This is a genomic window from Megasphaera vaginalis (ex Srinivasan et al. 2021) (genome assembly GCF_000478965.1).
Classification (GTDB): domain Bacteria; phylum Bacillota; class Negativicutes; order Veillonellales; family Megasphaeraceae; genus Megasphaera; species Megasphaera vaginalis.
Genome location: NZ_AWXA01000043.1, coordinates 1 through 57671, shown reverse-complemented (window position 1 = coordinate 57671; position 57671 = coordinate 1). Strand labels below are relative to the sequence as shown.

Sequence of the window (57671 nt, the reverse complement as noted above, 5' to 3'; positions counted from 1 at the left end):
CTCTATCATCATGGGAACACAAGCCGGAAATCATACCGGCGGAAACATGGACGTCATTCTTGGTAATTTTCAGAATAATAACGTAGTTGCCAGCAATGTAGTCGCTGTCGGATCCAATTCGATAATCAGCAAGCAGTTCGGTTTGGGCATCGGTCACGGTATCATGAATGATGCCGAATATGGTCTTGCAGTAGGTTCCTATAACAAGTTGGCCTCTACGGCGAAAAAGTCAGGCGTATTCGGAATCGGTACTGACGACGGTGTCACGACTATCTCCGGAGCAGGTTCTTATGCCGTAGGGAATGACAATACCATTGCTTCTGACGACGGTTTTTCCGTCGGCAACAATAATCATATTTCCGGACATGAAGGCAATACGGCTATCGGATCGGGCAATACGATAGAACAAGGAACAAAAGATATCCTTTTCGGAGATAATCATAAGCTGGCCGGAACGACGTCTCACAATATCGTGCTTGGTTCTTCCGATTCCGATACCGCTTTAAACGGTATCAACGAAACCGTCAGTATCGGTCATAATTCGGCGGCGACAGACAATCAAGCCATCGCCATCGGTACCGGCGCACAGGCGACGGGCGCGAAGTCTATTTCTATCGGTACGGGCAATACCGTTTCCGGCAGCGGTTCCGGGGCAATCGGCGATCCGAGTCTTGTCAGCGGCAGCGGTTCCTATGCAGTGGGGAACAATAACACCGTAACGACAGACAATACGTTTGTCTTCGGAAATAATGTAACGAATACAACGGCCTCTTCCGTATTTCTCGGAGACGGTTCCGCTTATGTGGCGAAGGATATCACGACCGAAGGAAGCGATAAGACTTATACCCGTGATACGATAAGCGGGAAGACGTTGCGTTTTGCCGGCGGTGACGACGTCGTCGGCGTTGTTTCCGTCGGGTCCGCCACGCAGACACGCCGGATTCAAAATGTGGCACCTGGCCTTATCAGCAGCGCGTCAACGGATGCCGTCAACGGCAGTCAGCTGTATGCCGTCGCCGCCGCATTAAACAACTCGATCACTGCCGTAAATAATGAAACGATGACCTTTACCGGTGATACTGGCCGTGTCGACAGAAAACTGGGTACGGCCATTACCGTTACGGGTGACGCCAATATTACGACGAAAGCGACGGAGTCAGGGGTACAGGTCAATTTGAATAAAACGATTGATCTCGGAACGGACGGGAGCATAAAAACGGGGAATACGGTCATCAATACGGAAGGGATCACGAGCAAGTCTGTACGCGTCGGAGCTACGGCCGTTACCTCTGAAGGAATGACCGTTACCGGCGGTCCGACGGTGACCAAGACGGCTGTAGATATGGCCGGGCAGCAGATCCATCATGTGTCTGACGGCACAGCGAGCAGTGACGCAGCCACAGTAGGACAGGTACGGTCTCTGCAGGACAAAGGGACGAACTATGCCGGCGACAAGGGAGCGGTGATTCATAAGGATTTGGGAAGCACGCTGAAAGTAACAGGCGGCGCGACTGGCGAACTTTCGGACAATAATATTGGCGTCATATCGGAAAACGGCGAACTGAAAGTTAAACTGGCGAAAGAAATCACAGGGCTTACTTTTCTCAAGGTGGATAAGCTGGAAGTAGGACAAAACTCCACGGAGATCACGGATACGAGTGTCGAAACGGATACGCTGAAAGTCGGGAAGATGACGATAGATAAAGACACGGGGATCGATGCGGGACAGACGGCTATACATAACCTTGCCGACGGTACGAGCGACAGCGATGCGGCCACTGTGGGACAGGTAAAGCGCTCATTCGGTGAAATCGACAATAAACTCAACGCGATCGGCACGCGTGTTGATCGTGCAGGGGCCGGGGCGGCGGCACTTGCGGCATTGCATCCGCTGGATTTTGATGCCGATGATAAATGGGACTTCGCAGCGGGATACGGCAATTACGCAGGAGCCAACGCCGTGGCGGTAGGCGCTTTTTACCGGCCGGACGAAGATACGATGTTCAGTGTCGGCGGCAGCTTCGGCGGCGGTGAGAATATGATTAATGCCGGCGTTTCCTGGAAACTGGGGCGCGGTAACCATGTTTCCACATCTAAAAAAGAAATGGCCAAAGAAATTGCAGAATTAAAGGGGGCAGGTTCAACAATTGACGGCTTTAGTCCAGCAGTTGACGGCAGACCGCAATACGGTTGCCGCCAAGGCATAGTATTTCGACAGGAAGGTAAAACATTATTCATGATTAGAAGAGAGTTGCATTTATGCGGCTCTCTTTTTCTTTCGCCGTCGATGGCATGATAAGCTTCCAGCTCTGTACTGCGGCAGCTGCAGATTGGAGGGATGCGCAGCTATAGAAACTGTGGTATGATACATAGCGTACAGGTATATAGGGGGAGTAGGAATTAATGAAAATTATAGACAGTCATTTCCATTTCAGTGATTTTCCCGGCTTTGATGAACTTGCCGTTGCGGCAGGTCATGTCAATTCTGCCGATCATTTGCGCCGGGCATATGCGGAAAACGGCATTATTCACGGCGTTGTCATGAGCAACAGATCGTTGTATCCGGAAGATCATCACTATCCTGATTTTATGAGTTATTGTATCGGATTGGACCATATGGATACGGATACCCGTTCCCTGGCGGAGCAGGCGGTTCTCGTCGAAGAAAATTTGAAACGGCCGTCTTGTGTCGGTATCAAGTTGTATCCCGGATATAATCATTTTTACGTTTACGATGATTTTCTCGATCCCTTTTATCAGCTGGCAAGAAAATACGACAAACCTGTCGCCATTCACACGGGCTTGACGGCGACGTCGCGGGCTCTTTTAAAATACAGCCAACCGCTGACGCTTGACGAGGCGGCCGTCAAGTATCCGGATGTGCAGTTTGTCATGTGCCATTTAGGTAACCCCTTCCTTCAGGATGCGATTGCCGTCATGGAAAAGAATGGCAATGTCGCTGCCGATCTGTCAGGACTGCTGGAAGGAAAGATGGCTGATCGGGCTGCCTTCTTCAAAAAGAAAAGAGGCTATCTGGAGCTGTTGCGCAATTGGCTCGAATATCTGGACTGCTACGATCGTTTCATGTTCGGTACGGATTGGCCTTTAGCCAATCTTGGCGATTATATTTCCTTTACCCAAGAAATTGTACCGGAAAGCGAGTGGAATACCGTTTTCTATGAAACGGCGAAACGGTTATATAAATTGCCGGTATAAAGAAAAGGAAGTTTCTTTTCTCTAAAGAGACTTCCTTTTTTGTTGCAGAACGACATAAAGTCTGGTATACTTTTCATAGCATATTGTTGATCGAATCAACTAACAAAAGAGGGATACATAATGGATTGCATGAGTGTCGGCCGTAACTTCGGTATTTTGAATCGAAGGACGCAGTTGTATATTACGAACTGCTGCCGGCAATGGCGAATTTCCTATTCGGAATACGTACTGCTGGAACAGCTTTACGTGACGGAAGGGATTACACAGGATGAATTGGCGGCCTTGCTCTATATCGACAAGGCTATGGTGGCCCGCGGTCTGAAATCGCTTGAAGAAAAAGGCTATCTTTACCGACTCAAAGGCGAGCGGGACAAACGGCAAAAGACGATCCGTCTGACGGTCAAAGCCAGAAATATCGAGGCTGTATTCCATGATGTCGTGCTGCAATGGCTGAAACGCATTACGGTTACCATGAGCGAAACGGATTTGCAACGGATGTTGGACGACTTGCGGGAAGTGACGAAAAACGCTGCGGAAGCCGATCTGAATTTAAAGGAAAGTGATGAAGGTGATGCACTATGAATAAACACGTATATGCCGGCGCCGTCGTTCTGGCGCTTTGTCTGTCGGCAGCGCTCGCCGGTTGCGGCAATGAACAGCAGGCTGCGGAGAAACCGCTGCTTGTACGTACGGAAACGGTCGGCACGAAAAGCGGTGCGACTGCGGCCGATTATGCCGGCGTAGTAAAGGGCCGGTATGAAAGTAACCTTTCGTTTCAAGTCAGCGGCCGGATCACGTCTCGCAATGTGCAACTCGGCAGCGTAGTCCACAGCGGCGAAGTCTTGATGACCGTCGATCCGAAAGACGTACAGCAAGGTGTCAACCAGGCTGCTGCCGTCACGGCGGCGGCACAAGCCCAATATGATCTGGCGGCATCCAATTTGGCCAGATACCAGGCCCTGTATACGCAGAATGCCGTCAGCGCGGCGCAGCTTGATCAGTATCAAACAGCCTATGATCAGGCCGCGGCCCAGTATCGTCAGGCTGCGGCGCAGGCCCAGTCCCAGCAGAATCAACTCTCTTATACGGCGTTAACTGCCGATGCGGACGGCGTTATTGCCGCCGTCAGCGGCGAAGTCGGCCAGGTGGCCGCCGCCGGTCAGCCGGTATTGACCTTGGTCCATTCCGGTGACTTGGAGGTTGAAATTCACGTTCCTGAAAATCATGTCGATGATTTTCGCGCCGGAAAAGAAGTAACCGTTTCCTTCTGGGCCCTGCAGCAGCAATCGGCGCAGGGGATCGTCCGCGAAGTGGCGCCGATGGCGGACAGTGTGACGCGGACGTATACCGTCACGGTTTCTTTGCCGTCGCCGCCGCAGGGAATGCGGCTCGGCATGACGGCTACGGTAACGGCCAAGGGAGAAACGCCCGATACGACAGCTTACGTGTTGCCGTTGTCAGCCATTTATCAGACAGGAAATACGCCCTATGTTTGGGTCGTAACGAAAGATCATGCCGCAACGCTGAAAAAAGTGACCATCGTCTCCTTCGGCGATGATAACGTACAGGTAACCGGTCTCGCTGCCGGCGACGTCGTCATCACCGCCGGCGTACACCTCCTTCAGGAAGGGCAGCCGGTGCGATTGGAAGGTGACGAAGGGTGAGAAATCTGAGTGAATTGGCATTGAAAAACAAAGCTCTCGTCTGGTATTTCATTATCGTCATCGCCATTGCCGGCGTCTTCTCCTATATGAAACTGGGCCGCATGGAAGATCCTTCTTACACTGTGCGGCAAATGGTCGTTTACGTTTCCTGGCCCGGTGCCACGGCGGAACAGATGGAAGAGCAGGTTACCGATAAGCTTGAGAAGAAACTGCAGGATACGCCGCACCTCGATTATTTGAAGAGTTATTCCAAAGCGGGACAAGCCGTCATTTACGTGACCCTTGATGATAAACTCGATACGGGAAAGGTGCGCGCTACGTGGCATGAAGTGCGGAATTTGGCGAACGACGTGGCCAAAGATCTGCCGGAAGGCGTTTACGGTCCCTATTTCAACGACCGGTACGATGACGTATACGGTTCCGTTTACGCCGTTACCGGCGACGGCTATTCCTATGAAGAGCTTCGTCAGAAAGCGGAAACGATACGCCGCGCCATGCTCGGCGTAAAGGATGTCGGCAAGGTGGAACTGCTGGGCGTACAGTCGGAAAAGGTATATGTCGAAGTAGAGAACGAAAAACTCGCCTCCCTGGGGATTCCGCCCGGCGCCATTGCCGCCGCCGTCAAAGGACAGAATGCCATGACGCCTGCCGGTATGGTGGAAACGGCATCTGATAACGTGTACCTGCGTATTACCGGAACTTTCACGGATCTCGATTCCATTCGCAGTTTGCCGATTAACGGTAACGGCCGAATCTTCCGACTCGGCGATATTGCTACGGTGGAACGGCGTTTTGTCGAACCGGCGGAACCGAAAATGTATTTTAACGGCAAGCCGGCGATCGGTATTGCCGTTTCCATGACTGACGGCGGCAATATACTCACCCTCGGTGAGAACTTGAAACGCTTATGCGGCGAAGCCGAAAAAGATCTGCCTGCCGGTATGACGCTGCAGCAGGTTTCCGATCAGCCGAAGGTCGTTGACGAAGCGATCGGCGATTTTACCAATTCACTGCGCGAAGCGATCATCATCGTCCTGCTCATCAGCTTCATCAGTCTCGGTCTCCGCACCGGTCTCGTCGTAGCCTGCTGCATCCCCCTCGTTCTTACCGGCGTTTTCTGCGTTATGGAAGTCGCCGGCATTGATTTGCACAAAGTCTCTTTAGGCGCCCTTATCGTCGCCCTGGGCTTATTGGTCGACGACGCCATTATTGCCGTCGAAATGATGAGTGTGCAGTTGGAGAAGGGCTATGGCCGGCTGGAAGCGGCATGTTACGCTTTCAAGGCGACGGCAAAACCGATGCTGACAGGCACGTTGATCACCTGCGCCGGCTTCATTCCCGTCGCGTTTTCCCAGGGAGCCGCTGCAGAGTTCTGCAAGGCTCTGTTTCCCGTCATTACGGCGGCGCTCTTGATCTCCTGGATCGTTTCCGTTATGGCTGCGCCTCTTTTCGGATACTATTTGATCAGGATAAAGCGGGAAGAGACGGAAAAAGAGCTGTACGGTTCCGCTTTTTACCGCTGGTTTCGCAAAACGCTGACGTGGTGCCTGCTGCATCGTAAGAGCGTCATCATCGGTACAGGCGTGCTATTTGCCGGGTCCCTTTTTTTACTGAAATTTGTGCCGCAGGAATTTTTTCCGCTGTCACTGCGCCCTGAGGTTATCGTTGAAATGCGGCTGCCTGAAGGCGCGTCGCTGCAAGCGTCACAGAAGGAAGCTGCCGTCCTGGCCGCTTATCTGGACGGTCAACAGGATAAGATCGCCTCGTATTCCTATTATGTCGGTGAAAGTGCACCTCGTTTCGTCCTGACGACGGAGCCTGTTCTGCCGACGGATAATTACGCTCAGTTCGTCGTCGTCGCCAAAGATACGGAAGCGCGGGCCGAACTCGTCAGGCTGATCGGCGAGGAAATGGCTGAAAAGCAGCCGAATGTGCGCGGTAATATTAAGTTCATCGAAATGGGACCGCCTTCCAATTATCCCCTCATGCTGCGCGTCTCAGGTCCCAATATCGATAAGGTGAAAGGCTATGCCGCCGCAATCAGAAAAAAATTGTCGCAAGATCCGAATCTGCAAAATGTTCATCTCAACTGGAGTCAGAAAAGCAAGGTCATGCATCTGACGCTGGACCAGGACAAACTGCGCGCCTTGGGACTGGCCGGACAGGACGTTGCCAAAACGCTGTATACGGAGCTGTCTGGCGCGACTATTGCCGAATATTATGCCGGTGACAGAACCATCGGGATTCAGTTGCGCTTGCGCAGTGCCGATCGTTCGGACTTGTCGCGAATCAAGGATATTCCGATTACCGTCGGTAATGGCGGCACCGTGCCGCTGGAACAGGTGGCAAAGATTTCCTACGAAGGGGAAGACGGCATTATTTGGCGCCGCGATCTCAAACCGACAATCACGATTCAGGGAACCGGTCTGTCAGGAACGGCCAACGACATAACGCAGAAAGCCTATGACGACATCGCCGATATTCGCGATTCCATGGGCTTCGGTTATACGGTGGCAGTTGACGGGGCGCTGGAAAACAGTCGCAAATCGATAGACTATCTGCTGCAGCCGGTGCCGATCATGGTCCTGGTCATCATGACTCTGTTGATGTTCCAACTGCGCAGCCTTTCCTTGATGGCGCTGACGCTGATCACGGCGCCGATGGGGATCATCGGTGTCAGTATCGGCCTGCTGCTTTTCGGCAAATCCCTCGGCTTTGTCGCCTATATCGGTGTCTTGGCCCTGGGCGGCATGATTATTCGCAACTCGGTCATTCTCATTGATCAGATTGATAAGCATATGGCTGCCGGGGAAAGTCCGTGGGACGCCGTCATCGATTCGGCGATCATGCGTTTCCGCCCCATCATGTTGACGGCAATGGCGGCGATCTTGGGTATGATCCCGTTGATGCGGAGCGTCTTTTGGGGGCCGATGGCCGTAGCGATCGCCGGCGGTCTTCTGGGGGCGACGGTACTGACGCTTCTCGTTTTGCCGACAATGTACGCCGCCTGGTTCAAGATCGGAAAAAACTAACAAAAAAAGGGATTCTCCGCACGCCGCGGGAGAATCTCTTTTTTACTAAATCGGCCTGTTCGCTTATTCACTGGACGCATTGTTTGTGGTAAAATAATAAGACGACTGCAATTAGCTTAGGAAGGAATTTCTCATGTCTTCTATCTTCTCTCCATTGACCAAAAATATAGGAATCGATCTCGGCACATCGACGACGCAAGTCTACGTGGAACGGCGCGGCATTATACTTTCCGAACCGTCGATCATCGCGACTGACGAACGGAATAATAAGATCGTCGCCGTCGGCAGGGCTGCCGACGAGTTGTTGATGAAATCGCCGCAAAGTGTCCGCATGCACCGCCCTCTGGTGAACGGCGTCATTTCGGATTATACCGTCACGCGGGCCATGATCGGATATTTGCTGCGCAAAAGCGTTCGGACCGTTCAGCGTCTGCGAATCATGGTCGGGGTGCCGGCGTCGGCTTCAAATGTGGAGAAACGTGCCGTTATGGAAGCCGTTTTTCAGGCCGGCGCCAAAGAGGCATACCTGATTGAAACGGCGGCGGCCGCCGCCATCGGCTTGGGACTGCCCATTTACCATCCTATCGGCAGCATGGTCATCGATATCGGCGGCGGTACGACGAATATCGCCATTCTTTCTCTCGGCGGCATCGTGCTTTCCCGGTCCATCCATTTGGGCGGTCTCGATTTCAACGATGCGATCCGCGATTATCTGCGTGATACCTTTGCCGTCGTTACCGATGATGCGACAGTGGAAGAAATGAAGACGAAAAACGGTTCGGCTGTGCTGCCGCTGGAGGACAAAAGCTATTATTTTACAGGGCGGGGATTAGATGACGGCTTGCAGAAGGAGCTGGAAATCAAGGCCAGTGAAATATACACGGCTTTAGGCCGTCCGTTGGTAAAAATTTTGGATCTGGCGAAAACGGTTTTGCGGGAAACACCGCCGGAAATCGCCGCGGATATCATGGAAAACGGCATCTATCTTACCGGCGGAACGTCGCAACTGAAAGGGCTCGACCAATTGTTGCAGCAAGAGCTGGATGTACCTGTCAATCTTGTCGGCAATCCTTCGGAAGTCGTTGCCAGAGGAGCCGGTATAGCGTTAAGTCAACGAGAAAAACTGATGTCCCTGATTCAGGGAACACAGCACATTTATAGAAGGAGATTTTAACAGTGTTTTCGTTTGGGAAAAAGAGCGTCGCAGCAGTTCTCATTTTATTGATCCTCATTGCCGTTGTCGGTTGGGCCTGGCGGCAGCGCAGTTCGCTCCCGTACATCACAAAACCGCTGCAACTGGCGGCGGCTCCTTTTGAATACGGCACGGCGTGGATTATGGATAAATTTTCGTCGGCAGCGTATTTGGTGGAAATCAATTTAAAGAACCGTATCGAATGGGAAGCATTGGAAAAAGAAAATGCCGCCTTGAAAGAACACAGCGTCGATTACGATGAACTGGCGGCGGAAAATAAACGGCTCCGCGATCTTCTCGACTTTCGCAATACGCACGGCCAGTATAAATTATTGGCAAGCTCCGTTATTTCACGTGATTACGGTACATGGAGCAATACGCTGATCATCAATGCCGGCAGCAAAGACGGCGTGGAGATGAATATGCCCGTCATTACGCCGAACGGCGTTGTCGGCTTTATTTCCGACGCTTTTGACTATTCCGCCCGGGTACAGCTGATGACGGATCCGCGGACCAGCGTTGGCGCCATTGTCGAGCGTCCCGAATCACGGGTATCTTCCGTCGTTCGCGGAAACGGCAACGTACCGACGGAGCCGCAATTCGTCAATATTGCCAAAGATGCCGATATTCTGGAAGGTGATACGCTGGTGACTTCCGGGTTCGGTTCGATTTATCCGAAAGGAATCTACATCGGCAAAATTACGTCCATCCATCAAAATGACAGCGATTTTGTCAAATACGCCGTCATCGAAACGGGCGTCGATTTTTCCAAATTGGAAGAAGTTTTTGTCATCCTCAATGCGCAGAGCGGACAAAGCTATGACAAGCCGGGCGTTGAGCCGAAGCTTGTACCGCAGACGAAGCGTGACAAAGTGGAAGGGGTCAAAGGGGCGGCTGCGCTATGAAGAAGGGAAAATGCCTGTTGACAATCATTATCGTCTTTATCTTGCAAAGCACGGTTATTCCCCTGCTTTTCAACGGTACGACGCAGCCTAATCTGATCGGTTTGGCCGTCATTTTAACGGCCCTTTGTCACGGCCAGCGTATCGGTATCATTGCGGCTCTCATGGGAGGTATTGGCCAAGATGTGGTCATCGGTAATTTTTTCGGCATTCATCTGCTGCCGTATCTGATCATCGCTTTAGTATGCAGTAAGATCGGCAGGAGTATTGAACGAAATCAGTATGTGCTGATTCTGCTCCTGGCACTGGGAGCAACGGAATTGACCTTGGTACTGACCTGTATGGTGCTATGGTTTTCCGGCCAATTCATCGACAGTGTCGTTTATTTGACGTATTACACGGTTCCCATGCTCCTTTATCACGGGATTTTGGCATTACCCGTCCATTTCATCATCAGCAGGCTTCGCCGTGAAGATACCTTTTCCTATGGATTTATGACTTATCGATAGCGTAGTGGGGAGTAGTACATCATGCTGGAAGCATTAATGAAAAAAAAGAATGACGATGGCCGCTTTCGCTATCTTTATTGGATCATCATCGGTATTTTTTCCCTGTTGATTTTCCGCCTGGTTTATTTGCAGCTTTTTGCCGGCAACTATTACCACTCTCTGGCCGAAGGTAACAGGCTGCGCTCTATTCCTATCGCCGCCATGCGCGGCGTCATGTATGACCGCAACGGCGAAATTCTGGTCGGGTCGCGGCCCAGTTTTATGGTAACCTATGTGCCGGCGCACGGCGGTATGACCGACGGGGAGATCAGAGCCCTGGCCTCGCTGCTGGCAGTCCCGGAAAGCCAGATTCGCGATAAAGTGGAAAAAGTGAAAAATTCCTACGTACCGACGGTTTTGGCGGCCGATTTGACGCAGGATATCGTAACCAAGATCGAAGAGCGGCGGAACGAGCTTCCCGGCATATCCGTCGACGTCCAGCCCATTCGGTATTATCCGTACAACGGTATGAGCGCGCAGGTTTTCGGTTATGTCGGTCAGATCAACGAAGAAGAAGCACAACGGTTGCAGGGAGCGGAAGGGGTTTCCTCTCTTACGCAGATCGGTCGCGCCGGTCTGGAAAGTTATTACGATGATTTGCTGCGCGGCAAGGACGGCAGCCGACAGGTGGAAGTCGATGCTACGGGCAGTCCGGTGAAGGAATTGGAACGACAGAATCCCGTTTCCGGTAGAAATATTCACTTGACCCTTGATCTGGATCTGCAGAAAGCGTTGGAAGCAGCGATGGATGTACAACTTGCCAACGGTGTCGGCAAAAGCGGGATTGCCGCCGTCGCCATTGATCCGAATACGGGCGCCGTCCTGGCGATGGCCAGCCGACCGACGTATAATCCGAATCTGTTTACGCGGGGCATTACCGAAGCCGAATGGGCACAGATCAATAATAATCCCGCTCATCCCATGGAGAACCGAGTCATTTCCGGTGAATATCCGCCGGGATCGACTTTCAAGATTATTACCGGTACGGCAGCACTGGAGCTGAAAAAAATCACGCCTGACGAAAAAATCTACGACTCCGGCCGCCACTGGCTTGTCGATATGCGGAATGCCGGCGGCGAAGCGTTGGGGTGGCTGAATTTTACGGAAGCGCTGGCAAAGTCGGATAACGTGTTTTTTTATGAACTAGGGCGTCGTGTCGGTATCGATAAGCTTTCCGAATATGCCAAAATGTTCGGCATGGGTCAAAAGACGGGTATCGCGCTGCGCGGCGAAGCGTCCGGATTGATTGCCAGCGAAGACTACAAGACAAAAACGTTCAATCAGGACTGGTATTTGGGCGATACCTTCAACTCGGCTATTGGACAGGGATTTCAGCTCGTCACGCCTTTGCAGGCGGCGATGATCATCGGTGAAGTCGCCAACGGCGGTATTCAGTATAAACCGTTTATCGTCAGCCGGATAGACAATTTGGACGGCACGCCTTATAAGGTGTTTGCGCCGGAACAAGTCGGTACGCTCAGCGTCTCGAAATCGACGCTCGATCTGGTTCGCGAAGGCATGCGTAATGTTGCGGAAGAATCGGGTACGGCAGGCGCACTGTTTGCCGGTTTCCCCGTGCAGGTAGCCGGCAAAACCGGTACGGCTGAAAACTTCAGCGGTACTGACCACGCGTGGTTTGTAGCGTATGCCCCTTATGATCATCCGCGCATCGTCATTGCCGTTTTGGTCGAACAGGGCGGCTTCGGCGCCAGTACGGCAGGTCCTATCGTCAAATCGATGCTGGAAGAGTTTTTCCGTATTGGCCCTTACGCGGACAAGGCGGTAAAGGAAAGCGGCGCCGATGACGGCAAAGAGAAAAAAACGGCCGGTGCGGCCGATGGAGAATAATTGGGCTGAAAAGGGAAAGGAGTTTTGTCATGTCTACTATTATTGCCCTTGCTTCCGGCAAAGGCGGCGTCGGTAAAACTTTATGCACTGCTTCTCTGGCCGTTTCCCTGCAGCGGCAGGGTTTTACGGTGCTGGCCATTGATGCCGATATGGGTCTGCGCAATCTGGATCTGACTTTCGGTGTGCAGGACAGTGTTTTTTTTGACATCTCCGACCTGATCAAGCAACGCTGCAGACGGGAGGAAGCGTTGATCAGCGTAGCTGAAGGACTTGATTTTCTGGCAGCCAGCCAACAGCATACCTGGGCTAAAGTAGATGTGCCGTCTTTTCAATACGCCGTCGAGTCTTTGTCCGAGAGCTATGATTATACGCTTCTCGATTGTCCGCCCGGTCGTGACCGGGCATACAAAAACTCCGTAGCCATTGCCGACCGGCTCTTTTTCATCATTGAGCCGACGTGGGCATCCATGCGCGACGCTTCCCGCGTCATGCAGTTTTGCAATAAGCATAAACAATTTAATTACGACGTTCTCTTCAATAATTTTTACGGCAATACACGAGGCTTCGTTACTATCGATAAGATGAACGACGTTTTAAATCCGGAACGGATTGCCGGATTACTGCCTCATGATGACGAGTTGCATGAGGCAGTTCAAAGCGGCGCCTTGTTGGAGGTGCCTGCGGCCAATTCGTTTTTCCGGGCCATGGAAGAAACGACGGCGTATATTACACAGGGGCGCATACCTGATCTGACGTATCTGAAAACGTTGTTGCCTTGCGACGGAGAAGAGCTTGCCGGCGATAACGCGGCAATTACGCAGGAAGAAATCGCGGAAATGAATCGGATCTGGGCATTGGCCGACGCCGAATTGAAACGGGTCGCGGAAAATCTGCCGCCGGCGGCAGTAGCAGCAGAAACGGAAACAGGTAAGACGTCGGCAGAGCCGGAAAACGCCGGCCGGCTCGAGGCGCCGGATCTCGGTGCGGCAACCGCGCCGCGTCGCACAGCAGCGCTACGGGAATCCCGGCAAGAAGGCGAACGCGGCGGCCTGTCACTGCGCCGCCGTCGTTCGGAATCAAGACAATGGCGGCATTTCCGTCGATAGGAGTTGCGTATGTTTAAAAGAGAATGGAAGCATTTGGATAAGGGCCTCCTTGTCGTCTGCGTTTTAATCGTCGCGATCAGCCTTACCATTATCGGCAGCGCGACGCACATTAATAAAGGCGCGTTTAACTACGACTTCGTCATCAAACAGGGCGTCGCCTTTATCATTAACTTATTGCTGATTCTGTTTTTCGCCCGTTTCGACTACATGCAGTTGAAGCGTTTCCATAAACCGCTGTACATCATCAATCTGCTCATGCTCGTTGCCGTCATGTTCGTCGGCACATCTGCGCTCGGCGCCCAACGTTGGATACAGGTCGGCCCGATTACGCTTCAGCCGTCAGAATTTTCAAAATTGATCATGATCATCTGCCTGGCCGCCGTATTGTCCGATAAGGTAAACAAGTTGAATACGGTCCGTGATATTTTTCCGATCGCCTTATTCGTAGGAATTCCTTTTTTGTTGGTACTGAAGCAGCCCGATCTGGGAACGAGTCTCGTGTTTTTGGCCATTTCACTGGGCATGCTTTTTATTGCCAACATCAATCTCGCGTTGCTGCGCCGCGTTGGCATTGCCGCTTTGATTTTAGCTCCCGTCGGTTGGTTCTTTATGAAAGATTATCAGAAATCGCGGATCATGGTCTTTCTTGACCCCAATGTCGATCCTTTCGGCGCAGGCTATCACATTATTCAGTCGAAAATTGCCATCGGTTCGGGCCTGCTCTTCGGCAAGGGAATATTTCAAGGGACGCAGAGCCAACTGAATTTTTTGCCTGAAAATCATACGGATTTCATTTTCTCCGTTATCGGTGAAGAACTCGGTTTTCTTGGCTGTTTCTTTATCCTTTTTTTATACTTCATTCTGATTTACCGAGCCCTGCTGACGGCGAAGGACTGCAAGGACAGCTTCGGCATGTTGCTGGCGACGGGCATTATCGCCATGTGGTCTTTCCAGATACTCGTCAACGTCGGCATGACCTGCGGCATCATGCCCGTTACGGGCATTCCGCTGCCCTTCATGAGTTACGGCGTCAGTGCGCTGACGACAAATATGATGGGCTTGGGCCTTTTGTTGAATATTTACATGCACCAGCAAAAGATGATCTTTTTATAGAGGAGTGAACTTCGTGTCCCAGAAGGTAGTAATAGATCCGATTCTCTTGAGCAAGGTGACAAAGCCGGCGCGGTATGTCGGCGGAGAATGGAACAGTGTTGTCAAAGATCACAGTCAGGTCTCCCTGACTGTGGCTTATTGTTTTCCCGACGTCTATGAAGTAGCCATGAGCCATTTGGGCCTGCGGATTCTTTACGCACTGTTGAATGAGCGGCCGGATACGGCAGCGGAACGCGTTTACGCGCCGTGGCCCGATATGGAAGCCCTGATGCGGGAAAAAGGCTATCCGCTGTATTCGCTGGAAACGAAAACGGCTGTCCGCGATTTTGATCTGGTAGGTTTTACCTTGCAGTATGAAATGAGTTTTACCAATATTTTAAATATGCTCGATCTGGCGGGGATTCCGCTTTTTTCCAAGGACAGAGGCGACGACGTGCCGCTTATCGCCGCTGGCGGTCCTTGTGCTTATAACGCCGAGCCGCTTGCCGATTACGTAGATCTCTTCTGCATCGGTGAATCGGAAGAATCCGTGCAGCTCCTGGCCGATACGATCATCGCCTGGAAGCAGGGAGGGAAAAAAGGCGGAAAAAAAGGCTTGCTGAAGATATTGGCCCGGCAAAAAGGAAATTACGTCCCCGCTTTTTATCGGGACGAATACGATGCCGGCGGTCATTTCAAAGCGTTGGTGCCTACTGAGCAGGGAGTGCCGCAGACGATTGAAAAATGTGTCATTGCCGATGAAGAGAATGTTTTTTATCCGACAAAACCGCTCGTTCCCAATATCGATATCGTTCACAATCGCGCTGTCCTGGAGCTTTTCCGCGGCTGCAGCAGAGGCTGCCGTTTTTGTCAGGCCGGCATGCTCTACCGGCCGGTACGCGAGAAAACGCCGCAGCGCTTGGTGGCCATTGCCAAAGAGATCATTGCCAACTCCGGTTATGACGAAATATCTTTAATGAGTCTTAGTTCGGCCGATTACTCCTGTCTGTCCGAACTCGTCGATCTGCTCCTGGATGCGTTCAAGGATCAGAAGGTCAGCGTCAGTCTGCCGTCTTTACGTGTAGACAGCTTTTCTGTCGACATTGCCAAAAAAGTACAGCAAGTGCGGAAAAGCGGCTTGACTTTCGCGCCGGAAGCCGGATCACAGCGACTGCGGGATGTTATCAATAAAGGGGTAACGGAAGAGGACTTGCTGAAAGCCTGCGAAAACGCGTTTCAAAACGGTTGGTCGACAGTAAAACTGTACTTTATGATGGGTCTGCCGACGGAAACGGACGAAGACTTGGCAGGTATTGCCGATTTGGCTTATACGGTGCTGAATCTCTATCGTCGCGTGACTCGAAAGAATAACGGGAAGGTGACGGTTTCCGTTTCCAGCTTTGTGCCCAAATCCCACTCCGCTTTTCAATGGGCCGGCCAGTGTTCCGTTGAAGAGATCCGGCGCAAGCAAGAATACCTCAAAACGCTGATTCGTGACAAGCATATATCCTATCATTATCACGACGCCAAGACCGGCCGTTTGGAGGCGGCCTTCGCCCGTGGCGACCGCCGGCTCGGTCCGGTTCTTTACGAGGCCTGGAAGCTGGGCTGCAAGTTCGACGGCTGGACGGAATTATTCGATTATGAGCGTTGGCTGCAAGCCTTTGACAGGGCCGGCGTCGACATCGATTATTTTGCTGCCCGGCAGCGCCGCCTCGATGAGCCCTTACCGTGGGATCATTTGACGAACGGCGCCGCTAAAGCTTTTTTGCAAAATGAATGGCGCAAAGCCATGAACGGCGAACTGACGCATGATTGTCGACGTGAACGCTGCACAGGCTGCGGAGTCTGTACCCATGCCGGCGTTCAGATTATCGATTGGAAAGAAGGTGCCGGTCATGGCAAAACTACGTTTAGCTATTAAAAAGGACGGTGCGCTGCAATTCCTTTCTCATTTGGACTTTGCCCGCGTCGTGCGCCTGATCATTATTCGCGCCGCTCTTCCTGTCGCTTATTCGGAAGGTTTCAATCCGCATATGAAGATCAATTTCGCCTCGGCCCTCGGTGTCGGCGTTTCCGCCGATACGGAATACATGGATATGGAGCTGCTGGAGGAATGCGCTGCGGCTGATGTCGTCCGACGCATGAACGAGCAGGCGCCGGACGGTTTTGCCGTTCTTGACGGCGCTTACATGGATGCCAAGGCGCCGAAGTTGATGGCCATGGCCAATTATGCCGTTTACGAAGTACAGGGACCGCTGACGCGGCCCATCGCGACAGCGGAATTGACACAATTGCTGAAGACATTCAATCACCTTGACTCGGTCACCTATGAAAAGGTATCGCCGAAATCGCATAAAACGCGTACGATCAACGTAAAAGAGCATCTTATCGAGCCGTTGCAGGGCCGGATGGAAGGGGAGCGGCTCTTTCTCCGTTTTGCCGTGCTGCAAACGGAAAAGGGCGCTATAAAACCGCTGCAGGTATGGGAATTACTGGCGGAAAAGTTTTCCTTTCCCATCGATAAAGAGTTGATGCTGGCCAGAAGGACGGCGTTATACCATCGCGAAAAGGGCGTTAATTATTCGTTATTTTCTATTTGACCGTTTTTCGGGAGGTGCCGTCTGTGAAAATATTACTTGCCAATGTCATACCGGAAGAAACGCGAATGGCCGTAATCGAAGACGGCCGTTTGCGGGATTTTTCCGTTGAACGTCACGATGAAACCCATATTGTCAATCACATCTATAAAGGCGTCATTCAGAATATCCTGCCGGCCATGCAGGCCGCTTTCGTTAATGTCGGCAGGAAAAAGAACGCCTTTCTGTATTTAGGCGATCTTTTTCCCCGGGCGGCAACGAAGGAGGAAATACAGCAAACCCATCTTTCCGTCGGACAGAGCATTCTCGTTCAGGTCATCAAAGAAGAGCAAGCAATGAAAGGCGCCAAGGTGACGGCTAATGTCAGCATTGCCGGACGCTATGCCGTACTCATGCCGACAGTGGATTATATCGGCGTTTCGAAGAAGATTCGCGATGAAGGTGAACGCGATCGATTGCGCCGCATTACGGCAGCGGTTAAGCCAACCGGCATGGGGCTGATTATCCGCACCGTTGCCAAGGGCGTTTCAGAGGCGGAGCTGCTTGCGGATATTCGCTATCTTTTAGGCTCATGGTCCAGTATACAGGAACGTTACAAACTGGCAAAAAAACCGAAACTCCTTTATCGGGAAGCCGATTTGGTCATGCGCATGGTGCGCGATTATTTTACGCACGATGTGAAACAGATCATCATTGACGACAAAGACAGTTATGAACGAGTATGCCAGGTGTTTTCCGATAACGAGACGATGCAGCGCAGTTGTCTTTCCTGGTATCGGGAGGAGACGCCGCTTTTTGAAAAGTACGATATTGAGGCAGAATTGCACCGGCTGATGGACCGTCAGGTAGCGCTTCCTTCGGGCGGCACGCTGATCTTTGATCATACGGAAGCGTTGACCGTCATTGATGTCAACAGCGGTAAGTATACAGGCAACAGCACCCTTGAAGAAACCATCTTTTTCGTCAATAAAGAAGCGGCCGTTGAAATTGCCCGACAGTTGCGTCTTCGCGATATCGGCGGCATCATTATCATTGATTTTATCGATATGAGCAAGGCCGAGCGGCGAGATGAGATACTCCGCATCTTGGAACGGGAAACGTCCTTTGACAGTGCCAAAACACGTATTTTGGGCATGACGGCTTTGAATTTGGTCGAGATCACAAGGAAAAAGGCGCGCCAAGGATTGCGGCAGGTACAATACGGAACTTGCGATATTTGCGGCGGTTCCGGCGTCCTCTATTCGCCGGAATCCGTCTATATACAGATCGTCCGCCGCCTGCGCCATATGGTCGCTCACCGGTTGGTCAGCGGCGACCTGTTGGTCAGCGCGCACAAAGACGTTCTGGCTCTGTTAAGTGATAAAAAAACGAAAAGCGCGTTGGAACAGGAATTGGCACGAACCATTTATTTGGAAGAGAGCCGTCATCCGAACCGTGAAGTCTTTTCTATTCTTTCTTATCGGGAATAAAAAAACCGCCTTTAGGCGGTTTTTTTACTGCTTTATTGCAAATAATAGACAAGACTGACCGTTTCTCTGATCGTATTCGTTCCGCTTTCAACCGGCGTATAACCGCCTGCCTTGGCTCCGCTGGCTCCTACTGCCGTCAGTGAAGCGTAATTATTTTCGTATAGCGGCGAAGTCCCGTTGACGGTAATCTCTTTTATCGCGCCGAGCTGGCTGCCGGCAGCTGTCGCGGCGGCCGCTGCAGCTTGCCGCCCGTTACGGATCGCTTGGTTGATCAATTCGGCGCGGAGCGCATCGACGTGTTCATTGGTAAAGTAAAGGCTGTGAATTTCATTGGCACCCGACGTACTGGCTGTGGTGATCAGGCGGGGAATCATGCCGAAATCGGAAATTTTCACCTGCAACATATTATTTACCGTATAAGACAAAATTTTTTGTCCTTTATTGTCGTAATTGGGAGACAACGTGAAATTCATCGTTTTCATGTCCGTTTCGGCAATGCCCAGGGCTTCGACGGACTTCTTTATTTCACGCATGGTCTGGTTATTGTCTTGGCGCGCTTTTTCCGCCTCCTTTGCCGTGCTTACCGTACCGATTGTCAAGTATGCAGTGTCCGGTTTTACCTGTTCTTCGGCATAGCCCGTCACATTAACGACTGCATCACGACCGTTTTCGGCAAAAGCCGGAGCGGCGAAGCAGGAAGAAGCCGCCAGCGTCAACGTAAGAAGGCATATTTTCCAGCAGTTTGATCTCATAGGCACATCTCCTTTTCTATAAAACGGAATGAATTGTATTATCATCAGTATATCATTTCAGTATAAGAAAAACAATTATTTGCTAAAGACATGGCAATGCGGTACAATAGTAAAAAAATAGAAAAAAGCTAGGGGAGCCGTTTCGGCTGAGAAAACTTGGATTTGACCCTTTCACCTGATGTAGGTAATCCTACCGTAGGGAAGCTGCTGCAAATGATTCACAAGCTCACCTATGACGGTGAGCTTTTTTCGTATACAAGGAGGAGAAAGATGCATTACACAACCCAAATGGATGCCGCGAGAAAGGGCATCGTGACGAAACAAATGGAAATCGTCGCAAAAAAGGAACAGATGCCGATTGAAACGCTGATGAATCTGATTGCCGAAGGGAAAGTCGCCATTCCGGCCAACAAGAATCATACCAGTCTTGATCCCGAAGCCGTCGGCATGAATTGTCGCACGAAGATCAATGTGAATCTCGGCATATCCAAGGATCACAACGATTATAAAGAAGAACTGGAAAAGGTACAGAATGCGATCGACATGAAAACCGAATCGATCATGGATTTGAGCAATTTCGGCAAAACCAGTGATTTCCGCCGCCGTCTCGTCGCCATGTCAACGGCCATGATCGGTACGGTGCCGATGTATGACGCCGTCGGCATGCTCGACAAAGAACTGAAGGATATTTCCGTTGAAGAGTTTTTCGATGTCGTGCAGAAACATGCGGAAGACGGCGTCGACTTCATGACGATCCACTGCGGCATGAATCGAAAGACGGCCGAACGGATCAAACGGAATCCCCGTCTGACCAATGTCGTTTCCCGCGGCGGCTCCCTGCTTTTCGCCTGGATGGAAATGAACGATCAGGAAAATCCGTTCTATGAATATTACGACCGTCTCCTCGATATTTGTGAAGAATACGACGTTACCTTGAGCCTCGGCGATGCCTGCCGTCCCGGCTGTACCCATGACGCCACGGACGCCGCCCAGATTGAAGAGCTGATCACGCTCGGCGAGCTGACGAAACGGGCCTGGGAACGGAACGTACAGGTCATGATCGAAGGTCCCGGCCATATGGTGTTGACCGAAATCGCCGCCAATATGAAACTGGAAAAACGGCTTTGCCACAATGCGCCGTTCTACGTCCTCGGCCCCTTGGTAACAGATGTGGCTCCCGGCTATGACCACATCACGAGCGCTATCGGCGGCGCCATTGCCGGTTCCTGCGGCGCCGATTTTCTTTGTTACGTAACGCCGGCAGAACATCTCCGTCTGCCCGATGTCAACGACGTGCGCGAAGGGATTATCGCCGCCCGTATTGCCGCCCATGCCGCCGATCTCGCCAAAGGGATTCCGGGGGCGCAGGATTGGGATGACGCCATGAGCAAGGCCCGTGTCGAAGTTGATTTCGAAACGATGATTTCCCTGGCTATTGATCCCGTGAAGGCGCGTAATTACTATGAATCGAGCACGCCTGAATGTGAAGGAACGTGTACGATGTGCGGCAAAATGTGTCCGGCCCGAACGATGAAAAAAATTCTTGCCGGCGAAGATGTTTCCATCATTTAAAAAAAACGGAGCCGCCTCTTGATCAAGAGACGGCTTTTTTTATTTCCAGACAAAAAGCAGGGACGTATCGAATTCTCGCTTAAACTGCTTTTTTAACTGCTGCATTTCATAATTTACCGCTTCATGAGAACTGCCCGGATACGTTTCCAAGACGAGAACGATTACCGTATCGGCACTCTCAACGGTAATATCTTTTATAATTTGCTCATATGTCGTATCCGATGCTTCAGCCAGAGCCAAAAAAGTCGAAACCTTTCGAATCATGCGCCACTCTTCTTCGCTCGGTATGTGAACATACCGGTAAGCGCGCATAATCTTACGGCTGATGCCGTGGTGAAAACCGGCGATGAAAGAAGCCACCAACTGTTCCGTCTGCGTCAGTCCGTATAGCGGCGCATGCCCGATCATGAAGGCAGAATGACGGGCGTGACTGTAGTAGTTGATGATTTTTCCGATATCATGCAACTTGGCAGCCGTCGCCAGCAGCTGCCGCTCACGCGGACCGTAGCCGTGCAGAAAAGACAGCTTGTCAAAAAGAAGCAGCGAGACCTTTTCCACCTGATCGACATGCTTGCTGTTGACCGGATCCAAATTGCCGATGACGTTCGCAATGCTGAAGGAAAGGATATTCTCGATATACGGGCTCGGCAGGTGATAGAGGCCCGCATAATGCTCAAAGAACAATCCTTCGCGCAGACCGCAGCCACTGACGATCAGGCGGTCGCTCTCCGTCAGGGTAAAAATTGCGCTGATCGCAGCGACACCGGCAACGATCAGGTCGGCGCGCTCACTGGAAAGGCCGGGAATCTTTTTCCGATTGACATATGTCCGTTCCGTAACCAGCGCGTATATGGCATCAAAGTTATCTTTGCCGACAACATAGTTATGCAGCGTAGGCAACTCATAATTCGTTGTGCGCTGATCCATTTTGGCAATGGCGCGCGCCGTGCCGCCGACGCCGACAAGGGGCAGGCGTGCATGGGCGAGCCAGGGAATATCGCTCAGCTTTTTACGAATGCAGGTAAGGCATTTTTCCAGCATTTCTCCGGAAACGGTTCCTTGGAGACCGAATTTTTCCGTCAATGTGACGGCGCCGATAGGCACCGATAAGGAGTGTTCCTGTTTTCCGTTTCTGACGAGTGTGAATTCAACGCTGGCGCCGCCGAAGTCAAATAGAATGCAGTCTTTAATATCAATCGTATTGATTACGCCCAAATAACCGAGGTACGCTTCCCGTTCACCGCTGATGATTTTCATTTCGATACCCGTTTGCGTCCGGACCCTCTGCAAGAACGCTTCTCCGTTCTTCGCGCTGCGGACGGCCGCCGTAGCAACGGCAATAGTCGTATCGATTTCCATGACCGAGATAAGATGGCGGTATACAGCCAGACAGGTCATGGCCCGATCCATGCCGGCATTGCTCAATTCACCGGTCTGCATCAGTCCGTGACCGAGGCGAATCGATTTTTTTTCCTGATACAGCAGGGAATAGGAGCGATTGTCCTTAATTTCGATCACGACAAAACGGATCGAATTGGAGCCTAAATCAATAATTGCAATTTTTTCCATGGAGCCCCCTCATTTTCTTTGGTATTACTTTACCTTATAGCTTATTATAACGTACTTGTCAAAAGATTTCACAAAAAATTTACATACATTAAAATCATGACGGCTGAAATTTTCCCGCTTTCATGTATAATAAATATAGAATAGTAACGAGGTGGTTTGTATGGAAGACAGTAAGAAGAACGTGTTCGGCATCATTAGAATAGGCACGGTCAATATGGACTTGAAGATCGTTTCCTATTCGACCTTGGCTGACAGACAGACGATTGAGAACGTTTCCCGTGAAGTTCATTACGGTGAAGAAGTCGTCACAACGCACCGCATCAGTTTTCAGGCGCTGAATGAAATCTGCACGGTGCTCAACGGGTTCAGGCAGCTGCTCCGCGATTATCAGGTGGACGACGTCAAAGTCGTCACGACGACATCGCTCCGCGATGCGGAAAATCAGCTCAATGCGATCGATCAGATCAGGATCCGTACCGGCTTTTCCGTCGATATCGTGCATATGGCGGAAGAAATTTATTACAAGTTTTTCGGTCTTTATTACGATATCGACCAAGGCGCATTCAACTTCGGCCGTAATTCCGTTCTGCTCATGGATATGACGTCGAGCTGTCTGGGCCTGACGTGTTGGAAAGAAGACAAGATACTGTTTCAACAGAATGTGCATATCGGCGCCTTGGGACTGATGGGAAGCTTCACGGAAAAAGAGCGCAACGGCATCACCTTTACGACGACGGTGCGCGAATATATTTACGGCACTTTATCGCCTCTCTGGCGCGGTGTGCAGCAGTACGACATTCAATATTTGATTTTATCCGGTCAGGTTGCCGTCCGTCTCGGCCTCTTGATGGGTAAGAAGCTGTACCGCGGCGTCGGTCTGATCGCGGCCCGTGAATTCTGCGATTTCGTCGATTCTTTTTCAGGCATCACGCCATTCAAATTGTGCCGCTATTTTTCGATCAGCGAAAATATGGCAAACGTCCTGATGCCGATCATCATGTTGTATTATGAATTGCTGCGTCACGTGGACGTGCAGATGATCGTCCTGATGGATATGACCTTTACCGAAGGCTATTCCATTCACTATCTGGCAACGAAACTGAACGATCCGTACCTGACGCGGCAGCGGTGGATGCTGTTGGAACTGGCGCGGGGTATTGCCGTCCGCTATGTATCCGCGCCCGATCATTCTCGGCTCATCGAAGAATTTTGCGCGACAATCTTCAACGCGCTGTTCGGTAAGATCGGGGTCGACAGGATCGGTTGCTATCTCTTGCGTCTGGCGGCCATCATGCATGAATGGGGCAAGTTCGTCAATCTGCGAAAATGTGATGTCTGCGCTTACGATCTGATTCTGACGACCGATCTTTTTGCCATCAGCGATGAAGAAAAAAAGATGGTTGCCAATGTAGCTTATTTTTCTTATTTCGGCAAGGTACAAGAACGTGACGACCGCTTTGCTTCGTTGCAGCCGGAAACGAAGGTCATGGTCGCCAAGCTGGTCGCTATTTTCTGTCTCGCCGACGCCCTTGACAAAGGTCACAACGGCAAGATCAAATCCATTGAGGCCGCGCTGCACGACAACCTGTTGGAAATAGCGTATACGTCGGATTTTGACGTTTCCCTGGAAAAATGGGCCTTTATGAAGATTGTTCCCTATTTTGAAGAAGTGTTCGGCATGACGCCGGTCTTGAAAAGAGGAAGGTAATACAAATGGAAAAAGGAGAAAACTATTTTCTCAATCGGGAGTGCACGTGGATTAATTTCAATGAGCGCGTCATGAAGGAAGCGGCAAAAGCGTCCAATCCCTTATTGGAACAGCTGAATTTCATCGCCATTACGGCGTCCAATCTGGACGAATTCTTCATGATCCGCGTGGCCGGCGTCAAGCACTTGGTGGAAAATGACGTCAAACATATCGATATTGCCGGCATGACGCCGCAGGAGCAATTTGACTCCATTGAACAGATGGTTCACCGCCAGGTCGCCGAGCAGTACGGCTATTTATCGCGGATCATGGAACAACTCCAGGCAGAAGGATTGCATTTTATTCACGTTTCCGATTTGGATGAAAAGCAGAGAAAATGGCTGCACAGCCTGTTTGAACGGGAAATTTATCCTGTCGTTACGCCGATGGCCGTCGATTCGAGCCATCCGTTCCCCTTCCTGGCGAGTTTGGGGCTTAATTTAGCCGTCCTCTTGCGTAAACGGGAAGGAGACGGAGAGATCAAGACGGCGATTTTGCCGGTTCCCGCTTCCGTTATTTCCCGTATCATACAAGTTCCGGAAGCGACGGAAGGAAAAGCCTTCCTTTTCCTGGAAGATGTCCTCAGCCATTATGCGGAACAGTTCTTCCTTGGCTGTGAAATACTGGAAGTCGTTCCTTTCCGCGTCACCCGCGACGCCGATCTGGATATCAACGATGATTCCAAAGACCTGCTCCGGGAAGTGGAAAATTCGCTGAAACGGCGAAAAAAAGGCGCCGCCGTCCGTCTCGAATTATGCGAGGCGTCAAGCCGGACGATCCGAAAATTCCTGCAAAGTGAATTGCAGATAGAAGATAAAGATATCTACACGATTCCCGGACCGATTGACTGTAAAGTATTCTTTTCTTTTACGGGTATTGCCGGCTACGATCATCTTCGCTATGCCGAAGCGAAATCGCAGCCTTCCAGCGAGCTTGCCGCCATCGATGCCGCCGACTTTTGGTCGGCCATCGTCAAGCGCGACGTTATGGTCCATCACCCCTACGAAACTTTTGACGTCGTCGAAAATTTTGTCAAACTCGCCGCCGTTGACGCTAATGTATTGGCCATCAAACAGACCTTGTACCGCGTCAGCAGCGATTCGCCGATTATCGCGGCGCTGGCTGAAGCGGCCGAAAACGGCAAGCAGGTAACGGTGCTGATGGAAGTAAAGGCGCGATTCGATGAAGCCAATAATATCCTGATGGCGAAGAAGCTGGAAAAAGCCGGTTGCCATGTCATTTACGGCATTATGGGCCTGAAGACCCATTCCAAAATAACCCTTGTCGTACGCCGGGAAGAAGATACGATCCGCCGCTATCTGCATTTGGCGACGGGCAACTACAACGGCAAAACGGCCAAAATCTACACCGATGTCGGCATTATTACAGCCGATACCCTTTTGGGTATCGATGCTTCGGCATTTTTCAATTTCCTCTCCGGTTATTCCGATCCTCCCGAATGGAACAAGCTGGCCGTGGCGCCGCTTAATCTGCGGGAACGGATCTATGAAGAAATAGATCAGGAGATCAATCATGCCAAGAGCGGCAGGCCGGCCAAAATTATTGCCAAGATGAATTCGCTTTTGGATAAGCAGGTCATCGAGCGACTATATGAAGCGTCACAGGCGGGCGTTATCATCGAGCTGATCGTACGCGGCATCTGCGTCCTTCGCCCCGGCATACCCGGCGTCAGCGAGAATATTGCGGTACACAGCATTGTCGGACGCTTTTTGGAGCACAGCCGCCTCTTTTATTTCTACAATGACGGTAAGGAAGACGTCTTCATCTCATCTGCCGATTGGATGCCGCGCAATTTGAACGAACGTGTGGAACTAATGATTCCCGTTGATTTTGAGCCGCATAAGGAACGGATCAAGTATATTTTGCACACTTACTTTCGGGATACGGAGAAAGCATACGACATGCGGTCTGACGGTTCTTACGTCGCCTTGGCGGACAATGATCCGAACAAACGCATCAACGCTCAAGAGATTCTACAGCATGAAGCGGAAGGCGCGGCGCGCAGACAGGATGCCGACGATGTGACCGTTTTGTCATTCGATCGTTAAGATTCTGTCGTTTGACAGGGCATGAGTCCTCTGATACAATTGTGCCGATTGGAGGAATTGCATGCAAACGCGATATTTTAGGCCCATTTCACGGATGTATGCCTTATTGATCGGACTTCTGGCCGTCGTGTTGCTGACCGGGTTCATCGATAAAGGCCGTTCCGTTATAATAGATGCAGACGGGCGACAGGAAACGGTATATACGCATGCCGTAAATGCCGCGGCCCTGCTCAGAGAAGCGAATATTTCCGTTGCCGCCGAAGACGAAGTAGAGCTGTCGACAACAACGCTGGAAGACGGCTCCGTCATAACGATTCGCCGCGCCGTTCCCGTCACGCTCGTTTACAAAGGGGAGAAGCGCCTGGTCGCTACGGGAAAACGCACTGTTGCCGAGGTATTGCCGCAATACGGTTATGATCGGGAAAATTACCGGGCTTACGAAGACGCTAACGGTCCGGTTCAAAAAAATATGACCATTCATATCGGTTCTCTATCGCGCAAAGTAATTACCGAAGATGCCGTCGTACCGTTCGCCATTGAAAGCATTCCCGACGAAGACCTCGGACAGGGAGAAGAAAAGGTTTTACAGCAAGGCGTCAACGGCAGAAAACGGGTACAATCGGCCATTATCAGTCTTGACGGCAAGGCCGTCGGCAGAGAGGTGCTCCATACGGAATTGATTACGGAAATGCAGCCCCTTATCCGACATGTGGGAACAAAGGCTACGGTAGAGATCAATACCGGTACGATAACGAAGTATTCCAAGGTACTGACAATGGAAGCTACGGCGTATTTGCCGACGGATGGCAACGGCGCGGGCCTGACAAAGTTGGAAACGAGAGCGCGTTATGGCGAAATCGCCGTTGACCCCAATGTTATTCCGCTGGGAACAACTGTTTTTATTCCCGGCTACGGTATCGCGACGGCTGAAGACACAGGCGGCGATATTCTCGGCAACCGCATTGACTTGTGCATGGAAGATTATACAGCCTGCATGGCTTTTGGCAGGCGTACGGTCCTGGTTTACATATTGGAATAAAAAAACAGGCTTTCGACGATGATCGGAAGCCTGTTTTTTCGGCAGTATCGAGCTTGAATCGGCCGGCTTTTCTTCTCCAGCGGCAAATGAATACCGCTTTTCGTTTCCCCTTATTTCTGTACCCAAAGCAACATATTATTTTCAAAGATTGCATTGAGTTTATCCGTGTCTTTTAACCAGGCGAGATAGGAACGGACTGTACTGCCGATAAGCACATATTGTTCAAAATTCATCGTCAAGGCATATGCTGTAAACAGCCGCTGCAAGATTACTTCAAAGCAAAGCGGCTCCCGGCATAAATCAACGATCTTATCTGCAATTTCCCGTACTTTATCAATGTTATATTGCGCCAGATCCGAAATATTCTCCGTTACTGCCGCATGGGCAGGGACAAATATGGTTGCTGTAAGTGATTTTACCATTTCAAGCGTTTTTATGTAAGCCGCCACATCATGGATAAAGCCGATTTGATACTTATCCAATATTTCCCGGCTGGACAGGCAATCGGCAAGAAAAACGACATCGTCAGGCGTTCGGAACCCAACCATGTCAAAGAAATGACCGGGCAAATTAATGATTTCAAAACCTTTTGGCAAGACGTCTTCCGTTAAATACGCTGCATGGCTCTCCTGTGCCAAAAGAAATTTATGTCTGAGGTCTTTACAGGGATAGCCGCCATATAAAAAAGATGGTTCTAAAATCGGATGGTTCGTAAATGCGCAATCAATGCCTGGCGCATAGATTTTACATCCGGTCTGTCCTTGCAAATACTTATTACCGCCAATATGGTCCGCATTGGCATGGGTATTATAAATTGCCCTTAAATTCCAAGCGTTTGCTTCCAATATTTGACGTATTTTACGTCCTGCATCCTTGTCATTTCCGCTGTCAATCAGACAAACATCTCTTTCATTCAGCTTTACCAGCCCTATTTTTGCGGGACTTTGAATGTAATAGCTGTTGTCTGAAAGTGGTATCAATTCATACATGGCGTATTGCCTCCTTTCGTGATTCGGAGAAGAGATGGTATTGTGAACCGCTCCTGTTACTTTGCTGCCTGATCGAAAGAGAGCGTTTTGTTTGTACTTAATTATACTACGGATATTATCACATATAAGCATGAAAAACCAACGATTCCTTCGGCATCATGCACAGGTTACGTGTAAGGCGTCAAATATGTGTTACCTTATGGAGAAAGGGAAAAACGTAAGACTTAAAAGAGAAATTTTAGTGTAAAGGAATTTTCGTGAACCGCAACACACCAGGACATCGATCCGTACCTTAAAATCGAGATAAAAAACAGCTTGTTTGCCTGTCTCTGCTGTGCTATAATATGAAAGGTTAAAAATACACACGTACCGTCGAGTCTGCTGCTGTGCCGTACAGCTTACGGTAAATGCGGGCAATGACCGGACAGAGGACAAACAGGAGGAATGAACGAATGGCAGTAGTATCTATGAAACAATTATTGGAAGCAGGTGTCCACTTCGGACATCAGACACGTCGCTGGAACCCGAAAATGGCTCGGTTCATTTTCACGGAACGCAACGGCATTTACATTATCGATTTGCAAAAGACGGTCAAGAAAATGGATGAAGCATATAATTTCGTCCGTGATCTGGCTGCGCAAGGCGGTTCCGTTTTATTCGTAGGCACCAAGAAACAGGCGCAGGATTCCATTAAAGGTGAAGCCGAACGTTGCGACCAGTTCTATGTAAACGAACGTTGGCTCGGCGGCATGTTGACTAACTTCCAGACTATTGAAAAACGTGTAAAGCGCTTAAAGGCTTTGGAAAAACAAGCTGAAGACGGCACTTTTGACGTGTTGCCGAAAAAAGAAGTCATTTTACTGAAACATGAAATGGAAAAGCTTCAGAAATATCTTGGCGGTATCAAGGAAATGAAGAAGCTGCCTGACGCACTTTTCATCATTGATCCGAAAAAAGAAGAGATTGCCGTAGCTGAAGCCCGTAAGCTTCACATTCCCATTATCGGCACTGTTGATACAAACTGTGATCCCGACGTAATCGATTATCCGATTCCGGCAAATGACGACGCAATTCGCGCCGTGAAATTGTTGACCGGTAAGATTGCCGACGCCGTACTGGAAGGCCGTCAGGGCGAACAGAATGAAGCGGCTGTTGCAGAAGTCGAAGAAGCAACGGAAGAAAACTGAGCGGCGCGTTCGTGAATTGAATGTATGAAAAAAGGTAAGGAGTGTTCCATTCCTTACCTTTATTAAACTGGACAGTTACTATCATTATTACTCATCATTAGGAGGAATCGCTCAATGGCTATTACAGCAAGCATGGTAAAGGACTTAAGAACAAAAACGGGAGCAGGCATGATGGATTGCAAAAAGGCGCTGGCCGCAACTGACGGTGATATGGACAAGGCCGTTGACTTTTTGCGTGAAAAAGGATTGGCTGCCGCCGCTAAAAAAGCTGACCGCATTGCTGCCGAAGGTCTTGTTTATTCCTACATTCACGGCAACGGCCGCATCGGCGTTCTCGTCGAAGTAAACTGCGAAACCGACTTTGTTGCGCAAACAGACGGCTTCAAAGATCTCTGCAAGGATATTGCCATGCAGATTGCAGCCGCCAATCCGTCCTATTTGAAACGTGACGAAGTTCCTGCTGAAGTGTTGGAACACGAAAAAGAAGTTCTCCGCCAGCAAGCGTTGAACGAAGGCAAGCCGGAAAAGATCGTTGAAAAGATGATCGTCGGCAGAATCGAAAAATATTACAAGGAAAATTGCCTTTTGGATCAGGAATTCATCAAAGATCCCGATAAGACGGTAACACAGATTATCAATGAAAACATTGCCAAGATCGGTGAAAAGATAGACGTTCGTCGCTTCACGCGGTATGCGCTGGGTGAAGGTTTGGAAAAACGGAACGATGATTTTGTTTCCGAAGTAATGGCTCAAGCTAAATAAGACCTTAATAAGAGAACACCCTATCGTGTTCTCTTATTTTCTAAGCGGACAAAAGCGATTGGGAAACAGGGAGGCTCCACGTATGAAAAGAGAATTTAAACGAATCGTCTTAAAGTTGAGCGGAGAAGCGCTGGCAGGGACACAAGGCTACGGCATTGACCCGATGACGGTCGAAACGATTGCCGATGATATTGTCGCTGTCACCAAACAGGGCATCCAGGTGGCGATCGTCGTCGGCGGCGGCAATATTTGGCGCGGTCTTTCCGGCAGCGCCAAAGGAATGGATCGGGTGTCCGCCGATTATATGGGTATGTTGGCTACGGTAATGAACTCATTGGCCCTGCAGGATGCATTGGAAAAAAAAGGCGTAGCTACACGCGTCCAGACAGCGATCAATATGCAACAGGTAGCTGAACCGTACATCCGTCGCCGTGCCATTCGTCATATGGAAAAAGGGCGCGTCGTTATTTTCGGCGCCGGTACGGGCAATCCTTATTTTTCGACAGATACGACAGCGGCTCTTCGCGCTGCGGAAATTGAAGCCGATGCCATCTTAATGGCAAAAAAATTCGTTGACGGCGTTTACGACAGTGATCCGAAAGTAAATCCAGACGCTAAGAAGTTTTCTCATCTTTCGTATTTGGAAGTAATCAAGCGCGAATTGGGGGTTATGGATGCTACGGCCACAACGTTGTGCATGACTAATGATATCCCTATCCTCGTTTTCAGCATCGACATTCCGGGGAATATTGTCAATGCGGCGAGAGGCAAAGAAATCGGCACCTTAGTCGACAAAGAAGACTAAAAGCAGTATGATATAGCTATACCAATTCATTGAAGGAAGTGATCCGCTATGGACGTCAAAACATTACTGACAACGCATGAAGAAAAAATGGATAAAACGATTGAAGCGTTGAAACGCTCACTGGCTTCGATCCGCACAGGCCGCGCCAGCACATCTCTGTTGAATCGCGTCAGCGTCGATTACTACGGTACGGCAACACCGGTAAACCAGGTCGCCAACGTCTCGGCGCCGGAACCGCGTCTGATCACCATCGTGCCGTGGGAACGGAATATGCTCGGTCCGATCGAACGGGCAATCTTGAAGTCCGATCTCGGCCTGAATCCGAATAACGACGGTACCATGATCCGCTTGGAAATTCCCCAGTTGACGGAAGAACGCCGAAAAGAATTGAGCAAAAAGGTAAGCAAAGAAGCGGAAGATGCCAAAGTGGTTATCCGCAATATCCGCCGCGACGGCAACGATGCCATCAAAAAGCTGGAAAAGCAAAAGGAAATTACGGAAGATGAAAGCAAGGAAGGTCAGACGAACATCCAGAAGCTGACAGATAAGAAAATCAAGGCCGTCGACGAAATTAAGGAAAAGAAAGAAAAAGAAGTTATGGAAGTATGATTGCGATAGAACAGCTTATTGGCATGTCCCTTGGGTATGCCAAATCTGTATTGGAAAGAGAATCCGTAGCCTATGTTGTAGAAAAAACGGAATCGAAAAGTCGCTTTTTCATCTGTGATCCGACTCTCGTTTACGTTATTCGCGTACGTCGCAAGGCGAATGTCGTTTATCTCTTGGTCAACGAGAGCCTGAAAAGAAGCGACTCAGTTCGTAAGGCTATGGAAAGGAGATATAATTCATGATTCCGAAGATATTTTCGAAAGATCGCAAGACAGACGGGACAGCGAATCTCGATAAGGCGAATATTCCCAGACATGTCGCTATCATCATGGACGGCAACGGACGCTGGGCGAAACGGAAGGGCTTGCCGCGCAGTGCCGGACACTATGCCGGCGCCAAAACGTTGAAGCGTATCGTCTTGGCCGCCGATGAGCTGGGTATTAAAGTCCTCTCTGTATACGCGTTTTCAACGGAAAATTGGAAACGGCCACAGGCGGAAGTGGACTATATTATGGAGCTCATGCACTCCTACTTAAGTCAAAATCTTCTGGAATTGAAAGAAAACAATGTACGCCTTCGTTTTATTGGAGATATGAGCCGTCTGTCAGATAAACTGCGTGCCGTTTTTATCCGATCCGAAAATGATATGAAGGACAATACGGGCCTGATCCTCAATGTTGCAGTCAATTACGGCGGCAGACTGGAAATCACGCAAGCCGCTCGTCAATTAGCGGCCGACGTAGAAGCCGGTAAGCTGTGCGCAGCTGCAATAAGGGAAGAAGATTTGGCGGCAAGGCTGTATACGGCTCCGGAAAATGACGTCGACCTGTTGATCCGCCCCGGTTCAGACAGCCGCGTCAGCAATTTTTTGTTATGGCAGATGGCTTACGCCGAATTTTGGTTCACACCGCTCAGCTGGCCGGATTTTACCAAGGATACGCTGATTGATGCCGTATTGGCATATCAAGGTCGTGAACGGCGTTTCGGCGGCTTGAAATAAAGGAGGCCGAAACTTGTGTTAACACGTCTTGCAACGGGATTTATCGGCGGAGCCCTGGCGATTTTTATCATCTATGAAGGTAATTGGCTTTTTTTTCTGATGATTCTGCTTTTGGCCTTATTGGGCTGGCATGAATTTGACGGATTGGCGCGCAAGCTGAAAGGACAAATTCCTGTAAAGGTGATGTCTCTTTGGCTGGTTTTATATTTTACGGCATTTTGGTTCTCCAATACGAAAGGAACCGTATTGCTCACCGCTTTCGCGTTCACCTGGTTTATGCTGCGCATGGTCTTCCGCTATGGCCGGTTGAAGCCTTCTGATTCCGCCTTGGGCTGTTTCGGGCTGCTTTATGTTACAATCGGCTTTTCCGCGATGCTGGCCATTCGTGAAGGCATGGTCGGTTCTTACCTGACCGCAGCGTTTTCGGAACCGCAGCTCCAACCGGGGCGTTTTCTGTTCTTTCTTCTGATCTTCTCTACCTGGGCCAGCGATACCTTTGCTTTCTTCGTCGGCAAAGCGAAGGGGAAGACGAAGCTTTGCCCCGCGATCAGTCCCGGAAAAACCAGGGAGGGGGCCTTGGGCGGTTTTATCGGAACCGTCGCCGTCGCGCTTTTTTGTGCGGCAATCGGCCATTTCTCACTGCTTCACGGCTTTGTCATCGGCCTGATCATTGCCGTCATGGCTCCGTTGGGAGATCTGGCGGAGTCGATCCTGAAGCGAAGCGCTGCCGTCAAAGATTCCGGCTCTCTGATTCCCGGACACGGCGGCGTGCTGGATCGCTTTGACAGTTTACTTCTGGCGGCGCCGGCTGTTTATGCATACTTGATATTGATCGCTTAGACTTTCCGTCAGAAAGGACCATTCTCTTGGGTATAACAATAGGAGCGACCATTTTCGTGTTCAGCGTTATCGTTTTTGTACATGAATTTGGTCATTTTATCACGGCCAAGATGACGGGTATGCAAGTCGATGAATTTGCTATCGGTTTTGGCCCCAAGCTTTTCAGTTATCAATACGGACCGACGGTATATTCTCTGCGCGTTATTCCGTTGGGCGGTTTTAATCGAATCGCCGGCATGACGGAAGAAGAAGCGTTAAACGAACGATCGTTTTTGAACAAGCCTATCTTATCTCGCCTGATCGTCATTGCTGCCGGTGCGTTCATGAACTTTGTCCTGGCTGTTTTTATTATTTGGGGACTGATGTTCGCTGTCGGTACAACGGAGGTTTCGCAGGAGCCGATTGTCGGTTCCGTCATGACCGACTCCCCGGCAGCGCAAAACCGGCTGCAGCCGGGCGATCGAATCCTCTCCATCGGCTCCGACAAGATTACGAAATGGGCAGATATTTCATCGGCCGTAGATAAACATGTCCATGATATTATCCCCGTCGTCATCGAACGGGAGGGAACGAGAATGACCGTTTCCATGATCCCCAAGACCGATGAGCAAAAACGGGCACTGCTGGGAATTACGCCGACGGTCACGCGACAGGAGCACGGATTTTTCGAGTCTGCCGGACTCGCTGTTCGCCGGACGGGAGAAATCTGCTATATGATGCTTGACGGTTTATATCGCATGGTGACCGGAACGGCAAAGGCTGAATTGGCAGGACCGCTCGGCGTAGCACAATTAGCCGGGCAGGTTGCTTCTTTGGGCTTTGTCAATTTGCTTATGTTCACGGCATTTCTCAGTATCAACTTGGGAATTTTAAATTTACTGCCCATTCCCATGCTTGACGGAGGTTATTTGATCCTGATTCTCCTGGAGGGGATCATGCGGCGGCGGCTGCCCGAAAAGGCCTTGTACTACATTCAGGTTGTCGGCATTGCCATTCTCGGCTCGTTGTTTGTCTTTGCCATGCTTCAGGATATCAGTCGTTTTTAGGAAGGATTGCTGATGATAAGGAGAAGAAAATCGCTGCCTGTACATGTCGGCAGTGTGATAATCGGCGGCGACGCGCCGATTTCCGTACAAACCATGTCGACAGTCAATCCTGTCGATACGGACGCCGCCGTTGCCGACGCGAAACGTTTGGCGGCTTGCGGAGCCGAGATCATCCGTTTCGCCGTTCCCAATATGGCGGCGGCAACGGCGCTGAAAAAATTGACAACGCAGCTGTCTGTCCCTCTGGTGGCAGATATTCATTTCGATTATCGCCTGGCCCTGGCAGCCGTGGAAAGCGGAATCGCCGCCTTACGGATAAACCCCGGCAATATCGGCAGTGAAGATAACGTCGTCGCCGTCGTGGAGAAAATAAAGCCCCATGGCATTCCCATTCGGATCGGTATCAATTCCGGTTCGTTGCCTGACGATATTCTGGCTGCCAACGGCGGCCATCCGACAGCATCAGGCATGCTGGAAAGCGCATTGCGCCATATACGCATATTGGAAAAAATGGATTATCGTCAAATAGTCATTTCCCTGAAATCTTCTGACGTACCGTTGATGATTGAAGCCTATCGGACTTTGGCGGAAAAAGTTCCTTATGCCCTGCATCTGGGCGTAACCGAGGCCGGATTGGCCCAAACGGGAACGATCCGTTCGGCCGTCGGCATCGGTACCCTGCTGTACAACGGAATCGGCGATACATTGCGCGTTTCCTTGACCGCCGATCCTGCTGAAGAGATCAAAGTCGGACAGGAAATCTTGACATCCCTGGGATTGCGCCGTTTCGGTCCGACACTGATTTCCTGTCCAACCTGCGGCAGAACGCAAGTCGGCTTAATCGCCTTGGCAAAGGCCGTGGAAGAAAGGCTGAAAAGCATATCACAACCGATTAAGGTAGCTGTCATGGGCTGCGTTGTCAATGGACCGGGTGAAGCCCGTGAAGCCGATTTCGGCATTGCCGGAGGACAGGGGATGGGGATCGTCTTTTCTCACGGAACCGTTTTGCAGACAGTCAAGGAAGCCGACCTGGTAGATACGCTGTTTGCAGAAATTAATAAGTATATAGCAAAGGAGTCATAATCACATGTTAGCTTCAAAATTATACAGTCCGACACTGCGTGAAATCCCGTCAGATGCCGAAGTCGTCAGTCACCAGTATATGCTGAAAGCCGGTATGCTCAGAAAAAACGGCGGCGGTATTTATACGTTCCTGCCCCTTGGGCGTCGCGTCATTCGCAAGATAGAGGCCATTGTCAGAGAAGAAATGGACAATACCGGTTCACAGGAAATCATGATGCCGATCATGCAACCTGCGGAAATCTGGCACGAATCCGGTCGCTGGAGCGCTTACGGACCGGAAATGTTCAAACTTGAAGACCGTCATCATAATCAATACTGCCTCGGTCCTACACACGAGGAACTGATCACGACGTTGGTGCGTAATGAACTTCGTTCCTATAAACAGATGCCGCTTATCCTGTATCAGATGCAGAACAAATACCGCGACGAGATCCGCCCCCGTTTCGGTTTGATGCGGAGCAGGGAGTTCGTCATGAAGGATGCATATTCTTTTGACGTCGATGAAGCAGGAATGCATAAAAGTTACGAATTAATGTACGATGCGTATATGCGCATTTTTGACCGCTGTGGCCTTCAATACAAGCCTGTTCAGGCCGACTCGGGGCAGATCGGCGGCAGCCGTACGCACGAATTTATGGCCTTTGCCTCTGCCGGCGAAGCCGACGTCGTGACCTGCAAACACTGCGATTTTGCAGCAAATGTGGAAAAGGCGGTTCCCGGAACATTGACGACAGCAAAAGAAGAGCCGCAGCCATTGGAAAAGATTGCCACGCCAAACTGTTCGACAATAGAAGATCTGGCCGCATTCATGAAGATCCCCGTCGAAAAAACGATCAAGGCCGTAGCTTTCGTCGTAGATGAAGATAAAATAGTCCTCTGCATGGTACGCGGAGACCATGAAGTGAATGATGTCGTTATTCAGCATCTTGTCGGCGGTAATACGATTGAACCGGCCAATGAAGATGATCTGAAGGCCCACGGCCTGCAGCCGGGATACATGAGTCCCATCAATGCCGACACCCCTGATAATGAAAAATTTTTCGTTTTTGTCGACCCGACAGCGATGAATGTCTGCAACGGCGTAACCGGCGCTAATGAAGCGGGATATCATTTTACCAATGTCGATCCGCAGCGTGACTTTAAATCCGTTCAGGTGGAAACGATCCGCATGATCACGCAACGCGACGTCTGTCCTGTCTGCGGCGGCGAAATCGAATTTGCCCAGGGGATTGAAGTCGGGCAGGTTTTTGAATTAGGTACGAAATATTCGGACTCCTTACAGGCTACCTTCCTCGATCAAAACGGTAAAGCCAAACCATACGTCATGGGAAGTTACGGTATCGGCGTCACCCGTACAATGGCCGCAGCCATTGAACAGTATCATGATGACAAGGGTATTATCTGGCCTGCCGCTATCGCTCCTTATGAAGCCGTTATCGTGCCGGTCAGCACTAAAGACGAAGATATGGTGAAAATTGCCGAAACTTTATATGCTGAAATAAAAGCGCTCGGCGTTGAAGTCGTGCTCGACGATCGAAACGAACGTGCCGGCGTTAAATTTAATGACGCCGATCTCATCGGCTATCCTGTTCGTCTTACGGTCGGTAAGAAGAGTGCCGCTGAAGGCACTGTCGAACTGAAAGTACGGCGAACCGGCGAAGAAAAAGTAATCACCATTGCAGAAGCGGCGGCCATGACGTGCGCCGTTATCGGCGATCTGAAAAGCAAAAACATGTGATCTTAAAGAAGCGCAAGGATAAGCTGAGCTTGTTCTTGCGCTTCTTTTACGTAATCAAGGACGGTGGAAGTATGAACATGGAATTGTTTCCTACGAAAGGTGAATTGGAAGAGGCGACACGTAAAGCGACGGGAATCAATAAAACGGCAGTATTGGCTATGATCAGTATCAGTCAAGCTGCTGAAGAAATACGGACGACACTGGGAAAAACGCTGGAAAGCCAATATCGGCTTTCAGAGGGGAAACTGCACATCCTTTTGCTCCTTTATCGCCAGAAAAGCGGACTGTCTCCTTCTTCGTTGGCAAAAAAGAGCGGAGTGACGAAGGCCACGGTCAGTGTAATGATTGGCCGCATGAAAAATGAAGGGTTAGTAAGCGAAAAAGAAAATGGGATAGACAGAAGAGGGAAGCAAATCGCCTTAACCGAGTCAGGTCGAATTTACGTGGACTATGTACTGCCGCAATATTATTTGCGTTTGTCACAGATGATGAAAAATTTGACGGAAGAAGAACAGAAGATCCTGTTGTCTCTGCTCCATAAGTTAATTTAAATCACATTTTAAATAATTAGTTAGCTAACTATATTAATATTTTTACAGTAACTAAGACTTTATCTTTCTTTTTGTATTATTAGGCTGAAGAAAGACTATATTCTTTCGTTAATTTTTCTATCCGTTGAAAAGGAAAGTTACGCTGTTACAATCTTTTCATTTTCATATTACTGAATTTTAATCCTTTTTTAATCCTCGTTTCACCGTCTTTTAATCTTTCCATGAGACAATGAGAGAAGAAAAGTGCTGAAACGAGGTGTGTTCATGTTAAAGAAACAAGCAAAAACAGTTGTGACGGCAAAGCGAAAAGGCAGAGAGACTCTTTTGAAACTGTGCAGAGAAGGCGATCTTCTTTTGGAACGATCCTTTTCCTGCAACATACAGTGTGAAAGCAGCTTACGGCAAGCTGTCAGCGTCTACGAAAAAGCGCTGGCATACGCACGGGAAAGTGAACGCAGACTTGTCCTCGCGCCCTTGGCAAAGGCGTATTTCAGGGGGTATTTCACAAAAGCTGCCGCCCGTTCTTATCAAAATCACCAGTGGGCTCAACAGGCCATACCGTATTTTCGTGAATTAATCGCTTCCGACGTTACCGTCACCGTACTGTATCGTTTCGCGCTCCTGCTGTATCGGGACGCTCACGATTTTACCAATCCCGAACCTTTTCAGCAAAAAAAACGACAACAGCAGGAAGCGTACGCCATATACGATCGTACCATCAGGACGGTTAAAGCATTGCCGCAGGAAGAAAAAGCCGATTTCGCCGGCATTTACGTCAGATCGTGTTACGGCTTGTGCCGCAGCGGCTTGGAATTGCTGCCGCAGCGCTCCCTTATCGGTGACGAATGCAGACTTCTCTTTCCCCGTCTGGTGTCGGACAACCGGGATCAAGAGGGCCGAACCGCTCTGTTCAAGCGTTGTTATGAAGCGATTGATACGGCACGCCGAGAAGAAAAACTGCCGCGTAAAGTCATAGATTTGCAGCGTTTGATAAGTCAGGAACAGTCCTTTGAACAAGCTTGGGACATCTACTACCTGCTGGGAAAGTTATTTGATTACGGTTGGCAATATGATCTTCACCCGCATAAAAATGCTGCATATGACGCTGCCTTAAAATATTATCATTACGCCGCATCCTTCGATCTCCTGCGACGCCGTTCCGGCCGTAGTGTTCACGGCTTTTTCTATATGTACGAATCGCTTTTGCTGATGACACTCCGTGGCAGAGATCTTGATAAATACCGCTACCTTTGGAAGACGTACGAAATGGAGCAGCTTTTGCCGCAACCGCACCGCGATCTGCTGAATGCCCGCTTCCACATCATCAACGACGAATGCGAAAGAGCGGCAGCGCTGCTGTTGCCTTACGCCAAAAAAACGCCGCAACAGGCGGGACTGTCGCCGCGCAAGGCGACGGCGCTGCTGGACATCATTACGATCATCCGAACAGCGTCGTTGAAAAAGCTGCGCGGCACTTACAAGCCCTATCAATTCGTATGGCTTCATAAAATCCGAGACTATGTGCAAAAAAAAGAAGCCGTCAGCTGACAGCTTCTTTTGGCTCAATCCTTTACAGGAAAATGTATTTCCCGATAAACAGAATCGCCAGAATATACATTAAAATACTGATTTTATCACGACGGCCTGTACAGAAATTGATCACTACATACGAAATGACGCCGAAGGAAATGCCTTCTGAGATACTGTAACAGAAGGGCATGGCGATAATGGCAATGTAAGCAGGAATGGATTCCCTCAGATCGTCAAAGGCAATACCGGTTACTGCAGTGAGCATGAGGAAGCCGACGATAACCAGAGCCGGAGCCGTAGCGAAAGCGGGGATTGCCATGAAGAACGGCGACAGAACCAGAGAAAGAGCGAAGAAGATAGCTACAAAGACGGCGGTCAGGCCGGTCCGTCCGCCTTCACTGACACCGGTAGCGCTTTCGACGTAAGTCGTCGTCGTGCTGGTTCCCATTAAAGCGCCGAAGGTCGTTGCAAAAGCATCTGCCAACAAGGCCCCTTTAATACGGGGAAGTTTGCCTTCGCTATCGAGCATATCCGCTTTGGAAGAAACGCCGATCAGAGTTCCCAAGGTATCGAAAATATCGACGAAAAGAAAGGCGAACATGACGACGAAGAAGTCGATGCTGAACATATTGCTGAAATCCAGCTGTCCCAAAATAGGCGACAGGCTTGCCGGCATAAATGCGGCGGCGCCGGCTGAAAGATTGGGGATGACGCTGTACATATGCATTTCCGGATTAGGAACGTACAGGCCCGCCATTTCACAAATGATACCGAGAATCCACGTAAACAGGATGCCCCAAAGAATATTGCCGCGTACTTTTCTGACCATCATAATCGCCGTAAAAATGATGCCCGCCATAGCCAAAAGCACTGTGATGCCCGTTGTCTGAAAGGTTCCGGCGGCAACCGATTGCTTAAAGGAAAAGAGTGATATCTTCGTAGCCGGGTTGGCAACAATGATCTGCGCATTTAGAAGCCCGATCAAAGCTATAAATAAGCCGATACCGGCGGAAACGGCTTTTTTCAGGTTCATCGGAATGGCGTTAAAAATGGCTTCGCGAATATTGGTGAGAGAGAGAATGACAAAAATAATACCTTCTACAAAAACTGCCGATAATGCCATTTGCCAAGAATACCCCATTTGCAACACGACTGTATAAGCGAAAAAAGCGTTCAGCCCCATACCGGGAGCCAGTGCAAAGGGATAATTAGCCAAAACGGCCATCAGCAACGTTCCCAGACAGGATGCCAGCGCTGTCGCCGTAAGTACGGCGCCCTTGTCCATGCCGGCACCGCTCAGGATAGTAGGATTGACAGCCAAAATATAGGCCATCGTCATGAACGTCGTGATTCCTGCCAACAATTCGGTTTTGACCGATGTTCCGTTTGCCTGCAAATGGAACAATCGATCCAGAAATCCTTCTTTGTTCTCCATTGTATCAACTCCTCAGCAGAATAAAATGACCAGATAATATAATAATATAATCATTACAATTCCTTGTAAATACTGACCTCTTCTTTTTTGTAAAAAGAAAGATCTTCACTCCACAAGAAAGCGAAAAACTGCGCGGCTGAAGCGGATGACCTGTCTTCGGCCGTGCAGTTCTGCAGACATATGAATAAGGAAATTATCGGAAGTCCCGGCCCGTCAATAACTGATAGGCTTCTTTGTATTTTTCAATCGTTTTGTCAATAATATCCTGCGGCAAGAGGTAATCGCTATCCGGATGTGCCTTCAACCAGTCGCGAACAAATTGTTTGTCGTAAGAAGGCTGCGATTTACTGGCTTCATAGCCTTTGAGCGGCCAAAAGCGGGAACTGTCAGGCGTCAGCATTTCGTCACCCAAGACGATCTGCCCTTCTTCATCAAGTCCGAATTCAAATTTCGTATCGGCAATAATGATGCCGCGGGAAAGCGCATAATCTGCGCATTTTTTATAAAGGGCAAGTGTGTAGTCACGAATTTTTTCGGCATATTCACGCCCTTTTCCGGGGAATTCTTTTTCTAAATATGCAATCCCCTGTTCTAAGGAGACGTTTTCGTCGTGATCACCGATTTCCGCCTTGGTGCTCGGCGTAAAAATCGCTTCCGGCAATTTTTGTGATTCACGCAGACCTGCCGGCAGCGTAATGCCGCAGACCGTACCGTTTTCTTGATAGCTTTCCCAGCCGCTGCCGGTAATATAACCGCGAACGATACATTCCATAGGAATCATGGTCAATTTTCGGCATTTCATGCTGTTTCCCGCAAATTGTTCCTGTTGGAAAAATTCAGGCATATCGGCAGTATCTACTGAAAGCATATGGTTCGGCAAGATATCCTTGGTAAAATCAAACCAGAATTTTGACATTTGCGTCAAGATAGCGCCTTTTTGTGTGATCTTGTTTTTTAAGATATGGTCGAATGCAGAAATTCGATCCGTTGCCACCATGATGATGCTGTCACCGGCATCATATACTTCACGCACTTTCCCGGATTTATACGGTTTGTATTCTTTCATCTTCATGCCTCCAGTAAAAAATTATAAACTTATAATTCTTCCTTATCATATCACATTTTCCGTACAGCGTCGATAACGACAAAAGCACGGGGAAAGGGCTAGGTTGGTCTTTTTTCGCTCGCGCCCTATTCATGCCTACAGGGCTTCGTAAAACGGCAAAAGGTTACCGGCCATACGGACGCCAGATTTTGCCAAATAAAAAACACGGCCTCCTGCAAGGAAAAGCCGCGTTTTCTGAAAATAAAAACGGCGTATCGTTTATCGTAATGTTACAAGGTAGTCCGGCATCGGTCAGTACAGGCGGAAAACGCCGATAACCTTGCCGAGAATCTTACAGTTACGCGTGTAGATAGGTTCATAGGCATCATTTTCCGGCTGTAGACGAACGCGGTCCTTTTCCAAATAGTAGCGCTTAACCGTCGCTTCATCTTCAAGCATGGCCACGACAATCTCGCCGTTTCGCGCCAGATCCTGTTTTCGCACAATAAGCCAGTCGCCTTCCAGTATACCGGCATCGCGCATACTGTCGCCGCGAACGGTCAGCATAAAGCAGTCGTCATCGCCGATAAATTCGGCAGGAAAGGGGTAGACATCTTCAATAACTTCTTCCGCCAGAACGGGAACGCCGGCGCGCACCTGGCCGACGATAGGGACGGGAACAACTTTTTTTGACCGCCACGAACCTTCATCGAGCAACTCGATGGTGCGGTTTTTGGAAGAACCGCGACGAATCAGACCGTTTTCTTCCAGACTTTTCAAATGAGAATATACGGTCGCCGTAGAACTGAGACCGACGGAACTGCAAATTTCACGAATCGAAGGCGGATAGCCGTTCTGATGGACACAACTGCGGATATATTCCAGAATCTGACGTTGCCTGTGATTTAAGAGTTTTTCATTATTCAGCATATTGATCTCACTCCTATATAGTGTGTCTTTATTATACGGTGTTGCAGGAGAAAAAGCAAACATTTGTTTCATTAACCTTGACAAGAACATATGTTCGGCGATATAATAATCACAGCCACCAAACAATTGTTTGCAAAACATCTGTTCTCTTTGCTGGGAGTGATCTGCTATGAAAAAATCACCAAAAAAACGCGGCACCGTACGGCGCCTTCGCTATATCGCTTTATTCTTCGTTTTAGCCGCCGCCTTCATGCAGGCAGGTTGGAGTTATTATGCCGATAAGGATTACGTAGCCGTTCGGGTCGAAGAGGGAGATACGATCTGGAAATTGGCTTCTTCCGTGGCCGAACCGGGAAGCGATATACGCAGCCAGGTCTATGCCATCGTGGAAGCCAACCATTTGTCTCATTCCGAAGATATCCGCCCCGGACAGATTTTGCAGATTCCCGTAGAAAAGGGAACGGCAGCAGCGGCCAAAGCAAAATTTTCACATTGACAGTAAGCCGGAAACAGCCTTCATCAAAAAAGATGAAGGCTGTTTTTTAGGTATCACCGGTAATTTTTAAGATCGGATTATCAATCAGACTGTCCGCCTCATCAATATAACGCCGCAGAACAGCTTGGGATTTATGACGCGTCTGACGCATAATCTGCCGCTCCTCCACGCGATGTTGCGCCGCCGAGGTAGCAAAACCGTGACGCAGGCTGTGCGCGCCATATTCGGCGGGATCCATACCGACGACAGCGACATAGTGTTTGACGAGCAAGGCAATCGCCTTATCGGAAATACGAGTCTTGCGGATGCCGCGACCCTTTGTAAAACCGCGGAAAACAGGCCCCGTCGTAATGCCGCTGACTGCAAGCCATTGTTTCAAAGCCGTAACGGCACAAATATCCGTATCCTTAATGACGGGTATCGCAATGCGCTGTCCTTGTCCCAAATGATCGGTTTTCGATTTCCGCAAGGTAATGACCAAGCCCAAACGCTGGAAACGCAAATCTTCAACGTCAAGTCCGGCGATTTCGGACCGGCGCATGGCGCCGAAAAAACCGATCAGAAGAATGGCCTTATCACGGGCAATTTGCAGTTCATCGCCGTCAACAGCTGCCGCCATTTCTCGGATATCGTCATAGAGAATCGGCATTTTCCCCTGTTGCAGCGTACCTTTCATGCGCTTAATACCGCGCAACGCGTTTTTCACGATAGGGAACCGGCAGGGATTATCTTTGACCCCCGCCGCCTCATAGTTCTCCGTCAGCGCGCTGATACGTCTGGCAACAGTATTCGCCTTGGCGTTATCAGCCAGATCGTTAATATAATTGACGATCGTTTCGGGAGCAGCAGGAAAGGTATACGTTTCATGCTGCTCACACCAATCATAAAAATCGTCCCAGTCCGACGCGTAGGCATCCAACGTATGGGCCGAACGGGAAATGGAAATACTCTGGCGAGATTTATCGGACAACTTCTCATTTGCCGCCAATACGTCTGCCTGACCGATATAGAAATCTTTAGGTGGTCTGTCCATCGTAACCTCACTTCCCCGCATATCCGCTGCGATTCCGGCACGATAGCCGTACATTCGCATGACAACCGGCGGCGCTTCAGCAGCGCAACATGGCGCGGCAAAGTTTTCGCACCGCTTCGTCGATCCGGGTTTCTTCTAAAGTAGAATAATTAATGATAAATGTATGTTCCCGCTGTGAAAGGGGATTGAAATAATATTGCGAAAGACTTGTCAGACGCAAACCTTCTTTCCGGCAACGTTCGATGACCTGAGCGTCAGCGTCTTCAATATCCGCTTGAAGAAGAAAATGCAGCCCTGCACTGGCTTCAATAATTTCCGTCTTTTTTGACAACGGGCTTCGTTTCAAGGCCCGGATCAAATGATCGCGTTTATGTCGGTAAGCTGTCCGTACATGATTCAAATGCCGTTCGAAAAAGCCGTCGCCCATGAACCGGGCCAGCGTATATTGTTCGAAATTGGAAACGGTACAGGACAAGAAGCCAAGCTTTTCCTTAAACGGCAACACCAACTCCGGCGGCAATACGAGATAGCTGATACGGATCGTCGGAGATAAGCTCTTGGAGAAGGTATTCATATAGATAACCTTGCCGGAAGCATCAATGCTGAATAAGGTCGGAATTGGCCGGCCCATAAAACGAAATTCACTGTCATATTCATCTTCCAAAATATGGCGACCGTCACATTCGTTGGCCCAGCTGAGCAATTCGTAGCGCTTGGCAATGGGCATAATCAGCCCCGTAGGAAACTGATGCGACGGGCTGATGTGAACGACGTCGGCCAGCTGTCGCCGCACATCGGCCATTTTGATACCGTCATCGGAAACGCCGGCGTAAACGCAGGCGGCATTGTTGTACGCGTAGATCATGCGCATTTTGGCATAACCGGGATCTTCCAGACAATATACCCGTTCCGGCCCGAAGAAACGAATCAGGAGACCATACAGGTATTCCGTACCGGCGCCGACGATGACCTGTTCGGGCTCGACATACATGCCGCGAAAACGGCGTAGATGATCACAAATGGCCAGGCGCAGCGCGAGCGCGCCGCCGGCAGGAGTACAGCGCACCAGCTGCTCCTGCTCTTCAGCCATGACCGCGCGCATCGTCTTTGTCCAGGCGGCGAAAGGAAACATTTCGGGCTGAATTTCATTGGAAACAAAATCGGCAAAATAAACCGTTTCTGCCGTCTTTGTCACCGGCAGCGACTGCGGCGCGCGTCGCTGACTGATTCTGCCATGATTCGAAAATGGGGAAACATAAAATCCTTTTTTGGCTACAGAATAAATATATCCCTCAGCCAACAACTGCCCGTAAGCGGTTTCGACAGTCATCGTGCTGATCTGCAGATGCGAAGCCAAACTCCGCTTGGACGGCAATTTTTCGCCGGCCTGTAAAACTTGTGTCAAAATATCCTCTTTAATGCAGTTATACAGCCGTTCATACAGACAGCCTGACCTGTTCCCGTCGAGTACATAGGTAAGCATCTGACCTGATTTCCTCGCAAACTGACCTTGTAATATAAAACTGTTTTGAATATTTTAAAATGGTCAAATATGATTATACTATTACCTGTAAAGAATAACAAGGAGGTATTTATCATGACAACGGAAACGACAAAAGGAAGCAACCGTTATGAATTGAACAAGGAACTGGCTCAAATGCTGAAAGGAGGCGTGATCATGGATGTAACGACGCCGGAACAGGCGAAAATAGCGGAAGCAGCCGGCGCTTGTGCCGTTATGGCGTTGGAACGGATTCCGGCAGACATTCGCGCCGCCGGCGGCGTATCGCGAATGAGTGATCCTGCCATGATCAAGGGAATTCAGGACGCCGTTTCGATACCAGTCATGGCGAAATGTCGCATCGGCCATTTTGCGGAAGCACAGATTCTGGAAGCGATTGAAATCGACTATATTGATGAAAGCGAAGTCCTGTCACCGGCAGACGACAGTTATCATATTGATAAAACGCAGTTTTCCGTTCCCTTTGTCTGCGGCGCCCGCAACCTGGGGGAAGCCCTGCGCCGTATTGCCGAAGGCGCGTCAATGATACGCACCAAAGGAGAACCGGGAACGGGGGATGTCGTCCAGGCTGTCAGCCACATGCGCCTGATCAATGAAGAAATCGCCGCTCTTGCCGCCAAACGGGAAGACGAACTTTTTGAAGCGGCCAAGACATTGGGCGTATCTTACGATCTGATCGTTTATGTTCACCAGAACAAACGTCTCCCTGTCGTCAATTTTGCTGCCGGCGGCATTGCAACACCGGCCGACGTATCGCTGATGATGCAGCTTGGCGCCGAAGGCGTCTTCGTCGGCTCGGGCATCTTTAAGTCCGGCGATCCTGCAAAGCGAGCCGCAGCAATCGTCCAAGCGGTAACTAACTATAAAGACGCGAAACGGCTGGCTGCTCTTTCCGAAAACCTTGGGGAAGCCATGGTCGGTATCAACAAAGACGAAATCGAAGTCCTCATGGCGGAACGGGGGAAATAAGATGAGAGTCGGCGTTCTAGCCGTACAGGGAGCGTTTGCCGAACACGTCCGAATGGTAAAAAAGCTCGGTGCAACTGCCGTTGAACTGCGGCGGCCAGACGACTTGTCGGATAAACCGGACGGCCTCATCCTGCCAGGCGGTGAAAGTACGGTGCAAGGGAAGCTGCTCCGGGATCTGGGCATGTTCGCTACATTGCAGCAATGGATTAGAGATGGCTTACCGGTTTTAGCCACCTGCGCCGGCATGATTCTGTTGGCGCGTACACTGAGCAATGACCGGCAACGTTATTTTTGTACCCTGCCGGTCCAAGTCAGGCGTAATGCTTACGGCCGGCAGCTGGGGAGCTTCATTGCAACCGCTCCGTTTCAAGGTATCGGCAACGTTCGGATGACCTTTATTCGTGCTCCGTATATTGAAAAAGCGGATCCTGCTGTCAAAATTCTGGCTACTGTAAATGAACGGATCGTCGCCGTTCGTTACCGCAATCAGATTGCCCTTTCTTTTCATCCCGAAGTAGGTGAAGATACGCGAATACATGCGCTGTTTTTGCAATCTCTGTCAACAGGAAAAGAGCAGGGTACCGTCTTTTCTTTCTCAGAAAAAAAACGTTCCAAGGAAACATAACCGCTCTAACGAAACCGTTTTTAGCTGACACTCCGCAATCGCTTGCCAGGCGATTGCGGAGTGTCAGCTGTTTATGATAACCTTATTGAATAGTCGCACAAGAGGAAATAAACAGATCCATCAACGGACTGACCCATTTGTTCTTGTGATAACCGCAAACAGCAGCTATCGTCATATCCGTAAGCTCCGTTCGTATCTCAACGAGACTGCCGGCTTTTAATTCCTCTGCCGCCGCGAAACGGGGCAAAAAAGTAATACCGACATTATTTTTCACGAGGTTCTTAATCGTCGTAATGCTCCACATTTCAATGGTATGATCCAACATGATCGATTTTTTCCGCAGATATTGTTCGAATATCTGTCGGAACACGCAAGTTGGCTCATTAATGATAAACGATACGGGAATCTGCTGATCGGCCGTAATGAAATCGGGAAATCGGTCTCGCATCTCCGGCGAAGCAAGCAATGCCAAACCGTATGTATCAATGGCATGCGTTTTCAGACTGGTACCGAAACCGCCGACGTAGTCGTAAAAAATTCCGATATCCAAAGCACCCGTCATCAATTCATCACGAATGTCATAACAGTTCATCGATCGCAGAAAAAGCTGTGCTTTCGGCGCTTCTTCACGGAATTTTCGCAGAATCCGGGGTACCTTGTAACATAGCAGCGTCTCGCCGACGCCGACGTGCAAATCACCGCTGTAGCCACTGAGATCTGCATCGAAATTTTTTAACTTATCCAAAGAAAACAGCACATCATCCACATAGGGAATCAATGATTCACCGGCTTTCGTGAGAACCATTTTTCTGCCGATTTTTTCAAAAAGCTTTATGGAAAGATCCTTTTCCAACTGATTGATCTGAAAAGTTATCGTCGATTGTGTGTAATTTAACCGCTCTGCAGCACGAATAAAACTACCTTCTTCAGTAACCGTCTTGAACGTATGCAAGTATTTCAAGTCCATTCGCTGATCCCTCTTTTTACTATTCAAAAATATTGAATTCAATGTTCGATATGTTCAATTTGAATGAACTTACCTTTAATGATAAGATACCAAATGAAGAGGGAAGTTGCAAGACATAATTAGTATTGTCACAGGAGGTATTTATCATGAATTTTGCAGCCTTTTTTTCATATGTTTTTCTTACGGCGTTCACGCCGGGACCGAACAATATCATGTCCATGACTAATGCGGGGAAGTATGGCTTCAAAAAATCATTTCCCTTTAATCTCGGCATTTTTATGGGATTTATTCTGGTCATGTCCTGCTGCGCGATTTTTTTCGCTTTGCTTTACGATCTGATCCCCACTGTCGAACCGGCCATGTTGGCAGTCGGCGCCGCATATATCCTTTGGCTTGCCTGGATCATCTGGCGAGATAAACCGAGTGACGGTAAAAAGAGTCTCATGCAGACAACGAGCTTCTTTACAGGCATGATTCTGCAATTTATCAACGTAAAGGTTATTCTTTACGGTATTACGGCCATGTCATCCTTTGTTTTCCCTCATTACAGAGCCTTTGCGGATATTGCCTTTTTCATCTTTCTTTTGTCGTTTATCGGATTCGCCGGTACTTGTTGTTGGTCATTCTTCGGCGCCGCCTTTGAACAGTTGTTTTCAACGTACAGAAAAGCGACGAATCTGATTATGGCCTTAGCGTTAGTATATTGCGCTGTGACCATGCTTCTGGACCGGTAACAAAGCTGATCGATTATGTGAAATTGCTGAAAGACCGTGAAAAAGGAAAAATATCGTTCTTATTTTAAACGACAGCGGATTAAAATATCTCAGTACTGACGTTTTTCCGTAAAACATTATCTTGCTTTTGCCGATATTTAAAAAACAAAAGACATAAATAAGCATAAATAGACATGAAGAAAAATATAGGATAGTTCCGCAATAAATAGCATGTTTATCGACGAAATTTAAAAGACATAAATAAGCAATTAAAAAGATATACAATTAGTTCCGATAACGTTATATTATCGGAACTAATAATTTATACGTTTCTATGGTTTACTATGGCTTATTGATAAATGTGTATTTTCCACCATTTATCGAGGAATCTACCTATTATATTTTACTATCGATTATTATAGGTTTATACACAAAAATGAGGCGGATAGCGGAAGAAATAGCGGAAAAGTAAAGCCCCGTCAAACTGGACAGTATGCACCTTGACTGGGCTTTGTGAACCTCGTAAAATGTAATTGTTATAGATGTCAACTGCACAATAATGCGCTGTGTCGTAGTAGAAAAGAGAGTGTTTTGAGCACCAAAAAATTATAAAAATATTATAAAGTTAAGGAAAAGTTGGCAAAAAAAATAGCCCCGCCGAGTCAGCATTGCGCTGATCCGACGGGATTATCTTATTTTGCGGCTAAGCCAACCAGCAGCACACCGGCAGCTATGGCCCAGGTGTCGCGTTGCCTTTTAATGACTGCCCGCTTGTGCTCCATTTTGTCTTCTGTAGCTCCTGGCGCAGTCCGGTGCTATTCGCTCCGATCCGGATCAAGATACTCGCTACGGTCGCCATCTAATCCCGCCTCCTCTCGCTGTCTGGTAAACGACTTTAAAAATTCTTCCCGTTCGCGGCGCAGCTCCCCGCTGGTCTTCTCGTGCAGGAACGGCCGCACCAGCTCTTTAGCCGGCACGGGATGTTTTGTGTGCACGCTCATCATGTTGCTGGTAAACCAGGCAGCCATAAAGGCCCCGTCTTCCCTGCGCGCCTGATATCCGTCAATCAGCTTATACAGCTCCATCGGTGTCAGTCGGTAAAACTCCCAGGGCTTTAGCGCTAACGGCCCGTATGCCTGCGTTTCTGCCCATTCCAGCCACTCATAAAAAGACGTGGGCGGCTTATCCGCAGCCCCCTCCGCCTCTACTCTTTTTTTTCGTCTTCTACGTCCTGCGCCGCCTTATCCGTCAGCTCCTCCGGGAAAGCCGCATAGTATGCCGCCTTGCCCAGAATGCCGCTACCGGCAATCGCTTTCACTGCCGGTATGTAAAACTCCTCTTCCAGGCTGGCCCCGTCGTCCAGCAGCTCCTGCATCCGCTGCGCATACCAGAGCTCATTTCGCTTCTTATGCTGTCCCAGGCCGATCATGAAAATTTTGATCAACACGCCCAGGTTCAGCTCCTGCTTACTGACGATATTGCTGATGCCGCACCCACACGCCTGCTCCAGCTGCGCCAGGCGCGCGACGTTAAAATACAGGTACTGGCCTTCGCCGAATAATTCAAACGGTACTTTCTGCATTTAGGGCCCCCTCCTTATGCGCCGGCTGCGTTCTTCAAATCCGACAGCGCGCCATTGCCGGACAGCGTCCCCTTAATGGTGGCCGCGTCATCGTATTTCGTCGACAGGCTGAGGTCCGTGACAGCGGCCCAACCGGTACGGTATTTCTTGTCCGGGTATTCAAATTTAACATTAACCAGCTGCCCCTCATTAAAGGCGTCTTCCAGGAACTGGGCCCCGGCATCGCTGAGGATAACGACCGATTCCAGGTCAATACTCCATTCGCGCAGTCCGGCCAGTGTCGATTTCCATCCGCCGGACGTCTTATTGCTGGCGTCGATCGAATCGGCCTTACGGGTAAGATCGCCGCTGCGCTGCCCACCGAGAAGCGTCCATACCGGGGCGGCTTCCGTTTCGCCTGTATTCAAATAAATCAGATAATCTTTCCCGGCGGTAGCGACCGAGCCGGTATTGGTAGGTGTTGCAAATTTACGTGCCATATGCTATATCCTCCTAATCTGTGTACGTAACGGTAAATTGAAAAACGGCCAGGCCGATATTCGTCATCCCTGCCGGCGTGGCAAAGACAACTTTATCGACATTGCTATTTTCCGCCCAGCCGTCAATCGTTTCATTTTCACGCAGGACGTCACCGACCTCCATCGCCAGGTCCTCAATATACTGCGCGTCGTTCTCCTTGCCCTTAGGGTTCGGGGAGATAATTTCAATCGTAAACACCGCCGAGGCCTGCCGCTTTTCCTTACTGTATGGCTCGTACGCGATGGAATCGCAGCAGATATACCCCGTCAGCTCCTTAGGGTAGGCCGGTCCGGCTACGGCGTTCAGCCATACCATATCCGGAAATTCCTCTTTCAGGATTTCACAAATTTCATTCGCAATTTGTCGGAATCGGTTCATCATGCGCGGGATAAGCGGATTACCCCGACACCCCCCTTCCCGCTGCCATCCGTACCGGTCACGGCAAAATCGGCATAGGTCAGCCGACTTTCCAGGTCCTTGGCCAGCTGAACGTACATCTTATACTTCTGGAAATAAACATCTTCCGAACGGCTGCCATCTACCATGACCGTCGTATCTGAGCCCACCATAGACGCCGCGCACTCCCGGCAGGCAATCGCCTTGCCGAGCTGCTTGACAGACAGCGCAGGCGGCAGCCGAATTTCCTCATCGGCCAGACTGAATGATACGGCCAGCCGATGGAGGTAATCGTTGGCAAAGGCGATATCTTCGTCTCTGCATGTCAGGATATTATCCGTAATATCAGCCAGTGTAACGAACTCCATTACCTCACCTCTTCCATCACGCGCTGTATGGCTCTTTCAAAACGCCCGACAACACGCCGCTCCTGACTGCGCGCCGCGTCAAAAATAAAAGGATCACGCCGGGTTCCCGGATGATAGGCCCGCTTGGCAAATACAAACTGACCGCCTGCTGTCCAGCGCAGCGCCAGCTTTCGTTTCGGCCGAATCACATGCCCCTGAGTCCCCTGATGAAGGTAGACCGTCACCTTTCGTGTCGTGCCGACAGTGCCAACAAGGGTATCTCTCCCGGATTCGACCGCAGTAGTGATGGACCGTTCCGCCTCACCGGTACGCGTGACAAATCGGTGCTTGCTTCTCGCTTCCTCCTGAATGTCCCGCACGGCCATCTGCATCGCCTGCCGCAGCTGCGCCTTGGCCCCGGCCGAAACGCGGTCTAACCGGGACAAGGCTTCTTCCAGCCCGTGGACCTCAATGTAGAGATCCATACGCCTATGCGCCTGCCGTCGGGTTCGCCGTCATGCACGCCAGCGCTTTCGGCTGCACGACCTGGGCGCCGTAAACAAACAGCCCTTTTACGGCATCGCAGAACGATTTTTCCGGCCGGAAGGCTTCCGTCTTGGCGATCTGCGACGCGTAGGAAATTGCCTGCGTTGTACCGGCCAGAATCTTATACTTCGCCTTCGCCGTGTTCGGCACGTTATTAGACTGGTAGATGCTAAACCCGGCCGCCGTACCGATGAAGCCGTTCGTCAGCACCGCGTCCGTCTTTGCCGTGCCGGCCGCAACAAAGCGATTGTCCTTGAGCATCAGCCCGTAGAACCAGGACGGGACCACGACAAAACGACCGTCAGCGCGGACGTTCTGGTCATCCAGCGCGCCTTTCATATCTACCAACGCCTCATAGGCCTGGGCGGCGGTGGTAAGGGCCAGCGGCTTCGTATCTGAGCCGAGGCCATCCGTTACCCCGGCCTGCTTGTGGAACGCCGCGATATACTGGTCTACGACGTCACGAACCGCATAAGACGCCCGCTGCATCGCTCCATCAATCAGATTGACGTTCGCCTGGGCGGCATCTACATCATCGACCTTAAAGCCGAAATACTTCTGCTGGTCGATCTTGAGTGTCGTCGGCGTGCCGTCCACATCATCCAGAGTAATGTCTTCCGCCTTCTTGTAATCCCGCACGGCGATGTCGCCGATCTGGTTGATCTTTACCGTGTCCCCGGCCTGCGAAATATCGCCTTCATAATCCCGATTGCACAGATTCCCATAGACAAGCGCCTTGTCCAGGTGCGCCAGTAAGCGCGCTTCCCAAATGGTTGGAATAAACGTTGAAATTGCCATTAGTTTCCATCTCCTTTATCAATACCTTTACTGATTTCGCCCCAGTGCTCATTGATTTCTGCACGGGTCATGCCTTTTAGGTCTTCCATCGTATACGCTTTGCCACCGGAACCCGTTCCGCCGCCGCCAGCCTCGCCGCTACCGGAGCGGCTGTCATTTTTCACCGCCCACGGGTTCTTGCTGAGCCAGCCTTTCACGCCGTCGGCAATAGAGACCTCATTGTCCCCCTCTTTGTAGACCAGGCTGCCATCGTCTTTAGCGCTGATATGACTGAGCAGCACTTGCGTGAAGACGTCCGGCTTAATGGCTTTGCCGTCTGTGAGGGCCGCCAGGACCTGCGACTTCATCGCCGTCTGAATACGCTTTTCTTTTTCTTCTGCCGCCGTCTTTTCACTAGCTGCGTACTTATCGGTCAGGTCTTTGACCTGTGCCTGCAGCGCCTCGACCTGCGTGCCCAGCTTCGACGGGTCGCCGCCAGCTGCCTGGAGTGCAGTAAGTGTCGCTACGATGTTCTGAAGGTTTCCGTCCGGGTCTCCTCCATTACGAAGATTGAGCGCGTCGAGAATTTTATTCTTTTCAATGCGGCTCTTTGCCGCTTCGTCACGGGCTCCGCGAATCGCGTCCTGCAAATCCGCCACCATCGTACCGCCATTCTCGATTTTCCCCAATGCTTCGTAAATCTGTTCCAGTGTATACGCCATGTTGTACCTCCCGGGTATAAAAAAAGAACCGTTCTTTTACGTCTGCGGTCCGCGTCTGGCGGCGAAAAGACAAGATATAAAGTTGCAACAAAAAAGCGCTTACGTCAGGTAAGCGCTGCTGCGTCAACTAAGGGAATGATTTCTTTTAGAGGCTTCCCGTTAACATGAAAATACATTAAAAGGTCATTAAAATCTTTGAAGTTTTGCAGGGGTGCATCCGTACTACCATTAATGTCAGTTGTAGCCGAAATATACCCCTTCTTTTCAAGCCCTGGATATATTGCAAATTTAATGTCAGGTAAATCACACACAAAATCATCCCACAACATATCTTTGAATTCATCAATCGTCATTAAAAAGCCTCCTTTCTTCTAAAGTAAATCCTCTTGTTGTTTTTTCCTTGAAACTAACATTTCCGTTTTCGATCGGGAATTCATGTACGTGCTCCCCGTAAATACCATAAGGGTGTTTCTTTGAATTATTATGAGGGCCCCCATGAAACAATTTAGTTAAAAAACCATGTTCATCATACAGCGCTAAATTTCGTTGTCGGATATTTCTCCCATTATGGCTTCCATATTCTATAACTGCATTTGGGGCCGAAACTCGGGGGACAGAGAACCTATCTTTCAAAGGAATACTAACGGTAGGAACGAAATGCCCTTTTTCATTAGTTTCCCAATGACCAATCCCCGTAGGTTCATTATACGCAATCAAACGGCTGGATGCAAAGAATTTTGATGACCAATTTCGCATATATTGACGCCAGTCAGTCCGCCCCTGCTCCCAGGCATGCGCCCCTTCAATCCCCATCAGTTGGCAGCGTTTCAGGTGGGATTGTCTCTGTAAATAGCGGTCCCCGCCGGCCTTTATATTATCTTTCTCCTGTTTTCCGGCTAGCTCCGTGACATACACGAGGGACAGATGGCAGAGGCAGTGCGGATGAACCGGCAGTATAGGCGTCTTATCTTTCGGGAAGACGCCGGGGCCCAGCCCCCAGAGATCGGCACGGGCATACATATCGCAGATATCATAATGCGGGTGCCGGCTGGAAAGCTGCCAGCGATACGCAATGACGTCATCATCGCTGTCATACCGCGCATGAAATCCGTCGGCCCATGCCCTGGCTGCTTCTGTCCGGGCGATACGCTCTGCTACATAACGGCTTTTCTCTTCTACGGCCGTTCTGACGGCGTTTTCCATGGCCTTGGCATTGGCTGTCGTGACAGCGTCTAACAGCTGCCTGTAGGCCGTCTGAAGCGATTTATCCGGGGCCCCGTCACGGCTGATCGCTTCTGTCTGTCGCGCCGCTTTCCGGATCAGCTGCTGCAGCTTTTTCTTGTCCGGCTCAGTCAGGTATGCCCGGCGGGTAAAAGCAACTATCTGTTGCAGGTACTCCGGCAGCGGCTGTCTGCGTACAACATGGCCGGCCGTATACCCATTATACAAGGCCCGGGCCGCCTGCATCGCATGTACCCCCAATCGCTGCTGCGCCTTGATCGTGGACACTATCGCCCGGCGCATCTCCGTGTCCACTCCGTGCAATTTTTCAGAAAGCGTCATCCCGGAACTATCCCAGGCGCCAGTCAGCTCCGGCAGCAGCGGGATGTCCGCCACACCGGCGCCAACTGCTGCAGCGTTTTGTATGGCATCTCGCACGGTGGCCGCCAGAAACGATGAAACTGCTGCGACCTGCATGGCCTTGTCTACGGCGTCCGAAACGGAATACCCGTCAGCCAGATACGATGCGACCAGCAGGATAACCTTCTGGCTTTTCTCCCGGTATGCCAGAGAAAACGCGGTCAAAATCGCCTGAATAGGACTGCCCATAGGTTATTCCTTTCCGGCAGGCCCCGGCTCCCGGTTTGCCGCGTCGTCCCGTGCCTTCTCCATTTGCTCCACCAGCTCATCAAAACGCTCACCTGGAATATCCGGGCAGTACGCCGACAGAACTTTTTTCAACACTTCCACGTTCATCCCGTCCACCAGGTCCATGTCCAGCACCTGCTGCGCCTGCTTCAACTGCTCCGCAATATCGACAACGCCAAAATCATCCGGATACCCGACGGTATACGTAATGTCGCTGTTTACCCATTGCGCGACCAGCGAAACCACATTCTCCTCTGCCCGAGCACACTGCATGGCAAAGTTAGCCAGCTGCTGGTTCGTCCGCTCAAACTCCCATTGTCTGGCGATACCGCTGTTGGTATCTCGCGATGTATTGATGACAAAAGATAAGTTAGCCATACGGTACATCTCTTGGATCAGACTGCTGATTTGAGTTTGCAGGATACTGTACGGCACCGTCTTTAATACTGGAGATCTCCTGAAAACGAATATACAGCAGCGCCCCCGTCTTATCGACACCGTACTCCTGCAAGTTCTGCGGTCCCAGGATATACGCATAGGGGAGTTCACGGTGCTGCAACATTTCGGCCAGCGTCCGGGCCTGTTTGTCCCGGACATTGTCGACCACCAGAAACGCCACTCCGTAGACTTTGGCCATAATCGCTGCCCGCTTCATGAACATGTGAATGTCAGCGCCGTTCGTGTCCGCATCTTCTAAAAAGGCCTTGACCGTCGCAGCGGCCGGTCCGGAATAGTCACGCAGCGGTGGCCGTTTGAAGATGGGATCGACCAGCGCGTTGACGATCGGCGCAAAATAATTGAGATAATAGGCATTCACCTTCCGGAACTGATAATCTTCATTCGATTCGCGCTTGTGCTTATTCAGATAACTGCCTGTAGAGAATCCGCCTGATCCATAGTAGGCATCCTTTAGCAGCTGGTAATCCATATAGCTTCCTCCTAATAGTTGACACGCTTCGCGACTATCTTATCCCGGTTCATAACCTCTGACAGCCCATAGCGGCAGGCGTCGATACTGTGATTATCGGCGTCCGGGTACGAACTGATAAACTGCCCGTCTTTGTTGCGTTCATACTCATAGGTAACGAACTCTTTGTATGTGTTCGGGCAGCGCCGCTTGTCGATGTAGATGTGATTCCGATTCTGGAGCCACTTCATCCCAAATTCCACGCTGTCCGGCCCTTTCCGGGCGCCGGAAATACGCAGTCCCAAGGCACCCATCTCGGCGATTGATTTCGGCTCTGCCGAATCGGCAAGGATGCGGCCGCCATGGACGCGGGGGATGATTGCTTTAACTGTTTGACTGCTGGTCAATTTCTGCCGGTACAGCTCATCAAAAATATATAAAACCTCGTGCTTAGCGTCATAATGCATGGCCACGAACGCCAGCGGATCGACGGCAAAGCCAAAATCCAGGCCGTATCTCCGGCGGTCAAACCTGGCCACCATCTCGTCAGACATTTCCATGTCTTCCACGTTCTCGAAAACAGCCCCGCCGGTCCCGGTGACTTCGCCGAGGTATTCATGACGGTAGTCCATTTCATTTTTTGCTTTCAGCTTTTCGGCGTCCTCAAAGAATCGGTCCCCCAGCCACTCCCGCGGAACGCCTAAGTACGTCGAA

56 protein-coding genes and 1 riboswitch (1 of these 57 running past the window's edge) are annotated in these 57671 nt (G+C 50.1%); of the genes, 34 read left to right on the top strand and 22 right to left on the bottom strand.

All coding sequences use genetic code 11. The features are described from left to right. From HMPREF1250_RS07790 to HMPREF1250_RS07725, 14 genes are all read left to right on the top strand, one after another. A protein-coding gene (locus tag HMPREF1250_RS07790; protein WP_196806863.1) for a beta strand repeat-containing protein crosses the window boundary here: on the top strand, positions 1 to 2296 show its 3' portion. The gene continues 1550 nt to the left of window position 1, outside the view; the window shows 2296 of its 3846 coding nt (coding positions 1551–3846); the start codon falls outside the window, past its left edge; it ends in the stop codon at positions 2294 to 2296. Between the two features lie 107 nt (positions 2297 to 2403). After that, positions 2404 to 3216, top strand: coding sequence for an amidohydrolase family protein (locus tag HMPREF1250_RS07785; RefSeq protein WP_023054076.1), 813 nt, complete (start codon positions 2404 to 2406; stop codon positions 3214 to 3216). Positions 3217 to 3336: 120 nt separating this feature from the next. Continuing rightward, entirely contained in the window at positions 3337 to 3798 is a 462-nt protein-coding gene (locus HMPREF1250_RS07780) for a MarR family winged helix-turn-helix transcriptional regulator (RefSeq protein WP_023054129.1), read from the top strand. Next, complete coding sequence (locus HMPREF1250_RS07775; RefSeq protein ID WP_023054071.1) at positions 3795 to 4880, top strand: efflux RND transporter periplasmic adaptor subunit; 1086 nt, start codon at positions 3795 to 3797, stop codon at positions 4878 to 4880. The genes HMPREF1250_RS07780 and HMPREF1250_RS07775 overlap by 4 nt, the downstream gene beginning before the upstream one ends. Then, entirely contained in the window at positions 4877 to 7912 is a 3036-nt protein-coding gene (locus HMPREF1250_RS07770; protein WP_023054092.1) for an efflux RND transporter permease subunit, read from the top strand. Before HMPREF1250_RS07775 ends, HMPREF1250_RS07770 begins: the two co-directional genes overlap by 4 nt. 133 nt (positions 7913 to 8045) lie before the next feature. Next, positions 8046 to 9086 carry a rod shape-determining protein gene (locus HMPREF1250_RS07765; protein WP_023054103.1) on the top strand — a complete coding sequence of 347 codons (1041 nt, stop codon included), beginning with the start codon at positions 8046 to 8048 and terminating at the stop codon, positions 9084 to 9086. A 2-nt stretch (positions 9087 to 9088) separates the two neighbouring features. Beyond that, positions 9089 to 10009, top strand: a complete 921-nt coding sequence (gene mreC / locus HMPREF1250_RS07760) for a rod shape-determining protein MreC (RefSeq protein WP_023054099.1) — start codon at positions 9089 to 9091, stop codon at positions 10007 to 10009. After that, positions 10006 to 10515 carry a rod shape-determining protein MreD gene (mreD, locus tag HMPREF1250_RS07755; RefSeq protein ID WP_023054138.1) on the top strand — a complete coding sequence of 170 codons (510 nt, stop codon included), beginning with the start codon at positions 10006 to 10008 and terminating at the stop codon, positions 10513 to 10515. Before mreC ends, mreD begins: the two co-directional genes overlap by 4 nt. A 21-nt stretch (positions 10516 to 10536) precedes the next feature. Then, positions 10537 to 12402 carry a penicillin-binding protein 2 gene (mrdA, locus tag HMPREF1250_RS07750; protein ID WP_023054125.1) on the top strand — a complete coding sequence of 622 codons (1866 nt, stop codon included), beginning with the start codon at positions 10537 to 10539 and terminating at the stop codon, positions 12400 to 12402. A 29-nt stretch (positions 12403 to 12431) separates the two neighbouring features. Further along, positions 12432 to 13508: an AAA family ATPase gene (locus tag HMPREF1250_RS07745; protein WP_023054098.1), complete on the top strand. Its 1077-nt coding sequence runs from the start codon at positions 12432 to 12434 to the stop codon at positions 13506 to 13508. Between the two features lie 9 nt (positions 13509 to 13517). Continuing rightward, the gene (gene rodA / locus HMPREF1250_RS07740; RefSeq protein ID WP_023054081.1) at positions 13518 to 14621 is read left to right on the top strand and encodes a rod shape-determining protein RodA; all 1104 of its coding nucleotides are present in this window, start codon (positions 13518 to 13520) and stop codon (positions 14619 to 14621) included. Between the two features lie 13 nt (positions 14622 to 14634). Then, positions 14635 to 16524 (top strand): TIGR03960 family B12-binding radical SAM protein, encoded by a 1890-nt coding sequence (locus tag HMPREF1250_RS07735; RefSeq protein ID WP_023054120.1) that lies wholly within the window; start codon positions 14635 to 14637, stop codon positions 16522 to 16524. Next, positions 16499 to 17203, top strand: a complete 705-nt coding sequence (locus HMPREF1250_RS07730) for a TIGR03936 family radical SAM-associated protein (RefSeq protein WP_023054141.1) — start codon at positions 16499 to 16501, stop codon at positions 17201 to 17203. Before HMPREF1250_RS07735 ends, HMPREF1250_RS07730 begins: the two co-directional genes overlap by 26 nt. A gap of 23 nt (positions 17204 to 17226) precedes the next feature. Continuing rightward, complete coding sequence (locus tag HMPREF1250_RS07725) at positions 17227 to 18669, top strand: Rne/Rng family ribonuclease (RefSeq protein WP_023054060.1); 1443 nt, start codon at positions 17227 to 17229, stop codon at positions 18667 to 18669. 32 nt (positions 18670 to 18701) lie between these two features. Here the strand turns inward: HMPREF1250_RS07725 and HMPREF1250_RS07720 are convergent, their stop codons facing one another. After that, the gene (locus tag HMPREF1250_RS07720; RefSeq protein ID WP_023054095.1) at positions 18702 to 19421 is read right to left on the bottom strand and encodes an SIMPL domain-containing protein; all 720 of its coding nucleotides are present in this window, start codon (positions 19419 to 19421) and stop codon (positions 18702 to 18704) included. 120 nt (positions 19422 to 19541) lie between these two features. Beyond that, positions 19542 to 19640, top strand: a riboswitch (TPP riboswitch). A gap of 51 nt (positions 19641 to 19691) precedes the next feature. Between HMPREF1250_RS07720 and thiC the strand changes: the two genes are divergently transcribed. Next, a complete protein-coding gene (gene thiC, locus HMPREF1250_RS07715) occupies positions 19692 to 20993 on the top strand; it encodes a phosphomethylpyrimidine synthase ThiC (RefSeq protein WP_023054080.1) in 1302 nt (433 codons plus the stop codon). A gap of 39 nt (positions 20994 to 21032) precedes the next feature. On the opposite strand, the gene HMPREF1250_RS07710 is transcribed toward thiC, so the two are convergent. Beyond that, entirely contained in the window at positions 21033 to 22562 is a 1530-nt protein-coding gene (locus tag HMPREF1250_RS07710) for a Ppx/GppA phosphatase family protein (protein ID WP_023054104.1), read from the bottom strand. Between the two features lie 160 nt (positions 22563 to 22722). Here HMPREF1250_RS07710 and HMPREF1250_RS07705 point away from each other — a divergent pair, with 160 nt between their 5' ends. From HMPREF1250_RS07705 to HMPREF1250_RS07695, 3 genes are all read left to right on the top strand, one after another. Then, positions 22723 to 24270 (top strand): Ppx/GppA phosphatase family protein, encoded by a 1548-nt coding sequence (locus HMPREF1250_RS07705; RefSeq protein WP_023054106.1) that lies wholly within the window; start codon positions 22723 to 22725, stop codon positions 24268 to 24270. Positions 24271 to 24275: 5 nt separating this feature from the next. Continuing rightward, positions 24276 to 26378, top strand: a complete 2103-nt coding sequence (ppk1, locus tag HMPREF1250_RS07700) for a polyphosphate kinase 1 (RefSeq protein WP_023054062.1) — start codon at positions 24276 to 24278, stop codon at positions 26376 to 26378. Positions 26379 to 26439: 61 nt separating this feature from the next. Beyond that, positions 26440 to 27417, top strand: a complete 978-nt coding sequence (locus tag HMPREF1250_RS07695) for a 3D domain-containing protein (protein WP_023054093.1) — start codon at positions 26440 to 26442, stop codon at positions 27415 to 27417. Between the two features lie 110 nt (positions 27418 to 27527). Here HMPREF1250_RS07695 and HMPREF1250_RS07690 read toward each other — a convergent pair whose 3' ends face one another. Then, positions 27528 to 28406, bottom strand: coding sequence for an MBL fold metallo-hydrolase (locus HMPREF1250_RS07690; protein WP_023054084.1), 879 nt, complete (start codon positions 28404 to 28406; stop codon positions 27528 to 27530). Between the two features lie 452 nt (positions 28407 to 28858). Between HMPREF1250_RS07690 and rpsB the strand changes: the two genes are divergently transcribed. From rpsB to HMPREF1250_RS07630, 12 genes are all read left to right on the top strand, one after another. After that, positions 28859 to 29593: a 30S ribosomal protein S2 gene (gene rpsB / locus HMPREF1250_RS07685; protein ID WP_023054067.1), complete on the top strand. Its 735-nt coding sequence runs from the start codon at positions 28859 to 28861 to the stop codon at positions 29591 to 29593. Between the two features lie 114 nt (positions 29594 to 29707). Beyond that, on the top strand, positions 29708 to 30355 hold the full coding sequence (gene tsf, locus HMPREF1250_RS07680; RefSeq protein WP_023054121.1) for a translation elongation factor Ts: 648 nt from the start codon (positions 29708 to 29710) through the stop codon (positions 30353 to 30355). A gap of 82 nt (positions 30356 to 30437) precedes the next feature. After that, positions 30438 to 31160, top strand: a complete 723-nt coding sequence (gene pyrH, locus HMPREF1250_RS07675; RefSeq protein ID WP_023054117.1) for a UMP kinase — start codon at positions 30438 to 30440, stop codon at positions 31158 to 31160. 48 nt (positions 31161 to 31208) lie between these two features. Next, positions 31209 to 31769, top strand: coding sequence for a ribosome recycling factor (frr, locus tag HMPREF1250_RS07670; protein ID WP_023054110.1), 561 nt, complete (start codon positions 31209 to 31211; stop codon positions 31767 to 31769). Continuing rightward, positions 31766 to 32011: a hypothetical protein gene (locus HMPREF1250_RS07665; RefSeq protein ID WP_023054115.1), complete on the top strand. Its 246-nt coding sequence runs from the start codon at positions 31766 to 31768 to the stop codon at positions 32009 to 32011. Before frr ends, HMPREF1250_RS07665 begins: the two co-directional genes overlap by 4 nt. Then, entirely contained in the window at positions 32008 to 32769 is a 762-nt protein-coding gene (locus tag HMPREF1250_RS07660; RefSeq protein WP_023054112.1) for an isoprenyl transferase, read from the top strand. Before HMPREF1250_RS07665 ends, HMPREF1250_RS07660 begins: the two co-directional genes overlap by 4 nt. A gap of 15 nt (positions 32770 to 32784) precedes the next feature. Then, on the top strand, positions 32785 to 33609 hold the full coding sequence (locus tag HMPREF1250_RS07655; RefSeq protein WP_023054109.1) for a phosphatidate cytidylyltransferase: 825 nt from the start codon (positions 32785 to 32787) through the stop codon (positions 33607 to 33609). A gap of 26 nt (positions 33610 to 33635) precedes the next feature. After that, the gene (rseP, locus tag HMPREF1250_RS07650; RefSeq protein ID WP_023054079.1) at positions 33636 to 34655 is read left to right on the top strand and encodes an RIP metalloprotease RseP; all 1020 of its coding nucleotides are present in this window, start codon (positions 33636 to 33638) and stop codon (positions 34653 to 34655) included. A 12-nt stretch (positions 34656 to 34667) separates the two neighbouring features. Further along, complete coding sequence (gene ispG, locus HMPREF1250_RS07645; RefSeq protein WP_023054096.1) at positions 34668 to 35738, top strand: flavodoxin-dependent (E)-4-hydroxy-3-methylbut-2-enyl-diphosphate synthase; 1071 nt, start codon at positions 34668 to 34670, stop codon at positions 35736 to 35738. Between the two features lie 4 nt (positions 35739 to 35742). After that, entirely contained in the window at positions 35743 to 37476 is a 1734-nt protein-coding gene (locus HMPREF1250_RS07640; protein ID WP_023054074.1) for a proline--tRNA ligase, read from the top strand. Between the two features lie 71 nt (positions 37477 to 37547). Beyond that, on the top strand, positions 37548 to 38027 hold the full coding sequence (locus tag HMPREF1250_RS07635) for a MarR family winged helix-turn-helix transcriptional regulator (protein ID WP_023054086.1): 480 nt from the start codon (positions 37548 to 37550) through the stop codon (positions 38025 to 38027). 264 nt (positions 38028 to 38291) lie between these two features. Next, on the top strand, positions 38292 to 39575 hold the full coding sequence (locus HMPREF1250_RS07630; RefSeq protein WP_023054077.1) for a hypothetical protein: 1284 nt from the start codon (positions 38292 to 38294) through the stop codon (positions 39573 to 39575). 22 nt (positions 39576 to 39597) lie between these two features. Here the strand turns inward: HMPREF1250_RS07630 and HMPREF1250_RS07625 are convergent, their stop codons facing one another. The 3 genes from HMPREF1250_RS07625 to lexA form a co-directional block, all read right to left on the bottom strand. After that, a complete protein-coding gene (locus tag HMPREF1250_RS07625) occupies positions 39598 to 40992 on the bottom strand; it encodes an NCS2 family permease (protein ID WP_023054094.1) in 1395 nt (464 codons plus the stop codon). 193 nt (positions 40993 to 41185) lie between these two features. After that, positions 41186 to 42058, bottom strand: a complete 873-nt coding sequence (locus HMPREF1250_RS07620; protein WP_023054068.1) for a phosphoribosylaminoimidazolesuccinocarboxamide synthase — start codon at positions 42056 to 42058, stop codon at positions 41186 to 41188. Between the two features lie 291 nt (positions 42059 to 42349). Next, positions 42350 to 42967 (bottom strand): transcriptional repressor LexA, encoded by a 618-nt coding sequence (gene lexA / locus HMPREF1250_RS07615; RefSeq protein WP_036242991.1) that lies wholly within the window; start codon positions 42965 to 42967, stop codon positions 42350 to 42352. A 169-nt stretch (positions 42968 to 43136) separates the two neighbouring features. Here lexA and HMPREF1250_RS07610 point away from each other — a divergent pair, with 169 nt between their 5' ends. Beyond that, positions 43137 to 43463: a LysM peptidoglycan-binding domain-containing protein gene (locus tag HMPREF1250_RS07610; protein ID WP_023054063.1), complete on the top strand. Its 327-nt coding sequence runs from the start codon at positions 43137 to 43139 to the stop codon at positions 43461 to 43463. Positions 43464 to 43509: 46 nt separating this feature from the next. Here the strand turns inward: HMPREF1250_RS07610 and HMPREF1250_RS07605 are convergent, their stop codons facing one another. Together HMPREF1250_RS07605 and HMPREF1250_RS07600 are read right to left on the bottom strand one after the other, a co-directional pair. Beyond that, complete coding sequence (locus HMPREF1250_RS07605; protein ID WP_036243003.1) at positions 43510 to 44496, bottom strand: site-specific integrase; 987 nt, start codon at positions 44494 to 44496, stop codon at positions 43510 to 43512. 76 nt (positions 44497 to 44572) lie between these two features. Beyond that, the gene (locus HMPREF1250_RS07600; protein ID WP_023054135.1) at positions 44573 to 45979 is read right to left on the bottom strand and encodes a PLP-dependent aminotransferase family protein; all 1407 of its coding nucleotides are present in this window, start codon (positions 45977 to 45979) and stop codon (positions 44573 to 44575) included. Positions 45980 to 46093: 114 nt separating this feature from the next. On the opposite strand from HMPREF1250_RS07600, the gene pdxS reads away from it, so the two are divergent. Together pdxS and pdxT are read left to right on the top strand one after the other, a co-directional pair. Further along, positions 46094 to 46987 carry a pyridoxal 5'-phosphate synthase lyase subunit PdxS gene (gene pdxS, locus HMPREF1250_RS07595; RefSeq protein ID WP_023054123.1) on the top strand — a complete coding sequence of 298 codons (894 nt, stop codon included), beginning with the start codon at positions 46094 to 46096 and terminating at the stop codon, positions 46985 to 46987. A 1-nt stretch (position 46988) separates the two neighbouring features. Continuing rightward, the gene (gene pdxT, locus HMPREF1250_RS07590; RefSeq protein WP_023054083.1) at positions 46989 to 47612 is read left to right on the top strand and encodes a pyridoxal 5'-phosphate synthase glutaminase subunit PdxT; all 624 of its coding nucleotides are present in this window, start codon (positions 46989 to 46991) and stop codon (positions 47610 to 47612) included. Between the two features lie 82 nt (positions 47613 to 47694). On the opposite strand, the gene HMPREF1250_RS07585 is transcribed toward pdxT, so the two are convergent. After that, a complete protein-coding gene (locus HMPREF1250_RS07585) occupies positions 47695 to 48579 on the bottom strand; it encodes a LysR family transcriptional regulator (protein WP_023054082.1) in 885 nt (294 codons plus the stop codon). Between the two features lie 146 nt (positions 48580 to 48725). On the opposite strand from HMPREF1250_RS07585, the gene HMPREF1250_RS07580 reads away from it, so the two are divergent. Continuing rightward, the gene (locus HMPREF1250_RS07580) at positions 48726 to 49313 is read left to right on the top strand and encodes a LysE family transporter (protein WP_023054136.1); all 588 of its coding nucleotides are present in this window, start codon (positions 48726 to 48728) and stop codon (positions 49311 to 49313) included. A gap of 794 nt (positions 49314 to 50107) precedes the next feature. On the opposite strand, the gene HMPREF1250_RS07575 is transcribed toward HMPREF1250_RS07580, so the two are convergent. The 13 genes from HMPREF1250_RS07575 to HMPREF1250_RS07515 all read right to left on the bottom strand — a co-directional run. Beyond that, the gene (locus HMPREF1250_RS07575; protein WP_023054111.1) at positions 50108 to 50377 is read right to left on the bottom strand and encodes a hypothetical protein; all 270 of its coding nucleotides are present in this window, start codon (positions 50375 to 50377) and stop codon (positions 50108 to 50110) included. 119 nt (positions 50378 to 50496) lie between these two features. After that, complete coding sequence (locus HMPREF1250_RS07570) at positions 50497 to 50874, bottom strand: hypothetical protein (RefSeq protein ID WP_023054090.1); 378 nt, start codon at positions 50872 to 50874, stop codon at positions 50497 to 50499. Between the two features lie 14 nt (positions 50875 to 50888). Continuing rightward, a complete protein-coding gene (locus tag HMPREF1250_RS07565; RefSeq protein WP_023054089.1) occupies positions 50889 to 51353 on the bottom strand; it encodes a phage tail tube protein in 465 nt (154 codons plus the stop codon). 13 nt (positions 51354 to 51366) lie between these two features. Beyond that, complete coding sequence (locus HMPREF1250_RS07560; RefSeq protein WP_231391302.1) at positions 51367 to 51708, bottom strand: hypothetical protein; 342 nt, start codon at positions 51706 to 51708, stop codon at positions 51367 to 51369. A gap of 62 nt (positions 51709 to 51770) precedes the next feature. Beyond that, entirely contained in the window at positions 51771 to 52157 is a 387-nt protein-coding gene (locus tag HMPREF1250_RS07555) for a hypothetical protein (RefSeq protein ID WP_023054113.1), read from the bottom strand. Continuing rightward, positions 52157 to 52621: an HK97 gp10 family phage protein gene (locus HMPREF1250_RS07550; protein ID WP_023054126.1), complete on the bottom strand. Its 465-nt coding sequence runs from the start codon at positions 52619 to 52621 to the stop codon at positions 52157 to 52159. The genes HMPREF1250_RS07555 and HMPREF1250_RS07550 overlap by 1 nt, the downstream gene beginning before the upstream one ends. 4 nt (positions 52622 to 52625) lie before the next feature. Then, positions 52626 to 53480 carry a phage capsid protein gene (locus HMPREF1250_RS07545; RefSeq protein WP_023054065.1) on the bottom strand — a complete coding sequence of 285 codons (855 nt, stop codon included), beginning with the start codon at positions 53478 to 53480 and terminating at the stop codon, positions 52626 to 52628. Next, positions 53480 to 54181: a hypothetical protein gene (locus HMPREF1250_RS07540; RefSeq protein WP_023054097.1), complete on the bottom strand. Its 702-nt coding sequence runs from the start codon at positions 54179 to 54181 to the stop codon at positions 53480 to 53482. The genes HMPREF1250_RS07545 and HMPREF1250_RS07540 overlap by 1 nt, the downstream gene beginning before the upstream one ends. A gap of 104 nt (positions 54182 to 54285) precedes the next feature. Next, positions 54286 to 54534 carry a hypothetical protein gene (locus tag HMPREF1250_RS07535; protein WP_023054085.1) on the bottom strand — a complete coding sequence of 83 codons (249 nt, stop codon included), beginning with the start codon at positions 54532 to 54534 and terminating at the stop codon, positions 54286 to 54288. Next, positions 54524 to 56011, bottom strand: a complete 1488-nt coding sequence (locus HMPREF1250_RS07530) for a hypothetical protein (protein WP_023054102.1) — start codon at positions 56009 to 56011, stop codon at positions 54524 to 54526. Before HMPREF1250_RS07530 ends, HMPREF1250_RS07535 begins: the two co-directional genes overlap by 11 nt. A gap of 3 nt (positions 56012 to 56014) precedes the next feature. Then, a complete protein-coding gene (locus HMPREF1250_RS12070) occupies positions 56015 to 56428 on the bottom strand; it encodes a hypothetical protein (RefSeq protein WP_036242989.1) in 414 nt (137 codons plus the stop codon). Further along, positions 56421 to 56978, bottom strand: coding sequence for a hypothetical protein (locus HMPREF1250_RS12065; RefSeq protein ID WP_023054118.1), 558 nt, complete (start codon positions 56976 to 56978; stop codon positions 56421 to 56423). Before HMPREF1250_RS12065 ends, HMPREF1250_RS12070 begins: the two co-directional genes overlap by 8 nt. A gap of 11 nt (positions 56979 to 56989) precedes the next feature. Beyond that, on the bottom strand, positions 56990 to 57671 hold a 682-nt coding region (locus HMPREF1250_RS07515), incomplete at its 5' end, for a PBSX family phage terminase large subunit (RefSeq protein WP_023054140.1).

What these genes read in the sequence shown, in the direction of transcription:
- HMPREF1250_RS07785 (WP_023054076.1), top strand. Translation starts at nt 2,404, where the DNA reads ATGAAAATTATAGACAGTCATTTCCATTTCAGTGATTTTCCCGGCTTT.
- HMPREF1250_RS07780 (WP_023054129.1), top strand. Translation starts at nt 3,337, where the DNA reads ATGGATTGCATGAGTGTCGGCCGTAACTTCGGTATTTTGAATCGAAGG.
- HMPREF1250_RS07775 (WP_023054071.1), top strand. Translation starts at nt 3,795, where the DNA reads ATGAATAAACACGTATATGCCGGCGCCGTCGTTCTGGCGCTTTGTCTG.
- HMPREF1250_RS07765 (WP_023054103.1), top strand. Translation starts at nt 8,046, where the DNA reads ATGTCTTCTATCTTCTCTCCATTGACCAAAAATATAGGAATCGATCTC.
- mreD (WP_023054138.1), top strand. Translation starts at nt 10,006, where the DNA reads ATGAAGAAGGGAAAATGCCTGTTGACAATCATTATCGTCTTTATCTTG.
- mrdA (WP_023054125.1), top strand. Translation starts at nt 10,537, where the DNA reads ATGCTGGAAGCATTAATGAAAAAAAAGAATGACGATGGCCGCTTTCGC.
- HMPREF1250_RS07745 (WP_023054098.1), top strand. Translation starts at nt 12,432, where the DNA reads ATGTCTACTATTATTGCCCTTGCTTCCGGCAAAGGCGGCGTCGGTAAA.
- rodA (WP_023054081.1), top strand. Translation starts at nt 13,518, where the DNA reads ATGTTTAAAAGAGAATGGAAGCATTTGGATAAGGGCCTCCTTGTCGTC.
- HMPREF1250_RS07730 (WP_023054141.1), top strand. Translation starts at nt 16,499, where the DNA reads ATGGCAAAACTACGTTTAGCTATTAAAAAGGACGGTGCGCTGCAATTC.
- HMPREF1250_RS07720 (WP_023054095.1), bottom strand. Translation starts at nt 19,421, where the DNA reads ATGAGATCAAACTGCTGGAAAATATGCCTTCTTACGTTGACGCTGGCG.
- thiC (WP_023054080.1), top strand. Translation starts at nt 19,692, where the DNA reads ATGCATTACACAACCCAAATGGATGCCGCGAGAAAGGGCATCGTGACG.
- HMPREF1250_RS07710 (WP_023054104.1), bottom strand. Translation starts at nt 22,562, where the DNA reads ATGGAAAAAATTGCAATTATTGATTTAGGCTCCAATTCGATCCGTTTT.
- HMPREF1250_RS07705 (WP_023054106.1), top strand. Translation starts at nt 22,723, where the DNA reads ATGGAAGACAGTAAGAAGAACGTGTTCGGCATCATTAGAATAGGCACG.
- ppk1 (WP_023054062.1), top strand. Translation starts at nt 24,276, where the DNA reads ATGGAAAAAGGAGAAAACTATTTTCTCAATCGGGAGTGCACGTGGATT.
- HMPREF1250_RS07695 (WP_023054093.1), top strand. Translation starts at nt 26,440, where the DNA reads ATGCAAACGCGATATTTTAGGCCCATTTCACGGATGTATGCCTTATTG.
- HMPREF1250_RS07690 (WP_023054084.1), bottom strand. Translation starts at nt 28,406, where the DNA reads ATGTATGAATTGATACCACTTTCAGACAACAGCTATTACATTCAAAGT.
- rpsB (WP_023054067.1), top strand. Translation starts at nt 28,859, where the DNA reads ATGGCAGTAGTATCTATGAAACAATTATTGGAAGCAGGTGTCCACTTC.
- tsf (WP_023054121.1), top strand. Translation starts at nt 29,708, where the DNA reads ATGGCTATTACAGCAAGCATGGTAAAGGACTTAAGAACAAAAACGGGA.
- pyrH (WP_023054117.1), top strand. Translation starts at nt 30,438, where the DNA reads ATGAAAAGAGAATTTAAACGAATCGTCTTAAAGTTGAGCGGAGAAGCG.
- frr (WP_023054110.1), top strand. Translation starts at nt 31,209, where the DNA reads ATGGACGTCAAAACATTACTGACAACGCATGAAGAAAAAATGGATAAA.
- HMPREF1250_RS07665 (WP_023054115.1), top strand. Translation starts at nt 31,766, where the DNA reads ATGATTGCGATAGAACAGCTTATTGGCATGTCCCTTGGGTATGCCAAA.
- HMPREF1250_RS07660 (WP_023054112.1), top strand. Translation starts at nt 32,008, where the DNA reads ATGATTCCGAAGATATTTTCGAAAGATCGCAAGACAGACGGGACAGCG.
- ispG (WP_023054096.1), top strand. Translation starts at nt 34,668, where the DNA reads ATGATAAGGAGAAGAAAATCGCTGCCTGTACATGTCGGCAGTGTGATA.
- HMPREF1250_RS07640 (WP_023054074.1), top strand. Translation starts at nt 35,743, where the DNA reads ATGTTAGCTTCAAAATTATACAGTCCGACACTGCGTGAAATCCCGTCA.
- HMPREF1250_RS07635 (WP_023054086.1), top strand. Translation starts at nt 37,548, where the DNA reads ATGAACATGGAATTGTTTCCTACGAAAGGTGAATTGGAAGAGGCGACA.
- HMPREF1250_RS07630 (WP_023054077.1), top strand. Translation starts at nt 38,292, where the DNA reads ATGTTAAAGAAACAAGCAAAAACAGTTGTGACGGCAAAGCGAAAAGGC.
- HMPREF1250_RS07625 (WP_023054094.1), bottom strand. Translation starts at nt 40,992, where the DNA reads ATGGAGAACAAAGAAGGATTTCTGGATCGATTGTTCCATTTGCAGGCA.
- HMPREF1250_RS07620 (WP_023054068.1), bottom strand. Translation starts at nt 42,058, where the DNA reads ATGAAAGAATACAAACCGTATAAATCCGGGAAAGTGCGTGAAGTATAT.
- lexA (WP_036242991.1), bottom strand. Translation starts at nt 42,967, where the DNA reads ATGCTGAATAATGAAAAACTCTTAAATCACAGGCAACGTCAGATTCTG.
- HMPREF1250_RS07610 (WP_023054063.1), top strand. Translation starts at nt 43,137, where the DNA reads ATGAAAAAATCACCAAAAAAACGCGGCACCGTACGGCGCCTTCGCTAT.
- HMPREF1250_RS07605 (WP_036243003.1), bottom strand. Translation starts at nt 44,496, where the DNA reads ATGGACAGACCACCTAAAGATTTCTATATCGGTCAGGCAGACGTATTG.
- HMPREF1250_RS07600 (WP_023054135.1), bottom strand. Translation starts at nt 45,979, where the DNA reads ATGCTTACCTATGTACTCGACGGGAACAGGTCAGGCTGTCTGTATGAA.
- pdxS (WP_023054123.1), top strand. Translation starts at nt 46,094, where the DNA reads ATGACAACGGAAACGACAAAAGGAAGCAACCGTTATGAATTGAACAAG.
- pdxT (WP_023054083.1), top strand. Translation starts at nt 46,989, where the DNA reads ATGAGAGTCGGCGTTCTAGCCGTACAGGGAGCGTTTGCCGAACACGTC.
- HMPREF1250_RS07585 (WP_023054082.1), bottom strand. Translation starts at nt 48,579, where the DNA reads ATGGACTTGAAATACTTGCATACGTTCAAGACGGTTACTGAAGAAGGT.
- HMPREF1250_RS07580 (WP_023054136.1), top strand. Translation starts at nt 48,726, where the DNA reads ATGAATTTTGCAGCCTTTTTTTCATATGTTTTTCTTACGGCGTTCACG.
- HMPREF1250_RS07575 (WP_023054111.1), bottom strand. Translation starts at nt 50,377, where the DNA reads ATGGAGCTGTATAAGCTGATTGACGGATATCAGGCGCGCAGGGAAGAC.
- HMPREF1250_RS07570 (WP_023054090.1), bottom strand. Translation starts at nt 50,874, where the DNA reads ATGCAGAAAGTACCGTTTGAATTATTCGGCGAAGGCCAGTACCTGTAT.
- HMPREF1250_RS07565 (WP_023054089.1), bottom strand. Translation starts at nt 51,353, where the DNA reads ATGGCACGTAAATTTGCAACACCTACCAATACCGGCTCGGTCGCTACC.
- HMPREF1250_RS07560 (WP_231391302.1), bottom strand. Translation starts at nt 51,708, where the DNA reads ATGGTATGGCTGAACGCCGTAGCCGGACCGGCCTACCCTAAGGAGCTG.
- HMPREF1250_RS07555 (WP_023054113.1), bottom strand. Translation starts at nt 52,157, where the DNA reads ATGGAGTTCGTTACACTGGCTGATATTACGGATAATATCCTGACATGC.
- HMPREF1250_RS07550 (WP_023054126.1), bottom strand. Translation starts at nt 52,621, where the DNA reads ATGGATCTCTACATTGAGGTCCACGGGCTGGAAGAAGCCTTGTCCCGG.
- HMPREF1250_RS07545 (WP_023054065.1), bottom strand. Translation starts at nt 53,480, where the DNA reads ATGGCAATTTCAACGTTTATTCCAACCATTTGGGAAGCGCGCTTACTG.
- HMPREF1250_RS07540 (WP_023054097.1), bottom strand. Translation starts at nt 54,181, where the DNA reads ATGGCGTATACACTGGAACAGATTTACGAAGCATTGGGGAAAATCGAG.
- HMPREF1250_RS07535 (WP_023054085.1), bottom strand. Translation starts at nt 54,534, where the DNA reads ATGACGATTGATGAATTCAAAGATATGTTGTGGGATGATTTTGTGTGT.
- HMPREF1250_RS07530 (WP_023054102.1), bottom strand. Translation starts at nt 56,011, where the DNA reads ATGGGCAGTCCTATTCAGGCGATTTTGACCGCGTTTTCTCTGGCATAC.
- HMPREF1250_RS12070 (WP_036242989.1), bottom strand. Translation starts at nt 56,428, where the DNA reads ATGGCTAACTTATCTTTTGTCATCAATACATCGCGAGATACCAACAGC.
- HMPREF1250_RS12065 (WP_023054118.1), bottom strand. Translation starts at nt 56,978, where the DNA reads ATGGATTACCAGCTGCTAAAGGATGCCTACTATGGATCAGGCGGATTC.